Annotated in this window: 57 protein-coding genes (1 of these 57 only partly in view); 17 read left to right on the top strand and 40 right to left on the bottom strand. The window is 48.7% G+C overall.

Annotated features, from left to right (window positions below):
* Positions 1-75 carry the end of a winged helix-turn-helix transcriptional regulator gene (locus RIG68_RS23650; protein ID WP_350095271.1) on the top strand. The gene continues 258 nt to the left of window position 1, outside the view, so 75 of the gene's 333 nt are visible here — the last part of the coding sequence; its start codon lies beyond the left edge, outside the window; the stop codon is at positions 73-75.
* 95 nt (positions 76-170) lie between these two features.
* Positions 171-1,028: a TolB family protein gene (locus RIG68_RS23645; protein ID WP_350128228.1), complete on the top strand. Its 858-nt coding sequence runs from the start codon at positions 171-173 to the stop codon at positions 1,026-1,028.
* Between the two features lie 72 nt (positions 1,029-1,100).
* On the opposite strand, the gene RIG68_RS23640 is transcribed toward RIG68_RS23645, so the two are convergent.
* The 4 genes from RIG68_RS23640 to RIG68_RS23625 all read right to left on the bottom strand — a co-directional run bounded on the left by RIG68_RS23640 (position 1,101) and on the right by RIG68_RS23625 (position 3,535).
* Positions 1,101-2,039 carry an SRPBCC domain-containing protein gene (locus RIG68_RS23640; protein WP_350128225.1) on the bottom strand — a complete coding sequence of 313 codons (939 nt, stop codon included), beginning with the start codon at positions 2,037-2,039 and terminating at the stop codon, positions 1,101-1,103.
* A 99-nt stretch (positions 2,040-2,138) separates the two neighbouring features.
* Positions 2,139-2,720, bottom strand: coding sequence for a dihydrofolate reductase family protein (locus RIG68_RS23635; protein ID WP_350128222.1), 582 nt, complete (start codon positions 2,718-2,720; stop codon positions 2,139-2,141).
* Positions 2,721-2,763: 43 nt separating this feature from the next.
* Complete coding sequence (locus tag RIG68_RS23630; RefSeq protein WP_350128219.1) at positions 2,764-3,213, bottom strand: SRPBCC family protein; 450 nt, start codon at positions 3,211-3,213, stop codon at positions 2,764-2,766.
* Positions 3,197-3,535, bottom strand: coding sequence for an ArsR/SmtB family transcription factor (locus tag RIG68_RS23625; protein WP_350125116.1), 339 nt, complete (start codon positions 3,533-3,535; stop codon positions 3,197-3,199). The genes RIG68_RS23630 and RIG68_RS23625 overlap by 17 nt, the downstream gene beginning before the upstream one ends.
* Positions 3,536-3,829: 294 nt before the next feature.
* Here RIG68_RS23625 and RIG68_RS23620 point away from each other — a divergent pair, with 294 nt between their 5' ends.
* Positions 3,830-4,021 carry a hypothetical protein gene (locus RIG68_RS23620; protein ID WP_350128216.1) on the top strand — a complete coding sequence of 64 codons (192 nt, stop codon included), beginning with the start codon at positions 3,830-3,832 and terminating at the stop codon, positions 4,019-4,021.
* Positions 4,022-4,085: 64 nt separating this feature from the next.
* Here RIG68_RS23620 and RIG68_RS23615 read toward each other — a convergent pair whose 3' ends face one another.
* The 14 genes from RIG68_RS23615 to RIG68_RS23550 all read right to left on the bottom strand — a co-directional run bounded on the left by RIG68_RS23615 (position 4,086) and on the right by RIG68_RS23550 (position 18,373).
* Positions 4,086-5,171, bottom strand: a complete 1,086-nt coding sequence (locus RIG68_RS23615) for a hypothetical protein (RefSeq protein ID WP_350128213.1) — start codon at positions 5,169-5,171, stop codon at positions 4,086-4,088.
* 1,102 nt (positions 5,172-6,273) lie between these two features.
* Entirely contained in the window at positions 6,274-6,639 is a 366-nt protein-coding gene (locus RIG68_RS23610) for a DUF1801 domain-containing protein (RefSeq protein ID WP_350128210.1), read from the bottom strand.
* A gap of 14 nt (positions 6,640-6,653) precedes the next feature.
* On the bottom strand, positions 6,654-7,076 hold the full coding sequence (locus RIG68_RS23605) for a VOC family protein (protein ID WP_350128207.1): 423 nt from the start codon (positions 7,074-7,076) through the stop codon (positions 6,654-6,656).
* A 326-nt stretch (positions 7,077-7,402) separates the two neighbouring features.
* Positions 7,403-7,783 carry a VOC family protein gene (locus RIG68_RS23600; RefSeq protein ID WP_350128204.1) on the bottom strand — a complete coding sequence of 127 codons (381 nt, stop codon included), beginning with the start codon at positions 7,781-7,783 and terminating at the stop codon, positions 7,403-7,405.
* Positions 7,784-7,874: 91 nt separating this feature from the next.
* Positions 7,875-8,294: a hypothetical protein gene (locus RIG68_RS23595; protein WP_350128201.1), complete on the bottom strand. Its 420-nt coding sequence runs from the start codon at positions 8,292-8,294 to the stop codon at positions 7,875-7,877.
* 102 nt (positions 8,295-8,396) lie between these two features.
* The gene (locus RIG68_RS23590; protein ID WP_350128198.1) at positions 8,397-9,596 is read right to left on the bottom strand and encodes an acyltransferase family protein; all 1,200 of its coding nucleotides are present in this window, start codon (positions 9,594-9,596) and stop codon (positions 8,397-8,399) included.
* A gap of 108 nt (positions 9,597-9,704) precedes the next feature.
* A complete protein-coding gene (locus RIG68_RS23585; RefSeq protein ID WP_350128195.1) occupies positions 9,705-10,526 on the bottom strand; it encodes a DUF6597 domain-containing transcriptional factor in 822 nt (273 codons plus the stop codon).
* Positions 10,527-10,546: 20 nt separating this feature from the next.
* Complete coding sequence (locus tag RIG68_RS23580) at positions 10,547-10,924, bottom strand: Dabb family protein (RefSeq protein ID WP_350128192.1); 378 nt, start codon at positions 10,922-10,924, stop codon at positions 10,547-10,549.
* Between the two features lie 70 nt (positions 10,925-10,994).
* Positions 10,995-11,414 (bottom strand): cupin domain-containing protein, encoded by a 420-nt coding sequence (locus RIG68_RS23575; RefSeq protein ID WP_350128189.1) that lies wholly within the window; start codon positions 11,412-11,414, stop codon positions 10,995-10,997.
* Positions 11,415-11,482: 68 nt separating this feature from the next.
* Positions 11,483-12,898: a pyridoxal phosphate-dependent decarboxylase family protein gene (locus tag RIG68_RS23570; RefSeq protein ID WP_350128187.1), complete on the bottom strand. Its 1,416-nt coding sequence runs from the start codon at positions 12,896-12,898 to the stop codon at positions 11,483-11,485.
* A 77-nt stretch (positions 12,899-12,975) separates the two neighbouring features.
* Positions 12,976-13,872, bottom strand: a complete 897-nt coding sequence (locus RIG68_RS23565) for a PhzF family phenazine biosynthesis protein (protein ID WP_350128184.1) — start codon at positions 13,870-13,872, stop codon at positions 12,976-12,978.
* A gap of 139 nt (positions 13,873-14,011) precedes the next feature.
* Positions 14,012-14,761 (bottom strand): methyltransferase family protein, encoded by a 750-nt coding sequence (locus RIG68_RS23560; RefSeq protein ID WP_350128181.1) that lies wholly within the window; start codon positions 14,759-14,761, stop codon positions 14,012-14,014.
* 105 nt (positions 14,762-14,866) lie between these two features.
* A complete protein-coding gene (locus RIG68_RS23555) occupies positions 14,867-15,616 on the bottom strand; it encodes a VOC family protein (protein WP_350128178.1) in 750 nt (249 codons plus the stop codon).
* A gap of 39 nt (positions 15,617-15,655) precedes the next feature.
* Positions 15,656-18,373: a M14 family metallopeptidase gene (locus RIG68_RS23550; RefSeq protein WP_350128175.1), complete on the bottom strand. Its 2,718-nt coding sequence runs from the start codon at positions 18,371-18,373 to the stop codon at positions 15,656-15,658.
* Positions 18,374-18,547: 174 nt separating this feature from the next.
* Here RIG68_RS23550 and RIG68_RS23545 point away from each other — a divergent pair, with 174 nt between their 5' ends.
* A complete protein-coding gene (locus RIG68_RS23545; protein ID WP_350128172.1) occupies positions 18,548-18,934 on the top strand; it encodes a hypothetical protein in 387 nt (128 codons plus the stop codon).
* Between the two features lie 305 nt (positions 18,935-19,239).
* Here RIG68_RS23545 and RIG68_RS23540 read toward each other — a convergent pair whose 3' ends face one another.
* The 6 genes from RIG68_RS23540 to RIG68_RS23515 all read right to left on the bottom strand — a co-directional run bounded on the left by RIG68_RS23540 (position 19,240) and on the right by RIG68_RS23515 (position 25,001).
* A complete protein-coding gene (locus RIG68_RS23540; RefSeq protein WP_350128170.1) occupies positions 19,240-20,526 on the bottom strand; it encodes a mandelate racemase/muconate lactonizing enzyme family protein in 1,287 nt (428 codons plus the stop codon).
* A gap of 253 nt (positions 20,527-20,779) precedes the next feature.
* The gene (locus RIG68_RS23535; protein WP_350128167.1) at positions 20,780-21,733 is read right to left on the bottom strand and encodes an RraA family protein; all 954 of its coding nucleotides are present in this window, start codon (positions 21,731-21,733) and stop codon (positions 20,780-20,782) included.
* Positions 21,734-21,847: 114 nt separating this feature from the next.
* The gene (locus tag RIG68_RS23530; RefSeq protein ID WP_350128164.1) at positions 21,848-22,279 is read right to left on the bottom strand and encodes an SRPBCC family protein; all 432 of its coding nucleotides are present in this window, start codon (positions 22,277-22,279) and stop codon (positions 21,848-21,850) included.
* Positions 22,280-22,352: 73 nt separating this feature from the next.
* Positions 22,353-22,922 (bottom strand): Crp/Fnr family transcriptional regulator, encoded by a 570-nt coding sequence (locus tag RIG68_RS23525; protein ID WP_350128161.1) that lies wholly within the window; start codon positions 22,920-22,922, stop codon positions 22,353-22,355.
* A gap of 57 nt (positions 22,923-22,979) precedes the next feature.
* Positions 22,980-23,423: a GNAT family N-acetyltransferase gene (locus RIG68_RS23520; protein WP_350128159.1), complete on the bottom strand. Its 444-nt coding sequence runs from the start codon at positions 23,421-23,423 to the stop codon at positions 22,980-22,982.
* Positions 23,424-23,432: 9 nt separating this feature from the next.
* Positions 23,433-25,001: a sulfatase family protein gene (locus RIG68_RS23515; RefSeq protein WP_350128156.1), complete on the bottom strand. Its 1,569-nt coding sequence runs from the start codon at positions 24,999-25,001 to the stop codon at positions 23,433-23,435.
* Positions 25,002-25,183: 182 nt separating this feature from the next.
* Here RIG68_RS23515 and RIG68_RS23510 point away from each other — a divergent pair, with 182 nt between their 5' ends.
* A complete protein-coding gene (locus tag RIG68_RS23510; RefSeq protein WP_350128153.1) occupies positions 25,184-26,149 on the top strand; it encodes a cyclase family protein in 966 nt (321 codons plus the stop codon).
* Positions 26,150-26,209: 60 nt separating this feature from the next.
* On the opposite strand, the gene RIG68_RS23505 is transcribed toward RIG68_RS23510, so the two are convergent.
* From RIG68_RS23505 to RIG68_RS23480, 6 genes are all read right to left on the bottom strand, one after another.
* A complete protein-coding gene (locus RIG68_RS23505; RefSeq protein WP_350128151.1) occupies positions 26,210-26,809 on the bottom strand; it encodes a hypothetical protein in 600 nt (199 codons plus the stop codon).
* Entirely contained in the window at positions 26,799-27,296 is a 498-nt protein-coding gene (locus tag RIG68_RS23500; protein ID WP_350128148.1) for an RNA polymerase sigma factor, read from the bottom strand. The genes RIG68_RS23505 and RIG68_RS23500 overlap by 11 nt, the downstream gene beginning before the upstream one ends.
* Positions 27,286-28,131: an alpha/beta fold hydrolase gene (locus RIG68_RS23495; protein ID WP_350128145.1), complete on the bottom strand. Its 846-nt coding sequence runs from the start codon at positions 28,129-28,131 to the stop codon at positions 27,286-27,288. The genes RIG68_RS23500 and RIG68_RS23495 overlap by 11 nt, the downstream gene beginning before the upstream one ends.
* Before the next feature lie 143 nt (positions 28,132-28,274).
* Positions 28,275-29,351: a lactonase family protein gene (locus RIG68_RS23490; protein WP_350128142.1), complete on the bottom strand. Its 1,077-nt coding sequence runs from the start codon at positions 29,349-29,351 to the stop codon at positions 28,275-28,277.
* A 65-nt stretch (positions 29,352-29,416) separates the two neighbouring features.
* Positions 29,417-30,589 (bottom strand): alpha/beta hydrolase family protein, encoded by a 1,173-nt coding sequence (locus RIG68_RS23485; RefSeq protein ID WP_350128139.1) that lies wholly within the window; start codon positions 30,587-30,589, stop codon positions 29,417-29,419.
* Positions 30,590-30,770: 181 nt separating this feature from the next.
* Complete coding sequence (locus tag RIG68_RS23480; protein ID WP_350128136.1) at positions 30,771-31,427, bottom strand: hypothetical protein; 657 nt, start codon at positions 31,425-31,427, stop codon at positions 30,771-30,773.
* 141 nt (positions 31,428-31,568) lie between these two features.
* Between RIG68_RS23480 and RIG68_RS23475 the strand changes: the two genes are divergently transcribed.
* Positions 31,569-32,876: an amidohydrolase gene (locus tag RIG68_RS23475; RefSeq protein ID WP_350128133.1), complete on the top strand. Its 1,308-nt coding sequence runs from the start codon at positions 31,569-31,571 to the stop codon at positions 32,874-32,876.
* A gap of 23 nt (positions 32,877-32,899) precedes the next feature.
* Here RIG68_RS23475 and RIG68_RS23470 read toward each other — a convergent pair whose 3' ends face one another.
* The gene (locus tag RIG68_RS23470) at positions 32,900-33,385 is read right to left on the bottom strand and encodes a hypothetical protein (RefSeq protein WP_350128130.1); all 486 of its coding nucleotides are present in this window, start codon (positions 33,383-33,385) and stop codon (positions 32,900-32,902) included.
* Positions 33,386-33,720: 335 nt separating this feature from the next.
* Here RIG68_RS23470 and RIG68_RS23465 point away from each other — a divergent pair, with 335 nt between their 5' ends.
* On the top strand, positions 33,721-34,692 hold the full coding sequence (locus RIG68_RS23465; protein WP_350128127.1) for an alpha/beta hydrolase fold domain-containing protein: 972 nt from the start codon (positions 33,721-33,723) through the stop codon (positions 34,690-34,692).
* A gap of 187 nt (positions 34,693-34,879) precedes the next feature.
* A complete protein-coding gene (locus RIG68_RS23460) occupies positions 34,880-35,995 on the top strand; it encodes a M48 family metalloprotease (RefSeq protein ID WP_350128125.1) in 1,116 nt (371 codons plus the stop codon).
* 111 nt (positions 35,996-36,106) lie between these two features.
* Here RIG68_RS23460 and RIG68_RS23455 read toward each other — a convergent pair whose 3' ends face one another.
* The 3 genes from RIG68_RS23455 to RIG68_RS23445 form a co-directional block, all read right to left on the bottom strand.
* Complete coding sequence (locus RIG68_RS23455) at positions 36,107-36,595, bottom strand: TlpA family protein disulfide reductase (protein WP_350128122.1); 489 nt, start codon at positions 36,593-36,595, stop codon at positions 36,107-36,109.
* Positions 36,596-36,726: 131 nt separating this feature from the next.
* Entirely contained in the window at positions 36,727-37,701 is a 975-nt protein-coding gene (locus RIG68_RS23450; protein ID WP_350128119.1) for a hypothetical protein, read from the bottom strand.
* Positions 37,702-37,891: 190 nt separating this feature from the next.
* Positions 37,892-38,590 (bottom strand): DUF6261 family protein, encoded by a 699-nt coding sequence (locus RIG68_RS23445; protein ID WP_350128116.1) that lies wholly within the window; start codon positions 38,588-38,590, stop codon positions 37,892-37,894.
* Positions 38,591-39,063: 473 nt separating this feature from the next.
* On the opposite strand from RIG68_RS23445, the gene RIG68_RS23440 reads away from it, so the two are divergent.
* On the top strand, positions 39,064-39,429 hold the full coding sequence (locus RIG68_RS23440) for a GIY-YIG nuclease family protein (RefSeq protein WP_350128113.1): 366 nt from the start codon (positions 39,064-39,066) through the stop codon (positions 39,427-39,429).
* Positions 39,430-40,002: 573 nt separating this feature from the next.
* On the opposite strand, the gene RIG68_RS23435 is transcribed toward RIG68_RS23440, so the two are convergent.
* Positions 40,003-40,776 (bottom strand): DUF6261 family protein, encoded by a 774-nt coding sequence (locus RIG68_RS23435; RefSeq protein WP_350128110.1) that lies wholly within the window; start codon positions 40,774-40,776, stop codon positions 40,003-40,005.
* A 736-nt stretch (positions 40,777-41,512) separates the two neighbouring features.
* Between RIG68_RS23435 and RIG68_RS23430 the strand changes: the two genes are divergently transcribed.
* The 5 genes from RIG68_RS23430 to RIG68_RS23410 all read left to right on the top strand — a co-directional run bounded on the left by RIG68_RS23430 (position 41,513) and on the right by RIG68_RS23410 (position 47,705).
* Complete coding sequence (locus tag RIG68_RS23430; RefSeq protein WP_350128107.1) at positions 41,513-42,391, top strand: hypothetical protein; 879 nt, start codon at positions 41,513-41,515, stop codon at positions 42,389-42,391.
* Between the two features lie 138 nt (positions 42,392-42,529).
* Complete coding sequence (locus RIG68_RS23425; protein ID WP_350128104.1) at positions 42,530-44,218, top strand: ATP-dependent nuclease; 1,689 nt, start codon at positions 42,530-42,532, stop codon at positions 44,216-44,218.
* 391 nt (positions 44,219-44,609) lie between these two features.
* Positions 44,610-45,482, top strand: a complete 873-nt coding sequence (locus tag RIG68_RS23420) for an alpha/beta hydrolase (protein ID WP_350128101.1) — start codon at positions 44,610-44,612, stop codon at positions 45,480-45,482.
* Between the two features lie 159 nt (positions 45,483-45,641).
* The gene (locus RIG68_RS23415; protein ID WP_350128098.1) at positions 45,642-46,268 is read left to right on the top strand and encodes a dihydrofolate reductase family protein; all 627 of its coding nucleotides are present in this window, start codon (positions 45,642-45,644) and stop codon (positions 46,266-46,268) included.
* Between the two features lie 153 nt (positions 46,269-46,421).
* Positions 46,422-47,705, top strand: coding sequence for an alpha/beta hydrolase-fold protein (locus RIG68_RS23410; protein ID WP_350128095.1), 1,284 nt, complete (start codon positions 46,422-46,424; stop codon positions 47,703-47,705).
* A 56-nt stretch (positions 47,706-47,761) separates the two neighbouring features.
* On the opposite strand, the gene RIG68_RS23405 is transcribed toward RIG68_RS23410, so the two are convergent.
* A complete protein-coding gene (locus tag RIG68_RS23405; protein ID WP_350128092.1) occupies positions 47,762-48,886 on the bottom strand; it encodes a hypothetical protein in 1,125 nt (374 codons plus the stop codon).
* A gap of 243 nt (positions 48,887-49,129) precedes the next feature.
* Between RIG68_RS23405 and RIG68_RS23400 the strand changes: the two genes are divergently transcribed.
* Positions 49,130-51,259 (top strand): T9SS type A sorting domain-containing protein, encoded by a 2,130-nt coding sequence (locus tag RIG68_RS23400; RefSeq protein ID WP_350128090.1) that lies wholly within the window; start codon positions 49,130-49,132, stop codon positions 51,257-51,259.
* A gap of 9 nt (positions 51,260-51,268) precedes the next feature.
* On the opposite strand, the gene RIG68_RS23395 is transcribed toward RIG68_RS23400, so the two are convergent.
* The 4 genes from RIG68_RS23395 to RIG68_RS23380 form a co-directional block, all read right to left on the bottom strand.
* A complete protein-coding gene (locus RIG68_RS23395) occupies positions 51,269-51,685 on the bottom strand; it encodes a DoxX family protein (RefSeq protein WP_350128087.1) in 417 nt (138 codons plus the stop codon).
* A gap of 216 nt (positions 51,686-51,901) precedes the next feature.
* Complete coding sequence (locus RIG68_RS23390) at positions 51,902-53,239, bottom strand: hypothetical protein (protein ID WP_350128084.1); 1,338 nt, start codon at positions 53,237-53,239, stop codon at positions 51,902-51,904.
* A 412-nt stretch (positions 53,240-53,651) separates the two neighbouring features.
* Positions 53,652-54,809: a helix-turn-helix domain-containing protein gene (locus RIG68_RS23385; protein WP_350128081.1), complete on the bottom strand. Its 1,158-nt coding sequence runs from the start codon at positions 54,807-54,809 to the stop codon at positions 53,652-53,654.
* A gap of 110 nt (positions 54,810-54,919) precedes the next feature.
* On the bottom strand, positions 54,920-55,327 hold the full coding sequence (locus RIG68_RS23380) for a VOC family protein (protein WP_350128079.1): 408 nt from the start codon (positions 55,325-55,327) through the stop codon (positions 54,920-54,922).
* A gap of 129 nt (positions 55,328-55,456) precedes the next feature.
* On the opposite strand from RIG68_RS23380, the gene RIG68_RS23375 reads away from it, so the two are divergent.
* Positions 55,457-56,437 (top strand): GlxA family transcriptional regulator, encoded by a 981-nt coding sequence (locus RIG68_RS23375; protein ID WP_350128076.1) that lies wholly within the window; start codon positions 55,457-55,459, stop codon positions 56,435-56,437.
* A complete protein-coding gene (locus RIG68_RS23370; protein WP_350128779.1) occupies positions 56,394-56,588 on the top strand; it encodes a hypothetical protein in 195 nt (64 codons plus the stop codon). The genes RIG68_RS23375 and RIG68_RS23370 overlap by 44 nt, the downstream gene beginning before the upstream one ends.
* The last annotated feature ends 187 nt before the right edge of the window (positions 56,589-56,775 follow it).

Raw genomic sequence — 56,775 nt, 5'->3', positions numbered from 1 at the left:
CTGGGGGAAGAGTTCATTCCCATTTTTAGGGCTGTCGATGAGCTTAACCTTTTACCAGTAATGCAAAAGAAGTAATTTGAGTTGCAGCTATCGGAAAGCAATTGGTTGTCTGCCACAGTGAAACGAGGTGTGGATGGCGTGCTTAAGCCGGTAAAACTGGTATCTTGCGGATGATGAAATCTACTTTGATTTCCTGCCTCTTTTTTTTGACGCTGTGCGCAGGTTGCACCGTACCACCTTATTCTCGCCAGGATATAGAAAAACTAAATGGGCTGGCTGTGGGAAATGGTATAAGTTTGCACCCGACCGAAAAATGGATGCTGATTTCCCGCCCTTCTGAGTTTACCAACAAGGCAAATGGCAAACCATTCTACAAAATCTATTTTCTCGAACTTGGTGAGGACGGATGGGGAGAACCACAAACTGTTTCTTTTGAAAGCCGGTTCAACGACTATCACCCTGTTATCTCACCTGATGGCAAGTGGGTCTATTTCAATTCAGACCGTCCGCCTCCAGGCGGCGAAATCCTACCTGCCGAAAAGATGAACATATGGAGGGTAGCTATTCGCTCTAACGCATTTTCAACGCCGGAGTACCTAACGGACATCAATACTGAACATCACGAATCTTATCCCTCCGTTACTGGCGAGGGCGTTCTTTATTTTAACTCTGACAGGCCCGGGGGCAAAGGATCCATGGATTTCTATCGGGCGTCGCCTATCGGTAATGGCTTTTCGGCTCCCGAATTGGTTGCGGCGTTGAATACGGCAGACAGCGAAAACGATTTGACCATTGATCCACAGGAGCGATTCGTTGTATTCAACCGGTACCTGTTCGACACAAACGAAGTTGACCTCTTCATTAGCAACAACCAGGGCGGCTCATGGACGGCACCTGTGTCGCTGGATAAGATCAACCAGGCGGATGTATGGGAGCTAACTCCCACTTTGTCGCCCGGTGGCACTTATTTGCTGATAGAAGTAGATGGAAAAATTCAGGTGTCTTTGATGGATGATGTTTTAGAATAGCAGAGCTGGCAAGATCGGAGACAGCTGGTCAGCTTCGGTCTTCCGACTTCGGGCTCCCGCCTCCTCACTTCCTCATCCCTTCTCGTTGCAATTAAACATCCAGTTGATACCATACCTGTCGGTGCAGCTACCATAGTATGCCCCCCAAAACATGTCCTGTAGTTCCATGGTTACTTCTCCACCGGCCGACAAAGCATCGAAGAGCCTTTTGGTTTCCGTTCGGGTATTCGGCTCCAGATTAATATGCATGTTGTTGCCTGGCTTCACCTTCATGCCCATCGACTCCGGTGCATCGGTGGCCATCAGGATGTGACCGCCCAGTATCTCCAGTTCGATGTGTAAAATCAGCTTTTTGTCGGCCTCAGTCATTGGGGGAGCGCCTTCCATCGGAGGTATTTCGCCGAAACGCTGGATGCCACCTTTGAATTCGGTGCCGAATACAGATTTGTAAAAAAGGAATGCCTCTTCGGTGTTTCCTGCAAAATTGAGATAAGTACTTACTCTTGACATATTTGTGTTTTTTAACTGAGTCATCAAATTGATCCTCGTCTCGAGGTATGCTGCCATCCGCTCCATGTTTTGTCGTGCTCCCTCAAACGCCCCGTGCTCGTCAATCACGTAGTCCAGGTCGGATTTAGACTGGAACAAGCTGCGCATGGTGAGGAGCGTTTTACCCTCCTTTTCTTCAAAGGTCACGGTGACGTGAAAGTTGCCTGGAGCATCATCGCTCCCGTTGCCGTGTACATACACCAGCTTTTCCGGAACGACTACCTCTTTGAAAACAATAAGATTGGGATAGTCTGTCCCGTTGGGGCCGTGCATGGTGAGCCGGAACTTGCCACCGGGTTTGACGTTCATTTCATGAACAGTGTTGGTGAAGCCTGTAGGCCCCCACCATTGGGCGATGTGTTCCGGTTCTGTCCAAACCTTGAAAACGAGCGCACGGGGAGCATCTATAAGCCTGCTGGCAATTACTTCCCTGTCCGTTCTTTCTACATGCGTGGTGTTCATGTGTGATATCGTTTAGATGTGAAGAAGTCGTTTGATAGGTTATCTGGCATGCACATTTCAGCCAGTCTCATAGTTAATTTCCGCCCTTAGCGGTCGCTGCTATTGTTTATCCACTATATAATTCAGTTCTGTTACCCCGGAAGTAAATTGTCGGGTGTTCAATAGTTTTAGATTTATTTTGTCTTTGACGTTCACGAACAAAGGAATGCCCTTGCCAAGAATAACTGGATTAACGAATAGCCAGTAGCCATCAATTAAGTTCTCATGGATAAGCGAATGTGTGGCTGTCGGGCTGCCAAAAACCAGGATATCTTCGCCACCACCTTTGCGGGACTGCTTTATTTCGTTTACGTTGTCTGAAAGGTTGTCGCTAATAATTGTTGTGTTGGTTAAATCTGTACCACTCATTGTTTTTGACAGAACAACTTTGTGAACCTGGCTATACCATTTAGAATGTTCAATATCGTGCTTGGTTGCTGTTGGCTTGTCTGCTGCGGTAGGCCAGTAACTTTCCATCATCTCATAAGTTGCCCGACCGTACAATGCAGTATCGCCTTTGCTTATCCGTTTACCGACGTGGTCAAAAATTTCCTGATCAATTTTAATCCAGTCCATCTCCCCATTCGGCCCTGCTACAAAACCGTCAAGCGACACGTGCATAAATGAAATTAGTTTTCTCATGTGGTTTACTTTTTATTGTTCTCCTTTCGGTAATAAAGTGCAACTATACTTTTGGGTTGAAATGACGGGCCAGCAAGGCCTCCAGTCGGTCAAAATTTTCCTCGTTGGAAGGTTCAATCACTTCCCGGGATTTGGCACATTCTTCGGCAGATTTGAAAAGCATTCGGAAAGTGATCAGGGTGCCTTCGCTCTGACTATCAAAAGTGGCAATCACCTGGAAGGCGTGCACAGGCTCCACATGGTCAAACACAAGCCGTTTGTTGGGCACGATTTCCACAAAGACACATTTATTGTCAAAACTTGTCCCCTGGGGGCTATGCATGGTGAATTGCCATGTGCCACCAGGGTTTAATTCGAAGGTGTGGAAGGTGTTCGTAAACCCTTTTGGCCCCCACCATTGTGCCAGCAGGTCAGGATTGCTCCATGCCTGGTACACCTCAGCCTGAGAGTAGTTCACTCTTCTGGTGGAAGTAATTTCACAATCTTTGCTCATCGCCTTTGTCTTTTGCTTGTAATTCTTTGATGTATTTTTCCATCGCATCCAGCCTTTCTTCCCATTCCTTTTTATAACGACTCACCCAATCCGATACTTCATGCAGTGGTTTTAGCTGCGCTTTGCAATAGCGCTCCCGTCCCTGCTGTTCCATCATCACCAGGCCGCACTCTTCCAGTATTTTCATGTGCTTTGAAATGGCCGGCCTGCTCATGTCAAAGTTCTCAGCCACTGTATTCACGTTCATCCGCTTGTAGGCAATCAGGTTAATGATCTCCCTGCGGGTTGGATCGGCAATCGCCTGGAATACGTCTCGTCTCATTATGTTCCTCTTTTGGTAACCGTTCAGTTACAAATATAAATGGAAACCGATCAGTTACGCAATTTTGTGCCGAAATTTTTTTCAACACTTTTCATTGACTTTAAGGGAGGCAGGCTCGGAATGCTTAAGACGCTTCAGAAAGATGGTTTTGCAGCTACGATGCATGCACTAGTATTCAAAATGAGCAGAATTTATGGCAAAATCTTATTGGATTTTGGGTTACTTTTTATAAGTTTGATGTATTGATTTAGTACAATATTTTATTTAATTAATTATAAATTAATCTCACCAGCTATGAGAGCATTAAAAAGTAGAACCATTTTCTTATTCGGTGTTTTATCGATTTTTATGATCACTTCATTGGGTGCATGTACTGCCAGCCGCCCCAGCAGTGCCTGGCAGGATGTGGGCCATGCCCGTGACCTCGGTAAAAAGAAAGGTAATCATTCAAAACGAATGCAGAGAAGGCCAGCCAATCACCGGTAAAGGAGGAAGAGGAGTGTTGTTGTTCCGAATCGGAGATTTAGCACTTCTCTTTTTATTCTTTTGTCTATTTGGCTGCGTCAAAGCTTTCTTTCAGCACCTCTTTCAGCAAATTAATCGCCATGGAGATCGACTGTAAAGAGGCGGTTTCTTCAGAAGTATGGTAGCCGGTAGTGGGAATCTGAATAGTTGCCCCACTGATGAGTCCGTCGGTTCCTTCAATGATACGGCCTAACTCGGTTCGTCCAAGCGACAGCGGCTTTTTACCGTCGACCAACCTTTGCTCATTGTGGTGCTCAATGAAGATGTCCTTATACACCGTTTTTATACCCAGCTTTTCGCTGGCTGCTGCTATTTCAGCGACCATTTTCTCGTCGAAGTCGGCAGTGGCGTCTTTGTGTCGGAGGATAATTTCGCTGTCAGATGCTTCTTTTTCGTCTTCTCCGAAGGGGCTGGTGTCGAGCACAATGAGTTTTTTAGTGGCTTGCTCCACTCTGTAAAACCAATCGGCCAGGTAACGCCAGCTACGGCCTGCTTCTTCCTGTGCTGTGAAAAAGGCCGTACCCTGGTAGCCTTGCGAAAATAGGTATACAACCACAGCCACCATCAGTACATTGTCGAGCTGTGCAGAGACTCGACCATCGTGGATCGTGATGCGATCGGAGTAGGCTATAGGCACGCCGGGAGTTACATGCTCCAGCCCGTTGATTTCGATGATCAGGTTTTTTCGCTTCTCACTAATGTAGGAGTGGTGGGTAATGCCCTGCCCAAGATATGTGCCTGACCATGGCTCGTAAGCATGCACTTGTTGGCTTTCAAAGCGGTCGGCAATCTTTTCCAGCGTTTGCTCCGACACAGAGTTGCCATTGAGCTCGCTTCGGTTCTGGGTTACAAAGGCTGCGTACTGAAATTCGTTGGGTCCGGTACAGATCAGGCCATGCCGGTCGACATGCGCAGAGAGGTAGTTACTCGTCGGCTTGTTGCCCTCTGCCACCAGCAAACCCTGATAGAGGCTGATTTTAATCCCCATTTCTTCCAGTTCCCGGCGGATCAGGCGAAAGAATGGTTCTTCATAGCCTACCACCGAGGGTTGGCGAACCAACAGCTTGAGGTAGTCGAGAAAAGTAGTAAGAGAGGCAGTTGATGGCTCCACGGTTTTATAGTTGGGAATGAGTGAAAACTTGAAGCGAAGCTAAGGAAAAGCCGGGGAAACAGGAAAGACAACGAGTTGATCAAAGCACCATAGACTGAAAGGGAGAGGCCTGATGTATGATAACGCTTTATATCAGAGGCAGAGGCATTGCAGTTATGGGAAGGATTTGTTTTTGAGTGAAGGCACGAGGTTGATGGTATTCTCAAATTATCAAAAGCACTGAGCTTTGGCTTAGCCCGGCTTCAATTTACGCCAACGGATCAGCTGCTGGTTTTTATTCAGTCGAAGTGATTTTGGGCTGTTTATTTTCTGCTTTATTTCGGTGACCACGTGTTTTTTTTATAAAATATTGATAATCAATTATTTATGAATATTGTCTTAATGTAATCGATGTATCCATACGACGCTAAATTAAACTATGAGCAACATCGGTAGACGCCTATTTGCATGTAACTTTTTGATCTGATTTTAACTAAAATTGAAATTTTGGTATTTTTTGAAGACGATCTTTTTTCTTACTTTCTTTAATTCTGTCTTTCTTTTCAAGCGCTGAAAATTTCTCTGGTGCAGGACGCAAATGTAGCGTTTCTGGCTCTGAGTGTAACTATTGGTGGTTTACTTCAAAACCACAGTTCCTTTTTTCAGAGGCAAGTGCGCCGGCATTTTGTTATACATAATGGCTAAAGCAGTGTTTGTATGTCATGTGTAATGACTCACGCAAAATTGACATTTTGTGATGCGTTACAATCCGTAGTTTTATCCCACAGTTTAATTATATCCAATAGCACACAACTTAAAATTTATCACCATGAGAGCTTATAAGAGTAGATCCAGAAGCAGAGCAGTTTTGTTACTCAGCATTTTAGCGATTTTTGTTATCAGTTCACTTTCTTCTTGTATGGCTCATAGAGGGAGTGGTTCATGGGATGACGTAGGACATGCCCGGTCGTTTAACCACAAAAAGGCACATCATGACCATCACAGCTCGAGCAAACAAGTGGTAAAAAACAATAATAGCTAGAAATAGAATCTTCAATATGCCGCCCATGTGCCAACATGGGCTTTTTTTGTGCCAGTTGCCAGATGTCACCAGGCGTATGTGTCATCCGCCGACTATCTCTAACCAGTCTTTAATGACTCGCTCAAGTTCAGCCTTCTTTGACGAAGCTTCGTCAGCATTTTTGATGTATACAATTCTCCGATCTGTCCAGTCACCTTCGAGGATGTCGGATTTGATGGTAACGATTGTGGGATGATGAAAAATAAGCCTGATGGCCCTTTTGTCGTGCAGGTTGAAAGTGACAAAGTCTTCTTTGTAGTAGTAGCTGGGCGCATTCCACTTGATACGCTCCGAAAGAGGGCCAGCACTCTTGATAGTTGTACGAAGGGTTTCCACTTCAGCTTTCAATGGATGATCCAGCGTCTCCATGTAGGCAGCTACCTGTTCGGCTTCGGAAAGTTTGGCCATAGTTTACGGATGGTTTATTGAGGGCTTGTTTCAAAGCCGATCATCCACTGAACACCAAATTTGTCGGTCGCCATGCCGAAATAACTTCCCCAGAAAGTAGTCGCCATCGGCATGGAGACTTTGCCTCCGGCGGAGAGTGCGGTAAATAGTTTGTCGGCTTCATTCTTGTTTTCTGTGTCGAGATAGATGTGGAAGTTGTTGCCGGATATTTCACCGAAGCTTTCTGGTATGTCGCAGCCCATCAGACGACTGGTTTTGCTTATCGGAAGGGCGATATGCATCAATCTTTTGCTTTGTTCGGCTCCTTTTGGAGCTTCTGACGGCATGTCGCTGTATTTCATTTGGCTGGTAAAGTCGCCTCCGAAGACAGTTTTGTAAAAATCGAAGGCTTGGGCACAGTTGCCATTAAAGTTGAGGTAGGTGTCGGCAGATTTCATAAGGCATTCGTTTTAGTTAGTAACGTTTAAGCGTTGAATCAATTGAATCATAGGGCAAGACTTCCTCACAGCTTCTGAAGATACGGGTTTACACCGGGGAATTTAACTTCATCATTCAAAACTTCAGCGAAGCAGCCGTGGCTTATTATCAGATGAATAACGGCGCAGGCGTTTACCCGATTGCCGTGATTCTCCACTCTGAGGATACGGTCGCAGTCGTCAAGGTCAAAATTTGCCCTGCAGCCGGGGAACGCACGGTGGATCGCTTCCGAAAGCTTGAAGGCCTGAACGTGGTTGTCGACGGTAGTTTTGAAGACTTCTACCATCTACATCTCTTCAAGAATAGACAGAATATTGCCGGACGGATCCTTGAACCAGGCGATGGCGGGGCCACGATCATTTCTGCAAATGCCTTTTTTGTCAGTCTTGATAGGCGCATCATACTGCTCAAAAGCAACCCCTTTGCTTGTCAGCCAGTCGACGGTAGCCTCCACGTCCTTCACCGGAAAGTTGAGAACAGTGAATGTGGCTGGCACATGGTTGGGCTTTGGGTAGATAATAACTTTGCTGCCTCCGGCAAGCGCCAGCTTAAGCAGCCCCATGTCGAGCTCAACTACATCCAGGCCAAGTATGTCCTTATAAAAGGTCTTCGCTTTGGCGAGATTGTCGACTGAGTATCCGGTAAATGCTTTTGATTCTTTTAACATGCTCTTAGTGGTTAGAATGTTTCAAAGGCTCTTTCAATAAGTTAGAAAATAGCTGCCGTAATTACATCGGCAGCTTAAAAAACCAGAGGGATTAAGCAGTGACCTTCTCAAGCAGGCGCATCATACAAACCATTTCTGTATCATTTTTGTACCATTCCACCGCCCAGTGAGTGGGATCCAGCCCCTCAGCACCCATCAGTGCCCCGAATGTGGCTGGGATTTCCGTCAATCTTGAGCGCCAATGCTTAAGGGTGACAGCCACATAGCTACCTTTGGCGATCGTAAACTCCTCATACCCCAATTGCTTCCCCTCTCCTGGCAAGGTTTCAAGTGCCGTTGCGAAATAGTTGACACCATTTTTGTTCATTTTGCTCAAGCCATAGAATGGTCTTGAAAAACCCCCTGGTGTTTTTTCCACCAGCGCATCGAAAGCCTCACTGATTCCTTCAGGAAACGTGGGAACTGCCTGCCCAAAAACCCTTAAATCGCTTGCAATATTGATGATGTCCATGGGCACAGCATTTGCTACAGAACAAATATAGGGAGCAGCATCTTTCTATTGCGGGGGCAAAAGCGCCATTGTGACGGGTTGATTGCGTCAGACGGCAAATGCCTAAGCATTTGCCTTCTGACGCCTGGTGGTTTTTGCCGAAAATAGACCGTTGAGGTATTTTCGGCAAGGTTGTTCGACAAACCGATAGCTTAAAGTCGCCAGCGCTGCCGACAGCAGAAGAAGGATAAATAATCCGCTCCAGGCGATAGCCGGGGGGAAGTCAAAACCCAGCATTTTTTTGAGGGGGTCGGGGTTGACCAGCATCCTTCTGGCACCGGCGAATGCAAAAATGAGCGGCATGTGGATCAGGTACAGCGAAAATGAAATGTCTCCGATGTGCTTAAATACCCGGTTGTTGAGGAGGCTGCGACTTGCAGACGGCGCATAGGCCGTAGCCAGGATGATGCCACCAAAAAGAAAAACTGCGCCATAGTCAGGAAGAACCTTGAAATGCCAGGTCGTAAACAAGGAAAACCATATGATGGAAAAGGAAAACCGGTAGGCAAGGAGTTTTTGCAGCAGTCGTTTCTCATACAGTTCGTAGACAAGCATGCCCCATACAAATCCGCAAACGCAGCGAAGCATGGCCGGGCCCGTGATTACGTCGATGATGTGCATGGGATAGGGGACACTCGAAGGCACGTTAAATTGCTCCCATCTTGCGGCCCAGAAATTTGGCTGGAAATAATATATGATGGATAAGTACCCGGCCAAAACCAGCAAGCCTGCCAGCCATCTTGACCATGTGCTGGTGCGTTTGAATAATACAACGATAAGCGGGAACATCAGGTAGGTCCACCATTCCACGCTGATCGACCACGAAGGGGTGTTCCAGGTAGCTTCATGGTGTGTTCCCATGGCCTGGGTCATGGCTATGTGGGAGGGCAGGGCGGTTACATCGTATACGACTGCAAAAAAGCCCTCCAGTGTGTTGGTCAGGAATGACGGCACTGCAATAAGCACCATCAAAGCCAGCGTTGCCAGGTGCAGGGGATAGATCCGGGCGAACCTGGCCCACATGAAGTGGGCAAAGCGGTGTGGTGTTAATTGCTCCCGGAAGTAATGACCATACACATGGTACATAACAAATCCGCTGAGGACAAAGAAGAGGTCAACCATCAGGTACATTTTCTCAATGATGGGTGTAAAAACCGGAGAGATTACTTCGGCCAGCTGGCTGTTGTAGTGGAATATGACTACCAAAAGGGCAGCCAGTCCCCTGAGGGGCGTGAGCCCCGGCAAATAAGATGTTTTTGACATAGCAATAGGGTTTTGCCCGCACGGGGCAGTTAAAAAAAGCAAGCGTCCGCTGGTGTGTGACCAGCCGGCTTTTTTGCGGTTAATAAAAATCTGTCAGATCAGGATGTGCTATTGAGCGATGTTCATGATGAAGCTTTCACGATTCCGGGCAAACTTTGTAGGCGCTACCCCAACAAAATTTTTGAACTCCCTGTTGAAATGAGATTGATCTGTAAACTGCAGATCGTGTGAGAGTTCGGTAAGGCTTCGATTCTTAGATAGCATGTAATTGTGAATGGCATTCATACGTGATATTCGCATATAGTCGACGACCGTTATGCCATACAGCGCCTTAAACTCTCTTTGAAGCTGTCGCACGCTTATGGGAACCTGGTCAATGAGTGACTGGTATTCGGCCGTTCCCTGGCATTTACGTATCAGCTGCATGGCCAGGTGTGTATAGTCCCAGTCAATCCGGTGGGTTTCCACCTGCGAAAGGATGAAACTGTTTGCAAGCTCGACCCGCCCGGAGGGGCTGCCGGCGTCCCTTACCTGTTCGCAAAAATCCCTCATTGAGTTGCCCAGCACGTCGTTGCTGTCTTCGTAGGTGCCAAGAAATTCAGCTGGTGCTACACCGAATACGTTTCTTAAACCATCGGGGAAAAACCGGATGCCGAATACCGTTACCGGCCGGGAAAACTGAACTTCGTAGGGCTTGTCGTACAGCCCAAGCAGGGTGAATTCCGGAGATTTGCTCCAGTCGGCCCCGGGCCTGGTCAGCGAGCAATGATCACTGGAGGTATGGATAATCAGTTCGATGCATCCGTTGGGAAGTACCGACTGGGATATATTGGCTTCTCCGTCGACGTTGAAGCTTCCGTGCCAGTACGACTGTATATAAGGAGACAAAACAGTCGATGGTTTGTATTCCGTAAACAGGGTGTTGCTCATAGCTCGTTAAATGGTTGACGCTACTTCAAATAACTAAAAGAAGAAAATCTCTCGACGATTTCAGGTCCTATGGCCGCAATCCTGGCATGATCCTTATGATCGTGATAAGCCTTTTTTGCCGCTTCCGAAGCGAATATCAGAACGACCATGTGATCGTAGTCTCCCGTCGTGAGCTCGATCAGCTCATAGCCTTTTAGTCCTTCTACGTTGTCAACAAGTCCGTGCCACAGTGTATCCACCTCTTCGATTGCACCTATTGGGGCATCCGTTTTCCATTTGAAAAGCAATACGTAATACAAGTCCCCGGGTTCTGTTTTTTCAGAGGCTGAGGCAAAGCTGGTTGACGTGAAAAGGATGATGGAACAAATGGTGATAAGGTATTTGGCTATTGTTTTCATTTGGAGATGAGTTTAAATGAACCCCGGAGGCATTACGCCATCCGGGGTCTGATACCAAAAAATGCCTCCGCTAGTTCAGGAGGGCAGTATCTACTACATTTGAATTGGTGGGCAGCCACTCCTGTTCAAAAGTTGCTACAATGTTGTTGGCCCCACCAAAAACGCCAAGGATTCTCGCCGTGGTATTTCCCACATTGGTGAGGTTGTGAGGAGCCATTTTAGGCACAAGAGCGATGCCGCCTTTTGATACAGATGAAAATTCGCCGCCCACTTCGGCGGTGAGGTCTCCCTCAAGTACCACAAGCAGCTCTTCCGCTGAATCGGTATGGCGGCCCAGGCTGTCGCCGGGGGCGAGTTCGATTAGTACAGTGGCAAGTTCTTTCGAACCGTGGGCACCTATGAGTGGAAAGGTGGCTCTGCAATGCTGAGAGCTGTCTTCCTTCCCGGTGAACTCTACCATTTCTACCGTGTTCAAATCAACTGTTGTCATGTTTAAAAAATTTGAGTGTGAAAAAATTACACTACAAAGGTCGCAGCGGCGGAGGAATCAAAATTGTATCAAAACGACATTTTGCTTACTTCTTTTGCCGCTTCCAGCATTTCCTGCTGCACGATGGCTACGTCTTCTTCGGTCGTTCGCCAGTTCACCAGAGCTGCCCTGATGCCTTTCCTTCCATTGAAAGCGGTGGGAGTCATGAACACTTTTCCCCTCTCATTCAATGTGTGGAGAAACAGGTCGACTTTCGGGGGATGAGCGCCTTTAACTGAAAAGCAAACAGTATTGAGCCTCACGGGTGCCAGAAGCTCGAAGTAATCGCTGGTGTTGATAAAATCACCGAGCGCTTTTGCCTGCCTGATATTGCGCTCAACAATTTCTCTGTATCCTTCTCTGCCGTAGGCCTTCAGCGTAAACCAGGCCGGGAGGGCCTTGAACCTCCGGGAGTTCTCGGGCAGGAAATTGAGAAAATTGAAGTTTTCCAGTGGATCGCCCAGGTAGGGGGCGTTGGAGTTCTGAAAGGTTTCTACCTGCAACACCTTGTGCCTTTCTTTTACAAAAAAGAAAGCGCTTTCATAGGGTACATTGAGCCATTTATGCCCGTCAATGGTAATGCTGTCGGCATGTTCCCAGCCGGCAAGTAAATGAGCGTAAGTCGGCGAAATGGCGGCAAAGCCACCAAAGGCAGCATCTATGTGCCACCAAAAGTTGTATTTTTCTTTCAGTCTGGCTATCGCCTGGGAATCGTCGTAATCGACGGTGTTGACAGTGCCTCCGCTGGAGATCAACAGAAAAGATGCTCCTCTCAGCGCTTTGATCTTTTCTTCCAGGGCCTCGATGTCAATGGCTTCCCGGGTGGCGTCGATTGTTTTTACTAACTGAATGTTTGAGCTGCCCATGCCGAGCATTGAGAGCGCCTTGATGGAAGAGGAGTGAGGTACTGCCGACAAAACGGGTGCCGGACCGGAAACGCCCGCTTTGGCAATGTCGGTATGGTTTTGTTTTCCCAGCCATTGGCGGGCAACCCCCAGGCAGGTAAAGTTAGACATGGTGGCGCCGGTGACAAAACCGCCAAGGAAATCGTCTGGAAGGCTGAAGAGCTCTTTCAGCATGTCGATGGTTTCGAATTCGATGATGCCGGAGAGGTCGCCATGGCCTTTGACGGTTTGGGTATTCTGATCGAAAATGGTAGCCAGCATGTCGCCCATGATGGCAGCAGGAGTGGTGCCACCTGTTACAAAGCCCCAGTAACGTGGGCCAGCAGAGGCGACGATCAGATTGCGGAATCGTTCTTTAAACTCGGCAAGGGCTGCTTCGCTTCCCTGGCCATCCCCGGTCAGTGGGGAGCCAGCTGGCGTGCTATGTGCTGCGGAGGTGGGTATGTCAGCAATGTTGTTGAGAAAGGTAAGGCCTTCTTCCAGCGCCTCTGTGAGCAGGTGACGCATATTACCCAGGTCCGTATGGAGTCTTTTGTTCATGTCAGGAGTTTTTAAATAAGGGGGCAAAAATGACCCTATATGTTGGCTGAGAATTGTAATAAAACGACTTTATATGCTTAACAACTCTGGTGTGGTATGTCCATTGTGCCTTCCAAAACGATGCGTGCTGAGCTCACAACCTCCAGCGTAGTTTTATTCCTCAGGTTCAATTTAAGGTATCCGCCCCTCTTCGAGTTTTGGTAGGCAACCAGTCGGGTTTTTCCAAACTTTTTTGCCCAATAGGGCGCCAGCATGGAGTGAGATGCCCCGGTTACAGGATCTTCGTTGATGCCGATCCATGGGCAGAAGCATCGTGAGTAGAAATCATACTGATTGTCGTCCGATTTGGCAGTCACGATCACCTGCCTGATCAGCTTCGAACTTGCAATCGCTCTGGCGTAATCGGGCGAGAGCCGGGCAAGGGTTTCTTTGTTTTGCACCTCGATCAAAAGCATTTTGGTAGCGGGAGCAAATCTTGTGTCGACGGTTTCAGTGATGCCAAAGGCCTGAAGGATTTCCTCATCTGGAGTAAAATCGACGGTCTCATAAACCGGAAAAGTCAATTGAATTTCGTCCCCCACTTTGACAGCCGAGACCTGGAGACCGTGGTAAGTGGTAAATTCTAACTCGTTTTGCTGAAATACTTCCATCACTGCTTTGGCTGAACCCAGTGTTGCATGTCCGCAAAATTTTATTTCGACTGTGGGTGTGAAAAAGCGGATGTTGTATTGATGGGCTTTTGCTCCATGCGCTTTAGTCAGAAAGGCAGTTTCAGACAGATTCATTTCCGCTGCTATGGCCTGCATGGTAGCTGTCGTTAGCGGCTGACTTGGAAAACAAATAGCTGCGGGGTTGCCTTTAAAGGGCTGTGTTGTGAAGGCATCCACAATCATTGTTTTGACGCTCACTTTTCCCGACGGAAAATTCTTTGCTGACTCAGGCAAGTCAGCGACGGTCACTGTATCGGTTTCCATAACCAGGGAGTTTAAAAAATGAAAAAACGATTTCTTGAAAGTGTATGGATACGTTTATTCAGTGCAATAGGTTTTGATCAATTGAGCCATTTCCGGCCATTGTCAAAAAATTAGCAGTTGGCCAGTGTAGAGGTGGAATTTACCGATCAAACGAGAGCACCTGGGTGGTTTTTTGAATTGTCTTAATAATGATATACCACGCCACGCTGGCGGCGAAGCCATACATCCAGTATACATTCCCCAGCGAGAATGCCTTGTTGGCCACCGATGCTCCGATCACTTCGAAGGCAAAGACGACGAGGAACATATTCAAAATACCGGCCTTTTCCTGACGGATTATTTTTCTCCAGCTAAAGGTGTATTTGGGCTTGATCCACTTACTAAAGGCCGGGATGAAGGCAGGCGTTTTTGCAGCCCAGTCGACGTATTCTTTTCCGTATGTATCGATCAAAAACATCTCCTCTGCATACATGATTCTTTCATAATAGACCCAGTACATAAAAACAAAAGCGACGATGAACCATGGCTCCTGAGTGAAGCCGGCGATGCCCAGCCACATGAAGAAGTTACCTACATACAATGGGTGGCGTACTGTGGCATATAATCCTGTAGAATTGACAGAATCAGCTACTTGCCCCACTGTGGTATTGCGACCAGAGGTATTGTCGGCAGAGTAGCCAATGGCCACCATGCGGATCACCAAACCCAACACGCATACCAGAAAGCAGCCTAGCTTGAACAGGTCATCTTGCTGCGAGTCGGTAATGGTGCTATTCAAAACGTTTTGCACATACACATAAATACCGACCACGATGATAACCAGCGGCAGGTAACTTCTGTGTTTGAACAGGAAGTCACCCTGGGTTCTAAGCTCTTCTTTTAATGCCATTGTGTTGTTTTCGCCATTTGGAATCACGAAGGTACGGAAATGTAATTAAGTTGCGGACTTAGTTTGGTGAATGTGTCAGAGCCAAAACTTATTTGCCCCACCCCTTTAAAAAGTTATCCTCACACTTTCCTTTCCATCGGAGCTCCCGAAACTTACTGCTTTCAGTCTTGGTCTTTTGGCTGATTCATTTTTTGGAACGACAATGATATCTCCAGACGCAGTGAAGAATCTTTCTGCACTACCAAACAGCTCGTCCTTCTTTCTCCCAGCCGATTGCAGTCCAATACCTTTCAGAAAATAGGAAACTCTTTCGCTGCCCTCAACATAGGTGGCTGCCATTCGATCTGACTCATTTTTATGAGCAGTGGTTTCCCCCGGATCGCTCATGGTTCCGTGGTAGGCAATAAAAAAGAAATGGACTAACTCGGGCTCCTGCGGAAACGTGATATAGTCCCAACTTCGCCCTTTTGAGGTTTCAAAAGCTATGTTCAAGCCAGAGAGCATCTGTTCCATCTCCTCAGTTCGAACTCCTGATACAGCCAGGTATACCCCGCCTTCTCCCTCTTGTAAAAGTCTCTGGTAGTCCCTCGCCAGGTCGTCGGTGGGCTCGCCTCTGACTGACATCAGTTCGAGTGATGTCTTATTCACAAACTTTACATGTGCGTTGATAAGCCCGTTGGCATGCAATCGCCCCTGCCTGACAGCGAACCCAAGCTGGGTATATCGGCTGGTAGCCTGATCGAGGTCGGCAACAACAGTAACCACATGGTCGATTTGTATTTTTTGGCAGGAGCTCTCCCAGTGGCAAGTAAACAGGGCTACCAATGCGATCAGTGTTACTTTTGTAAGTCTCATACCATTAAAAATTTACCATGATGCCTGCATTACACTACACTAATCTTTGCCGCCTGACGCCTTGCCGCTGCCTTCAGCTTTGGCCGGAGCCGCCCAAAAGCCTTCTGAAACAGCACGGCTTTTGGCAGTGTTTGCTCCGTACAACATCGCATTGAACAGTGTGCGGTAAGTGCCCATAGGCTGGCCACGCCACTGTGGCTGGAAGCCGAACAGGATCACATGGCCTTGCCCATGCTGAACGTCGAGCCCCGCTGCGTAGCCATTCAGGTATTTGGTGCCCAGCAGAAAACCGGAGCGAAGAGGAGAGCCCTTGTCCTGGTATTTGGCAAGTGCCTCTCCTTTGAAGCCCTCCAGTGTGGTAAATACAGGGCTTCGGTTGACAAACACACTGGCATGATCGGGCATACCGGCCATCACCGGATGAGTGGTATTCGTAGTCACTTCCATGATAGATCCTCCAGTGAAGAAATCTTTCCTGTTGACACCCTTTACCACATTTTTTACAGGTAAGTAGAGTGATTCAATGGCGAAATCGCTGCTTTGATTCATGCAAACTAACGTGCCACCGGCTTTGACAAAGTCGTCAAGATTGCGAATGCCTGTTTCGCCCAGACCTCCCTCGTAGCGGGGAGGCACTTGCCCCTTTTTGTAGCCGTTTTCGATGGAGCCATTTCTTTCTGAAGCCATCACTATCACATCGAACCGATCTTTTAAGCTACCGGCCGCAAAGTCTGAATTTCTGACGACGGTATATGGCAGTCCGAAGTTATCGAGCAGCCAGCGAGTCCAGCCCATGTCCATGCTGGCCGTCCATGGCTCATAAATGGCAATGCGGGGCTGAATCCTTACACCCGACGAGCTCCCGGTTCTCACGATGTTCACAGCAAAGTCATCCACCCATTTTTTAGCCAGCGCTTCTGTAGCCCCCTTCACAGCATACTTTTGGTTGGCGTATTCAACGGTGAGTCCCTGTTTCCAGGCTTCACCGAGTACCCGAAAGATGTTGTTTTCCTTTGGGTCTAGCAACAGCGTGGTGCCGCTTCCTTTGACAAAACCAGGGAGGGGAAGAATGCCAGCAGCGACCTCGTTGGTATTGAAACCGGCCCCGGGTGCGAAGTCAACTTTACTGTTATCGTCGCCGGAGGTCGTTTTCCAGTCGATTATGGTTCCTTTTACTTCCGTGAGGCTTGCTCTAACTTCTTCAGAAAGAGGGCTGGCAGCCGCAGTTATATTCAGCTCAAACTGGAGGGGCAGCGACCACCCGGCAGCGTCGTAGGGCTGCTCCAGCGGGCCATCGGGGAATTCCCGCAAGTCGGGATACACCTGCACATCGAGAACCTGGCGGGCCAGCTCAGCAAACTCCTGGTCCATGGGAATGACCCAGGTGCCTTTGGCGTATGCCTGGCCTTCAAAAGTAATGGCCTTGTCGAGTTGAGAGATTTTGATGCCGTTAAAGGCCAGGCGCTTCAGTAGCTCTACCGGACGAGCAGGATCACGCTGCTGCTGTGGAATGAAGTAGGCATAGGGCGGTTCATTTCGATATTTTTCAATGGTGTTTTGCGCCGACTGATACTTATTGAAAAGGACTGTTTCGCTGTATTTGGAGGCATAGTCTAATACCGCAATAGAGGCTGTTTGCATGTACTGAATGGCGTCGCTTATGCGCCACCAGCCACCAGGCCACGGACTGGAGTAAAGCGATTCGATGCGAAGATCACTTCTGTCTTTGGGGAAGTCGCTGATGGTATAGAAATAGGGAGTGGCGTACCGGTAAAGGGCTGTTTCCGTCCAGAAGGAGGGAATGTTTTGCAGCACCGGCATGTAGTCGATATAGCCAGGGTACCAGGCGTCGAAGCCCTGACCCATGTGAACGGCACCTTTCAGGCCTTCGGTTTCCAGCTCCTGAGCCATGGCCATGCCAATCATATTCACTTCACGGGCAACCAGGGGCGGCGTTTGGGAAGCAATGGGCTCCGCAAAAGGTGGCAGCCAGATGCGGGTGGGGAAGGGCGACGACTGGTGGTGTACATGGATGATATTGGGCTCCCATTCTCTCCATGTACGGCCCACGACTCTCGACTCAATCATATTGACCATGTAGGCATCCCGGTTGTTATCGTGGCCCACGTACTTTTGATAAAGCCAGGGGACGGGGGCGACTTCGTAAGGCGTGCCCACGTTTTCAGCATACCAGTTGGCGATGATGTCCTGTCCGTCCGGATTAAGCGAAGGCCAGAGAAGAATGATCACGTCATCAAGGATTCTGGTAATTCTCTCGTCGGTATCTGCCGTGCTTATGAGTTGGTGCGCCAGCGAAATGGTGTGCTGGGCACCGGCTACTTCCGACGCATGCAAGCCTCCGTCGATGTGGACGATGGGTTTACCTTCTTTGGCCAGTTGTTTGGCTTCTTCTCTTGTCATGCCATCAGGATGGGCCAATCGCTGGGCTATGGCCTTGTACTTGTCGATATTTTTGAGGTTTTCCGGGGACGAAATGAGGGCAAAATACCAGGGTCTGCCTTCGGAGGTTTCGCCCACGTGCACCATTTGGATTCTGTCGCTGGCGGCGTCGAGTTTGTTAAAGTATTCCAATGACTGCTCGTAGGTGGCCAGGTGGAAGTCAGCACCCACATTGAAACCCAAGGTTTCTTCGGGAGCTGGGATTTGTGCCAGCAGCAATGACGAGATAGTTAGTTGGAACGCAACAGCCAGAAGAGTCGCCTTCTTCGGCAATTGGCAAAGTAAAGTATTGGTCATGGTCGGTTTCATTGGATGGAAACGACCGAAGATAAGGAAATGAACGAATCTAGCTGAGCAGTTTTATACAGGCGAATGGTTTGTCCTGCGAGGCAAAGCTGGCGAAGGATAGGATGCAGATGGATCCATACTTGCTCAACGCAATTCTTTCAAACTTTTTGATGAACTTGGTGCATGGGCCTTACGCTCTTCGAATGGTTTCAAAAGCCTTTGTGTCAGTTGTTGTTTTTTATACCACTCACCTTTATCGTTCTGGTACTTGTGAGGCCGGTAAAAGCAGACAATGCGTGGATGATCGCCGGTATCGTGTATGGATGCTTCATTGTAGTCAATACCGTGTTGATTGGTTTTGCAGATAAGCCGTGGTACTACTTTTTGATATCCTTGGGCTTCAGTGTTGCTTATCTTATTGCGATAGGCGTTTTAATACCCGCACTTATCAAAATCATGAAGATTGAAGGGGCGGAAGAAAGTGCTATGATCTTCCTGCTCATCATTTATCATCCGCTTGCCCTCATGTTGATGATGTTTTTGAAGTGGGCTTATTTTAAAGTGTTTTGAAGTGTAGCGTAATTTGCCTGGGATATTAGGAGGAGGTTGTATCAAAGGCCCTAACATTTTGGCAAACGCACAAATTGAGATGACGTTTTCTTGCGTGAAGTAAAGAGGGCGCTCTTGTGCTGGCGGATAGAGCGACCTCTTTACTTGGGCTACCGATGGCGATTTCCTGGTACCTTTCCTTATTCGAGCGTTATACTCCTCTTGCCCGCCATCTCATTTTGTGTGTTTGGCTGGCGCAAAAATTTGGTCTCAATCTGACATTCTCCACGTAAAGTTGGGCTTTTGATAAAGCCTCTTTTTCGCTTTTATTCAAAAAAAGGAATTCCCTTTGTGGCATATTTCTTCATCCCTTCTTCATTGATTTCTACGCCAATTCCCGGCTTGTTGGAAACTGTAATAAACCCGTTTTCAACCATTTCACCGTCGAAAGTCACAATCTCTTTGAACATGGGATCCTTGTGGAAGTAAATCTGCCATTCCAGAATCATGAAGTTGGGCACCGAAGCGCAGACATGAGCGGAAGCCATGGCGCCCAAATAAGAAGCCACCATGTGGGGAGCGAAGGGCACGTAGTACAGATTCGCCAGGTTGGCAATGCGCTGTGCTTCGCCAAGGCCTCCCGCCTTTTGCAGGTCAGGCATAATGATGTCGACAGCACCTATTTCCAGCATGCGCCTGAACCCATAGGCCAGGTAAACATTTTCGCCAGCACAGATCGGCGTGCTGGTGGAGTCAGTAATGGCTTTGTAGGCTTCTACATTTTCAGCAGCGATGGGTTCTTCCAGCCACATCATGTGGATGGGTTCGAGCATTTTGGCGACCTGCTGGCCTGTCACGGCATCGTAACGTCCGTGCATATCGGCACAGATGTCGATGTTGGGCCCAACGGCCTCTCTGGCGGCCGCCATCTGGTCGTACATTCGCTGCAACTCCGCCGGGCTGGCTGTCCAGTTGTAGCGATCATATTTGTTGGGGTCGTTGGCCTGGTCGAGGTCAAACTTCACGGCTGTAAAGCCCATATCGACAGCCTCTTTGGCACTGGCAGCAAAGTCCGCCGGCTCAGGCAACCTCGACTGGTACAAAGCCGTGTCCATGTACACACGCACGCTGTCACGGAATTTCCCACCCAGCAACTGGTAAACGGGCACACCAAGTGCCTTGCCTGCCAGGTCCCACAGTGCAGTTTCTACTGCTGACAGCACTGCCACGAACATGCCTGACTGGGCACCTTCAAAGAAGCCCGACTTGCGGATGTCCTCAAACAATCGGTGTACGTTCAAAGGGCTCTTGCCTTTGATGCGTTCGCCCATCATCTTCACGAGGTGGTAGGTGCCAGGTACGGCGTCGACACCTTCTCCACAGCCCCAGATGCCCTGGTTGGTATGAATTTTCACGAACAGGCTGTGGCCGTTGCGGATATAGCCGCATTTGATCTCTGTGATTTTGAGGTCAGAGGGCATGCCGTGTTTCGGTGCTTTATGGATGGCTTCTTCGTAGCCCTGGCCGTAAGTGGAAAAGGCGGTTAAGCCGAGGGCGCTGGTGCCCAGGGCTGATTTTGTGAGGAAGGAGCGGCGTGAGTGGGTGTGTGACATAAGCTAGTTTATCTGTAGGTAATGACTATTTTTTGTAATTGTAACAGTTAATTGCTCGCCCTTAAGCCGGGCAGGCCCCTACTTTTTCAAACCCAACCAGGTCGGGATAAAAAGTAGGCAAAAATCTTTGGAAATTTAGCGCACAGGCCATACGCTCACCGGCTCGCCAAACTCCCCCACCCTCCTGGATGGTAACCTTTTCATAGAGACATGCTGCCAGAGTTTGGGTGGTGGAATTGGTAAACACTACTCATCACCAGGTTCTGGTTTTCAATAATTCCTGAATTTGCTCTCTTGGAACTGGGAGCTCGTCAATGTGCTCATTGAGCCATTGAGAGAAGTCCTTTTCGATTTCATCGGACCAGCGGGTGTCGATTTGCCCGGCTGTGTATTTTTGCTCCCGCAGCCGCTGGTGACCAAACATATCTCTGAGCCTGACTACTTCGCTTATTTTTACTACCCTTTCCACCAGGTGGGGAGGGATAAAGAGTACGCCGCCATCCCGGCCAAGCACCACATCGCCAGGCATCACCGTTGCCAGGCCAATGCGGGTGGGTTGATTGATGCCAACCAGAGTGGTATTAAGTGCTCCGTCTGGATTGTTTAAATGGTGAGAGGGGTGATAGGTACGAAAAAAGGAGGTAAAGCTGCCAATTTCCTTCAGACCATTGATGTCCCGGATGGCGCCGTCGTACACGATGCCATTGCCTGACTTGGTGAAGATAGAATTACCGAGGTTGTCGCCAATCGTAGGGCCGTCCACATGGGCACCAAACTGATCCACCACATATACATCGCCTTTTACTAACATGTCAACTGGCCAGGAGTTTTGTGACTTGATTCGACCGTCCTGATCATGACCTTTTTTGTCAAGTACCCGATGGATGTCGGGGCGGCCGGGCACAAAAGTAGCCGTTACTGCCCTGCCCACCAGCACGCTATCCGGGTTGATGGTCATCCAGCCATCGGCATACTGGTATTTGTAGTTCTCGTTTCTGAGCACGGCCCAGGCTTCCTCAAGGGTGACGAGCTTCATGCGTTCCAAAAGCGCATCAGGCACTTTGGGGCGGCCGTCTTCGAAGCGTTCGCCTTTCCATTCAGGGGTCAGAAAAATCAGGTCTTCTTTGGAGATTTGCTGGGCAGCAGCGGCGACCGTCACAAGAAATGACAGCAATACCAGGAGCTGTCGTTTGAAATTTATAGTCATTGTTAAGCAGGTAGAGTGTTCGTTAATAATATTAGTGAAAAATATGCATACAACCTACAATGAATTGATAACTGGTGAGTGCCTGCTGATAAAGCCGGTGGTGTTGCCAGGCTGCTACTCGCATTCTCTTTTCATTGCCTCCAGCCAGCTCACCATGCCTTTTTCCAGGGTTTTATTAAAGAAGCCACTCAGCAAGCTGGCCAACAGCCCTTCCATGCTTTCCTCAACAACTACTTTTGTGGTCTGACCTGCTGCTTGCAACTCCCAGTTGTGGATGGCAAAGATGCCCATTACCTTGCCAGTCCAGCCCAGTTCTCTTTCACAGTTAACGGTGTGGAGGGTAGAATGAATTTTTGTACCACCTGTTTTCCAGTCGAAAGTGGTGCCTGCTTTGAGCGATCCATTGATAGTTGCCTTACTGATTTCTGAATTCCAGCCTGACCAATCGTTTATGGACGTTAGCACCTGCCAGACTTTTTCCTGAGAGGCGTTTATGACGATTTCTTTGCGACATTTAACAGGTGCCTTTTGATTGATGCTTTTCATTGCTTTACTGTTTTAAAGTACCTGACAAAGGTCAGGGCTAAACCAATACCAGCGCTTGATCTATATCAAGAAGTCAGCCGAGCGACTTTTTTCTAAGCCGGCTGAGCGTTTCCGGGGTCATGCCCAGCATCGAGGCCAGGTATTGCAGCGGCACCAGATTGAAAAGCTCTTTATTGAAATTGAAGAGTTGGTGGTAACGTTGCTCGGCGGTCATCGAAAGATGAGATACCACCCGATCTTCCAGCACTGTAAAACATTTGGCGATGAAAAGCTTTTCCAGCTCCGTCCACTGCGGAATAAGCTTGCCAAGCTCACGGTACCTCGCTTTATCCATCACATACATTTCAGTGTCGGCCAGGGCCTGGATATTCCAGCGGGCGGTTTTGTCGAAAAGGAAACTTGACAAGTCCAGAGCGAAATACCCTTTGGTGGAGATCCATTTGGTTAGCTCTTTTTCACCAGTGTCAAAGTACTCCCTGAGAATGCCTGATTGAACAAAGCCCATTCTGTCGGAGTACCGTCCTGCATGGAGATAGAACTCTCCCTTTTTTAAATGGATCGGCTTGAACCAGGCACTTATTTTGGTGGCGTCTTGGCTGGTGACGCCGAAAAAGGACTGGATATACTTTTCAAGTTCGGTCATGACAAACAATTGCCGGGTTCTGATGTGTTTTTCATTATAAGCCGATCAGCGTTCAGTCTATCGTGAAAGCTGCATATGAATAAGTGGGTAGGGCTTTCCTGTGCCATCAAGTCTTGAACGTCCGATAGCCTTGAAACCAAAGTGCTCATAGAAGCTTTGAGCTTTGGGATTCTGTTCGTTCACATCCACCCTGGTCGCCTCCAATTTGTCAATCGAATACCTGATAAGCCTTCTTCCTATGCCACGGTTCATGTAATGGGGGTGAACGAACATCATCTCTATTTTTCCTTTGGCGACCCCCAGAAAGCCAACGATTTTATTGTCCTCATTGCGGGCGCAAAAAAGTTTGACCCGGTCAAGGTAACTATTCAGTATCAGTGGTTTGAAAAACTGGATATCTTCTTCGGTTAAAAATGTATGGCTTACTCTTACCGACGCCTCCCACAGCGCAACTATGTTGGCGTATTCACTTTTATGGACGATGTCGATGTAGTATGGCATATCCTTGTGTTAAGGCTGTTTTATAAAATTTACTTGTAACCATTCCCCTTCGTATGAATCGTTTTTCTGGGTCTCCCCGGCCGTGCTCCTGCCATTTTCAATGTACTTTGCGAGCAAAGCCTTTAATTCGGCTACCTTTCCGGGCTGCTCTGCTTCCAGGTTACGCTTTTCCCCCGGGTCATTGGCTAAGTTATAGAGTTGTATGGCCGGAAGTCCGGCCACAGCCACCGAATCTTGCGGTTTTGGATCACTCCATCCACCGGAGTCCGGGCATAAGATAAGTTTCCATGGGCCCCGACGAATGGCAAAGCTGCCATTCATGGAATGATGAACAGTGCCTTCCCTCAATGGTTCTGACAAAGTAGTCTGTTTGAAAATTGGTAGCAGGCTGTAGCTGTCTTCTCCTTCATTTGGCGCCAGCTTGTGCCCAGCGATATCGGCGCAGGTAGCCATCAGGTCTGTCAGGCAAATGGTTTGGCTGGAAACGCTGCCTGGTTCAATAACTCCAGGCCATTTGGCAATAAATGGAATACGATGTCCTCCTTCAAATATGTCGGCCTTGTAACCTCGGTAAGGGCCACTGGGGTAATGACCTTTGGCTTCCAATAGCTCATAGTTTGCGTAGGGCGCAAAGCCATTGTCGCTGGTGAAGATGATCAGCGTATTTTCTTCAATGCCAGCCGTTTTAACGGTTTCTAGCAGCTTGCCTACATAGTCATCAATCATTAGCACAAAGTCGCCGTAGGGGTTTAATGCGCTTTTCCCCAGCCATTCTTTTGTAGGCAAAATGGGGGTGTGCGGCGAAGGCAAAGCCAGATACAGGAAAAATGGTTGATCTGAAAGAGCTCGGTCTTTAATCAATTCCATGGCTTTTTTGAAATAATTAGGCGTGACCTGCTCATGAACAAAGTCAGTGCCAGTAGGGCCCTCTCTCCACCATGAATACTCTCCGGTATTCACTGTTGTTGTGTCTGGCACGGCTGTCACCATGCCGTTTTCCACATACACATAGGGCGACATGTCGAGCGAGGCGGGGTGTCCAAATGAATAATCAAAGCCACGTTCTTTCGGGGAGTTTTTTACAGGTTTCGAGTAGTCAATATTGGCAAAGTCAACCGACCATTCATTCGTGTCAGCCTGATTGTCTTTCAGCCCCCAATCCCAGCCCAGGTGCCACTTACCAACAAAGGCGGTATAGTACCCATTTTTTTGCAGCATGGAGCCTACCGTGCTTCTGTCGTTTGGTATCAAGGGTTTTGAGTTGCCAACCAGCACGCCCTGCTTCATTTTCGTTCTCCAGCTGTACCTGCCAGTGAGGATGCCGTACCTCGTGGGTGTGCAAACACCAGAGCCGGAATGGGCATCGGTGAACATCATGCCCTCACCGGCCAGCTTATCAATATGGGGTGTGGGAATTTTACTTTGCTCATTAAATGCCGTCACGTCTCCATATCCCATGTCATCTGCCAGTATATAGATGATATTAGGCTTTTTTGACTCCTTAGCCTGCTCCACACAACCTGCCAGGGTCAGGAGTAATGCAAGTGTGAAGAGACTTATACTGAGGGGCTTGTTCATTAGGCTTGGTAAATAGTTTGGTGCATTAATATAGTCGAATTCAATCAAATTCTAGTTACCACATTTCATAAGTGCAATTTTTGATACAGATCGTCCTTTTACCCTGCCTATTTGATGCATTGATCCTTCGAATCGCTAATCCTTTTTCGTAGCATTAGGTAAAATATTTAGCCTTTACAGTTATGAAACTACAAGCAAGACAACTCCTTTCTGCCGCTTTTCTGTTCACCCTATCGTTTACCTCATTTTCCCAGACCCGGGAGCAGGGGCCATGGTGGCCACATCCGATCTGGGGCGCTGGCGACCAGGCTGGTGGCTCCAACTGGATTACCCCTGAAAAGGTGTTACAAGCAATGACGATGGTGAAGAAAGGAAAGGTGTATGAGCTTGGGCAGCCGTATGAAAACGAGATGAGCATTCCTGATAATCGAAGCTATAACCTACTAATACCTTCATTTCCGACGTATGGGCCCGAGGGGAGAAACGGGCAGGTGTTCAACGACGAGTATATTGCCGGGTCCCTGGGTCAGGTAGGCACGCAGTTTGACGGCCCAGGTCATGTAGGCCAGCAGTTGAAAATGGCTGACGGTACCACCACAGAGGTATTCTACAACGGCTATAGCACAGCAGATATGAAAAACCCATTTGGGTTGCAGAAGCTGGGCGTTGAAAACGTAAAACCGATTGTGACCCGTGGCGTCCTTGTCGACATTGCCGGGCTGAAAGGAGTGCCCACGCTGGCTGAAGGCTATGAGGTGTCGCTGGCTGACGTAAAGGCAGCATTGAAAAGACAGGGAATTTCGGAGGCATCGATTGCTCCGGGGGATGCTCTTTTCTTCAATTTCGGGTGGTCAAAGCATTGGGCTTCCGGCTACGCCATGAAGGGAAAACGTCCGTTTGTAGGTCGCGATGCGGTGGAATGGATCATTACCAAAAAGCCCTGCATGGTAGGATCGGACGGCATCATGGATGGCGATGAACTGATAGCTCACTCGGAGCTTACCATGAAAAATGGCATTTTTAACCTGGAATGGATGACGTTTGAAACTTTGCAGGCCGACAAAGCCTACGAGTTTTTGTTTGTATTTACGCCTATCCGGTTTAAAGGCGCAACCGGCTCACCTGGCAGACCCATTGCCATTAGGTAAAATGCGGCGGACTGTACATGCTTCTGCCGCTGTACTCTCTTGCCTTTCAAAAGGGGTACACTAATCCGCTCGAGAGATGTCTTGTTGAAGCTTCAGCAGGTCATCAAGTATGCCCATTTCTTTGCGGATGGATGTTCTGATTGACCACGTGAAGATGAGAGCGCCCAGCACATACGATGCGTCAATCAGTATCATGAACAGGGTGCTGAAATAAAGGCTGAACTCCGGCGTGAGCATATAGAAGCCGATCGTGTACAGGATCAATATGGTGACGGTTACCGGACCATGGATTTTCTTTCTGAATTTGTAAAAGGCAACCGCCGAATGAGTCGTGTTCAATGCAGCGGCACTCATATCAATCTTGCCGGACAAGTAAATGCTGTACAGCTCAATGACAATTCTCACGACCAGCCCACCGACCATCAGGCCCACGCCAATATGGCTGACAAGTTGCTGAAACCTGGCTACGTAAAGAAAGAACCATGCAAGCCCAATGAGGGTGATGCACAACACCGCAATGGTACCCATATGCTGCCTTAGGCTGCCTTTTCGTTTCTTTTCGGCTTTCATTATCAGCTGGCCAGGATCACCGTTAGGAGGCACGTTGGAGCTTTTGGCGGCATGCCAGGTATTTTTTATATCGTCTAGTTCATCGTTCATTTTTAAGCAGTTTTTTCAAATTTTTCTTTATTCTGTGAATTTTCACCCGCAGGTTAGTGCTGCTGATGCCTATGATGTCTGCTATCTCCTCGTACTCAACCTCGTCCAACACCATCATAATAATGAGCCTGTCGATCTCGCCAAGCTGTCCAATGGCCTCATAGAGTGCATTGCTGGCGTTTTCTTGCATAGAGCTAGTTTCGGCGAACCGGACGGATCCGGCCTCATCAATTGAAACGTGGTTCTTATCCTTCCTGCCCCTGATGTACTTCAGGCAAGTATTAACTGTGGTGCGATAAATCCATGTTTTATAGCTGGAAGCACCCTTAAATTTATCGAGTGCATTCCAGGTATTGATGAATACTTCCTGAGACAAATCTTTTGCTATATCCTTGTCTCCCTTTACAAATCCCAGGCACATTTGAAGCACCATTGATCCGTAGTCGTGGTGTAATGATTCGAAGAGGGGACGGTTATCAGTTGGCATGTTGGCTTAAGTACTTGTTGATATGCTCATAAAGCCACGTTGGCTGATCAAACATGATAAAGTGTTTGCTGTTTTCCGCAATGATGATGTTTTTAGTTGTCAGGTTGGCGTACTGCTTTTCGTAATTGTCCAATACCACGTTTTTGTCAGGAAAAGGCGCACCCAAAATGAGGGTAGGAATTGAGATTTCCCGTAGGCTTTCCCGCAAGTCAAGTTTCAAAAGGTCGGTGTAGCCATACACATACGTTTTCCTGTCGGCCTTCATAAAGTACCCTGTGAGCACTTCAGCTTTCGATACATTTAAAGTCATGTTTGAGCACATTCCTTCGGCCATTTGACGAAATGCTTCATCTGACATTTCAATCATTTGGTTGTTGTAAGGGCTGTCGTATTGGAGGCTGCTGGCCGGAACGCCAGGCATCATCAACTCACGCATGCACGGGATTGATTCGACAAGTATAAGCCCGGAAATCTGTTCTGGCAATGCCGCTGCCAGGTCAACTGCCAGGTTACCGCCCATGCTATGACCCACTAAGGTGACATTGGTCAGGCCTTGCAACTTTACATAGGCGATCAGCTCGTCCTTAATCGGTGCGTACCATGGCGTTCCAATCGGTGCCAGTCCGTTGAAGCCTGCGTAGGTCACAAGGTGGCTTTCAAAAGACCCTGCCAGGTTTTGGACGGTTTCATTCCAAACAGCTCCGGGGGTACCGAACCCCGGGAGAAAAATGACTGGGGTGCCGCTTCCCGTTTTTTCTACTTCTATGGCCTTTTGACCAAACGAAAGGCTCACTGAGATAACTACTGAGACAAAGGTGACAATTACTCTTTTCATGATCTAATAGGTTTAAAATTTCACCTTTGATCCAGGAAGATGCGAATTGTTACAATGGTTGGATTTTTTTTTAGATCGATGAAAAATGCCTGCCCTGTTGCGATAAGGCGAGGCTGCGACCGGGTGTCGCTGCCATAGAATCGTCAATGGCTGTATTTGTACATCTTCAAACTGGCAGGCAGTTTCACCTTCACTTCAGTGTCTGTTTTAGTTAGCAGCCCGGTCTTCTTGTCCCTTTTGAACACAACGATATTGTTGCCAAACTGATTAGCGACAAGTAAAAAGTTGCCAGACGGATCAATCACAAAACTCCGGGGGTGGTCGCCGTACGTCGATGAATGACCAACTAATGTTAGCTTACCGCTCTTTTGATCAATAGAGAAAATGGCGATGGTGTTTTCTTCACTTACTCTGTTCGACACATAAAGGAATTTGCCATCCGGCGACGTGTGCAAGTCAGCCCCGCCGTAGATGTCAAACTTCTTCGTGTAGGTAGACTCCCTGCCATTTGGCGTCAACTTTCCTTTGCTATAGGTGTAGCTAGAAACAGTGCCGCTTAGTTCTTCTACGCAATAGGCATACTTTCCATTAGGGTGAAACTCCAGGTGCCTTGGGCCGCTGCCCGGGGTGGTGGTTACTGTGAGTTCGTTGCTAAATGTAGCGGGCTGTGCGCTGCTTTTGTCAAATGCATAGGCGAGGATTTTGTCCGACCCCAAATCTGGCACAAAGAGGAAGTCGCCTGTCGGGTCAAAAACAGCCGCATGCGTATGTGCATCGTCCTGCCTTCCTGGAATGGTGCTCTTGCCTTCAATGTCGAAATGTTGGGCTGCAGGTTTTAGGCTACCGTCTGGGTTGCGCTCAAACACAGAAACACCTCCGTCGGTGTAGTTGGCACTGGCCACAAACTTACCCGCTGGGTGTACCATGGCATAGGCCGGGTTTCTTCCTTCAACAGATTGTTTGTTAAGGAATGAAAGCTGCCCATTGGCGGCGTTGAAGCTAAAGGCTGAAACATTGCCTGGGGTTTCCAGCTGGGTTTCAGTGCACCCATACACGAATTGGCCATCAGGCGATAAGGTGAGAAATGAGGCGTTGACAAGGTTCTCTACCTTGCTTACCTCTTTCAGTGCACCGGTTTTGCCGTCAAACTCATACACGAGCATGCCTGTGCCGGGTACTTTTTCAGTGTAGCAGCCGACAAAGAGAAAGGTTTTGTTCATTTTTTGGCTGAAAGAGGGTTGGGATAAAAGCAAAACTGAGAGGAAGAAGAGGCTCAGGTATTTCATTATTGTGCAATTTTTAAGTATTCCATCACAGCTTCGTCATCCTTTAAGGCACCGGAAGGCCGAGGTGTTTTATCTGTGAAAACTTTCAGGTCATCTGGTGGTAAAATCGTCACGAAGCTCTCATTGTACCCATCGTCATAGGGAAGGTTAGCATAGTTCAATCCCAGGTGCTGTGCAAAGAAATTGTAGGCTACAATCCTCTTGGAAACGCCATAATCATGTTTTTCAGCGGCAAAATGAACATTGCTTACGAGGTTTTCTGCGCCATAGGTCTTGTATACACTTTGCACATAAGGAAACTCTACCATAGGCGTGTTTTTGGTCCAGTCGGCGCCATCCGACACCATCAGCATGGGCCTGGGAGCGCAAAGGGCTGCCACTTCTACATTATTAGTCTGGAAGGTGGCCGTTTTGTGAACCGGCATGCCGCTTTCGCAAACACAGCCGCCGAAGAAATGCGCAGAAACCTGAACGACGGGGACAGCCACTTTTATCCTATCGTCGATAGCCGTAAGCATGAAGGTCTGTGTGCCGCCGCCAGATGCACCCGTCATGCCAATCCTTGAGGCGTCTACGTCGGGCCGGGAAAGCAGGTAGTCGAGCACTCGCTTGCTGTTCCAGGTTTGCAGGGTCATGGCAATGGGCATTTTGTGCGTTACCTGAGTGCTTTCTGCGTAGCCCACCATGTCGTACATAAACACAATGGCCCCCATTCTGGCAAGAGCGGCGCACCTTCGCTGCACAGGAACAGAAAACCTTGCATCGGGGAAGTGACCGTGTGCACTTAAGATGGCGGGGTGTTTACCTGCTTTTTCGAGGGGGCGGTATAGATTTCCCGTCACATAAAAACCAGGGAAGCTTTGGATGGCAATGTTTTCCACGATGTAGCCATCCATTTCCCGTGTATTGGTAATGATGGTTTTGAATCCATCCTTTGGCACGGGCATTTTTTCGAGTTGCAGGCCTTCGATGATATTTTTTCTGATCTGTGCCGCTCTCTTTTCCCAGGAAGCTTTGTCGGTCCATTGGGAGGCAAAATCTTCCATCTTCACTTTGGCTTCGTCTTCTGTCCAGTAGTGGCCCTGGCAGAGCATGGACTCCTGTGCTATGGCTGCTCCGCCGATCATTAGACCGACGAAAAGCAGTAATAATGCTTTGGTGATGTTCTTCATACTAAAAGTAGGTGGTGTCAACTATCGAAGATAGCTAATAATTGAAACACAATCTGTCCCGGGAATCGTTTTGTTTCAGGCAATTCCTTAAGCGGCTATTTGAAAACGCTTGAAGAATTTGGGGATGGGTTTTGTATTGTCCTTACTGCCCACTCGGTGGATCGGGCGCTGAGTTTGCTACTCACTCCACCTTTATCCCATTGTTCACGCTCCCCCGGCAGTCGTCGGCCCTGATATAATACTGCATGTAAGGTACATCGTAGCTGGTGGGGTAAAGCACGGCTGAATTGGCCTCCGTTTCAATTACATCCAGGTAGGCGGTGTTAAAGGCATCCTGCAGCACCAGAAAGTATTTGCCATGGAATTTCTTGTCAGGATTTTCCCAGCTGATGGTGAGCGGAGCCGAAGAGTCCTTATCAATCGTGGTCATTAGCTTTCCCTGAATCTGGATGCGGCTTGCGTCGAAACCACTATTGGGTGCCCCGGGCACAACGATTCGGTTGTAAGAAAACTTGCAGTTGCCGATGCCCTTGTTGAAGACCACCACCTTCAGGCTGTCGTGGTTCCGGTAGCGGTAAGAGTGCTCTCTTTCCAGCACATCCAGGTTGTGCGTTCCCGGCCCCAGCACCAGGTCGAGCCGGGATTCCACATCCATTTCCAGGCTACCGCCTTCCTTTACCAGCACGGTTTGGTAGCGGCTGATGGCGGCATTGGTTTTGATACGTTTTCCCTTTTGGTCGAAGGCTTTTTTGGCCAGCATCACCCGGAAGAATTTGGGTTGTGATGCCGCTTCCACGCAGGAGAAGACCAATAGACAAAGAATCAGGAGTCTGGCCATGGTTGTAGGTTGAGTGAAAGATAACGAAAAACACGGGCAAATATTGAATTGAGAACAGCGAGGGCTCTTAGGGTAGGCCCTTTAGGCAAATATGGCTTTTAGTTGTACTTTGACACCCTTAGCTCACTTAAAACCAAGAAGATGCACTGCAAGCAAAGTCCGGCCATTACGCTACTGTTTTTGATAGTCTTGTCCACAAGTGCCTTTGGGCAGAAGGGAAAGAAAGACTTCCAAAATGAGATCAACCAAAAGACGGCGAGTATTGAGCCCAAGATCATATCGTGGTACGAGGATATTCACCAAAATCCAGAACTCAGCAACCGGGAATTTCGCACAGCCATGCTGGTGGCCAAACACCTTGAAAGGCTGGACATCGACGTGACGACCGGCATTGCCCACACAGGGGTGGTCGGTGTGTTAAAAGGCGGGCTACCCGGACCGATCATAGCCATCAGGGCCGATATGGATGCTTTGCCGGTGGTGGAGGAGGTAGATCTGCCGTTTGCCTCCAAAGTGCGAACGACTTACAACGACCAGGAGGTGGGGGTGATGCATGCCTGCGGGCACGATGCCCATGTGGCTTGCCTCATGGGTGCGGCGGAGGTGCTGGCCGGTATGCGCAAACAGCTGAAAGGAACGATACTCTTTATTTTCCAACCCGCTGAAGAGGGAGCTCCGGCAGGAGAGGAGGGCGGCGCTGAGCTGATGGTGCAGGAAGGTATTTTTAAAGACCTACAGCCGGAAGCGGTCTTTGCGCTCCATACCGATGGGCGGTTCGATGCGGGCACCCTGGCCGTACGCCCCTACGGTATGTGTGCAGGCGCCGATCAATTAGAGATCATCGTAAAAGGCAAGCAGTCGCACGGTGCGTTCCCCTGGCTGGGCAACGACCCCATTGTCATTGCCTCGCAGATTGTGATTGGCCTACAGGTGATTCCCAGCCGTCAGCTCGACATAACAAAGGCACTGTCGCTTGTGACCATTGGAAGCATTCAAGGCGGAGTGAGAGGTAATATCATACCCAACGAAGTGCGCATGCTGGGCACTATCCGCACTTTTGATGCTGACATTCGGGAAGACTTCCACCGACGGATCCGTCAAACGGCACAAAACATTGCAGAAGCTTCATGGGCCACTGCTGAGGTAATCATTTCAGGCAGCAGCCCTGTTACTTTCAACGACCCTGATTTACTTACGAGAATGACGCCAACGCTGGTAAGGGTAACGGGCGAAGGAAACCTGATCACTCCGTCGGTCGAAATGGGTGCAGAGGATTTTCCCTACCTCACCCAAAACGCCAAAGGGCTGTACTTTTATCTGGGCGTACGCACACCGGGCAAGGAAATTGAGTCCCAGCATTCGCCCACTTATTATGTAGACGAATCTTCTTTGCAGCTAGGCGTGAGGGCACTCAGTAGTTTGGCGGTCGACTATTTGAATGGGAATTAAAGAAGGCAGCCTTCGGTTTCTTTTCAGCCCTTCTCCTTAATAGGCCTGTAAATCCACAGCTTGCCTTTGGCCAGGTTGTTAAGGTTCAGGTTGCTTAAGCCCACCTTTTTGCCCCACTGGCCAGTGTTCTGGTGAGCAATTTCGTAGTTCAAGCTCCCATTCACTTTGTACACAACAGCAGTATGCTGCCCCATGGTTTCTTTGTAAGTGGTGTTACCGTCTTTCCAGGCGAGTTCCACATTCTCAAACTGGATCAGGTCACCTGGTAGCACCTCCTCCTTCTTGTAATTCAGCTCACGACCGTAGATAGTCACTGTTTTCATGCTGCTGCGGTCGAAGTAGGCGCCTGAATAGGCCAGGGCACCTGCGGCCAAATCCCAGCACTCACCTCTGTCTACCTTTTTGCCCATCACAGAGTCGAGGTAGGTGATAATTTTAGCATTAAGCTCTGGCAGCTCTGCTTTGAAAGTGAAGGAACTAAGCAGAAGGAGTAGGACTATTTTTTTCATAGTTGGTTTGTTTTTAGATACTCTGTGAAAGATACGCAAAAAGTAGAATTCTGGTTCGGAGCAATGGTAAGAAAAACGATTTGGGCCGACGTCGGACTGCCAGCGTCGATTTTACTTTTTGGTACATCCAATGTTTCCGTTTCCAGAAGTCTTTGTAATGAAAGCGGGCTGTCTAACCTTCGGCGATCAGAGCCCGGCGGTTGCATCAGGACAGGCCGAGAACGATAGAAAAATAAACAAACGTCGCATGCTACGGTGACGCCCCAAAGCAAGCTTTTTCTGCGATGGCCTTTGCCGCTCCAATCGCCTGAGCTACCTTTATCAAAACCACACCCATGAAAACCTGCTTTCTTACCGGCCTGGTGCTGTTTGCCCTCACCGCCAATGCCCAGTCTTTAAAAGGCATTACCAACCAGAAAGACACCTCCTACAGCAACTACAATGCGCTGCAAAGCACCCGCCAAACACACCCTGATATCGTACTGGTAAGGGAACTCTCTTCGAAAAGGATCAGGGAACAAAGAAACATACCCTACGCTAACACCGGCAAGCGTGAACTGCTGCTGGATGCCTTTTACCCAAAAAAGCCTTCGAAAAAGCCTCGTCCGGCCGTTCTCATCATTCACGGTGGGGGCTGGCGAACTGGCAACCGGTCGCAGCATATTCCGCTGGCGCAGCGGCTGGCAGAGTTGGGCTACGTGACCTTCACGCCCGAATATCGTTTGTCCACCGAGGCTTTGTACCCAGCCGCAGTCCACGACCTGAAGGCGGCAGTTCGCTGGATCAGGGCCAATGCTGACCAGTTTCGTGTCGATACTACCCGGATCGCCAGCCTGGGTTTCTCAGCCGGTGGGCAGCTTTCGGCGCTGCTGGGCAACACCAACGGAAAACCTGAGTTTGAAGGAAGCGGTGGCAACGCCAATCATTCCAGTGCCGTGCAGGCCATCGTCGATATCGACGGTATCCTGGCCTTCATTCATCCCGAGTCAGGGGAGGGCGACGACAGCCGTTCTACTTCGGCGGCTGCCTACTGGTTTGGCTACGCAAAGAACGAGAACCCTGAGCTTTGGAAGCAGGGCTCGGCTCTGACTTATGCTGGGGAAACCACACCACCCACATTGTTTATCAACAGCGCAGTGGAAAGAATGCATGCCGGTCGGGAAGACTACATCGCAGCACTGAAGCCATTTGATATCTACACAGAGGTGCACACCTTCAACAGCTCGCCGCATTCTTTCTGCCTCTTCACACAGTGGTTCGAACCAACCGTGCAGTACGTCGATGGTTTTTTGAAAAAGGTGTTCTGAGTGAGATAAGACTAGCCCGACCGCTGAAAAGCCTCTTCCAGCCCCTCGAACGTCTGGTTAACACCGGGAACCTCCTGGTTCCATGCTTTTAATACAATCAAAAATCTTGTAGCTTCGCTTTGTGTAGAAGTGACAAGGGCCCGACTGATGAGTTTTACCTGTACCTTAGCTATTATATTAAGGCCTTATGATCAGGCGACTCAACCAACCAACCACCTATCGCTGGACATTTGCTATTGTAGCCCTGTGGCTCCTTTTGTTTGCGGGTAGTTTGCTGGCACAAAAGAAAATTACCATCGATACACGCTTCAATACCGGCTCTTCCAACAGAGAAGAAATCAAGGTGTTTGACAATACCGAGGAATCGGAAAAAGCGCTGGAGTGGATAATTAGCCAAGCGGCAATTGCACCAAATTTTACCAGCAAAGCAGCCGACGTTAGCCGTGCCGAAGCTGTGCTGGCAGGCTCCGATCGCTACATTTTTTACAACCAAAGCTGGCTCCGCAATATTCATTCAACCAGCAAAACCGACTGGTCAAAAGTGATGGCTGTTGCCCACGAAATGGGGCATCACCTCAACGGACACACGCTATTGGGAACGGGAAGCTACCATGCCATCGAGCTGGAAGCCGACAAGTTCTCAGGTGCTGTTTTGTATAAAATGGGGGCGTCCGGTCAGGAAGCAGAGGAGGCGATGGAAGCATTCGCACGGAATTATATCAGCGAGAAGTATCCGCCCAAAGCAGATAGACTGGAGGCTGTTTCCCGGGGTTGGCTGGAAGCAAGGACCAAAGAAAATACAACGCCTGAGAAAAGCGAGTCGGCGGGCACTCCCGAGCTGACCATCCAAAGTAAGATCGTGAATGTTTTTGAACCCAACCGTGAGGGTTCTCATGTAGGCAATATCGGGAAAGGTTCTACGATAGATTTTGCTTTTCAGGCCGAAGGCTTGTACGGCGGCGACCTTTTGATATGGGTAGAGCGAAAGAAAAACGGGAAATACGAAAAGCTCAGGGATCAAAATCAGATTTTTGGCGATGATGCAGGGGATGTCTTTTTTGTGAAGCAATACATAGAGCCGGTGTATGCAGGCAAAACTTACGAAGTGAGCTACTCCCTTCCTTTTAAGGAACTTCATCTTCCCAACGGAACCAATGACTTAAGAATCAATGCCAAATATTGCAAAGGCTTCAAGTGCATTGACTTTCCCTACGGGTATTTTACGCTGGTTGTTAAAAATGAGAAGTGGGGCAAATGGTACAAAGAATTAATTGTGGAACAGGAGGAGGTCGCCACCAGGTAGAAGTACGGGCACGTAGTCAGCCATTTGAAATTTGAAGGATCCAAGCCCCTATGTTTGTAAAGGACATAAGCCCCGGGACGCTTGAACCAGGAGGGGCTTAAACCATGAGCATCACTTCTTCTTTGCAAAATAGTCGTCTACCGTCTTGGCCAGGTCGGCTGAAAGCACGTTAGCCGCCACAATTTTGCCCTTGCTGTCGACCAGGTAGTAGGTGGGCAGCACCTCAATCGCATACTTTTTGTAGAGGTCGTAGTCGTCGGCGTCGTACACATGCAGCCAGGGCACGTTGAACTTGGCCATCGACTTTTCCCATTTGTCGGCCGACTTGTCGTAGCTCACACCCACGATCTGCAGTTGTTCACGGCTGTACTTGCTGTAAAGCGGATTCAGGATGGTTTCAATAGTATGCAGGCAGGGTTTGCACCAGCCGGCCCAGAAGTCGAGCAGGACCAGGTCACTTTTGATGCCTGAGAGCTCCAGCATGCTGCCATCGGCGGCTACCTGCTGAAAGCCCGGAGCCAGGTCACCCACTTTGGGCTTGGTTTGGGCCTGCAGGTGGCCAGCTAAAAATAGGAGGGCTATTGCCAGTACATTCCTCATTTTTTACAGTTTAGTTGGAAAAATAGACGGACAAAGATGGCAAAGGTTGTGTTGCCAACAAAGCTGTTTCAGTTGGTGTAGCTTCGAAGGTCGTGTGTGCGACCTCAAAAAGCCTTCCCGTCGGCTCAATCCTACTGTGGGCTGGTCACAACAATTTTTCCGTGCTGCCACGGCGATCCCGGCAGGTAAAAGTCGATGCCGGTTTCAGTCTGTATTTCAACCAGGGCATTTCTTAATGCAATACTTCGCAAGCCTATTTGTCGTCGCAAGGAGTCGGCCGTTTCAACCGTCAGGCTATCCAGTGCGGGGCCCAGGTATCCGTACGACACCTCACCATGATCGCTTTCAGCCGCAGTTTTCCAGTTGTCAATCAGTGCAAACTCAAAGGGCGACATTTGCCCCTTGTCGATAGCCGCAAGCAAAGCAGGTCGTATGTGGTGGTAGAGGGTGTCACTTTTGTTGTACGCTGACGAAATGGAATTATGATGGCTGAGCACTGTCGACAGCCAGAAATCATTGTCAATGAACCGCTCTCCCGGATATCCGTGGCTTTTCAACAGCTCGATAACTTTGGCCATCTGATTTTCGCTATGCGGAGCAAACCGGCCCTCGTTGTACCGGATTTTTGCCTTTTGCCCCAACTTGAGCAGCGCCTTCATGGCCATTTTTTGATCCGCTTTGAACATCGCATGCACATACTCCCTTAGCGGCACATCCATTGTCGCCTCATGCAGCTTCATCAGCGAGTCTGCCTCTTGTTCTGACACCTCTCTCAGCAGGGGGCGGACGATCTTGTTTTTCCCGGCTTGTTTGGGTGTCCACCCTGCCTGCAAGGCGAGCCGGAGATAGGTATGGGCCCTGGCCTTGTCGCTGGTGGTTAGTGCCAGTTGCGTGGCTATTTTGTAGTCCCTTACAAACACAAAATCATAGGACTCAAAAATGACATCGAAAGCCGATAGTGCTTCTTCAAATCGGTGGTCAGCAATTAGTTGCCCGGCAGCGTTGACCTGCTGATGGTAGCGCTGATAACTTTGCTGCCCAAAAAGCACGGGGCTGGCGAGCAGGAGAAAAGCGGCGATTAGCGTGGGTAGGTGTAAGTATCTCAATAAGTGCATATACAGCAAGACCAGTGAAATGGAGGGATGGTTGTATGGGGCTGAAAGCGACCCTAGGAGGCAGTTTGCTATTTCATTCCGTAAACAGACTGAATCCCTTCAATATCGCCGGGCATTAGCTCAGTAATGTCCTGAATGCCTGGATTCATTACATTCTCCGTGCTCACATGGCCCAGGTCATTTAACCAGCGGGCAGGTTGTTATACCGCTTAACAAGCGCATTCAATTCCTTCACCGTTTTGCTGAAGGGCTCGGCACCCTTTTTCACCACGTGGTAGGCTGCAATGTGCTCGCACAACTCGTAGTAGGCCGTTATCGCTTCCAGCCGCTTGGTGCGAATAGCATCAGGCGATGCCGCACTCATTTCGCCACTGCGGGCCTGGTACTGGTCGTCGAAGGCGTTGTTATCCGCTTCAAGCGCTTTTGCCCAACCCTCCAGCTTCAGCGCTGCCACGGCCACTTTCAGCACCGGCTTTGTTTCCCAGTCCTTCAAGATTCTTCTGATAGAAGCCGTTTCGCTGGCATAGTTCTCCCTGGCAATGGCCTCTCCGCCACAATCCTGCAAATGACTGCTGAGCTTTTCGGCGCTACGCACGGTGCTCTCATCAAAATGATTGGTGAGGGCATTAACGTACATAATGATGCCGGTAATGGCCCGGTCACGGCGCAGGTCGAGCAGGGCGAGGTTTTCAGTGTCCTTGAGCTCTTCTTTTATTTTGAACATCGAGTCGGCCTGGGTAACTATTTTTCGGAGTTTTTCTTCCTGCTTCTGCACCTTCAGGGCTGCCGGATCGTTTTTGGCGACGATGCCCAGCGCTTCGTTCATGAACTTTGAAAAATCGCTGTTGGGCAGTGAGTTGATGTGAACCTTATCGATCATTGGCTATAGTGGTTGTAGGTAATCGATAAATATACACAATGACTTTTTATTTGCCGAAAGGGTAGGGAGGATGGGGCAAAACTCGACCAACCACCAAAGCCTCCATAACACGCCGTCACTTCGCAGCGTAGCGGAGCCGACGTGGAACGGAGTCCCCCAGACCCAGACCCACAACCGAGCTCGTCATACCTAGTGCCATTACCCGGGGGATGTCTCGCTCCTACGTCGCCATCGACATGACGCTGGTCTGGTGAGGTCGGTTGTGGTAATGCAGAGCTTTACCCATGCCGCCTTACCACCAAAGCCTCCATAACACGCCGTCATTTCGCAGCGGAGCGGAGAAATCTCCATGATGTTGGCAGAGTTTTAGAACCGCTTACGCCCATTACCCTAGGAATCCCGTTCCGGCGTCGGGTTCCACGTCGGCTCGCTCTCCCGATAGCTATCGGGATCGCAATCGATCTGACGCTGGTGTGGAGAGAGTTGATATTCAGATTATTTCTAAGTCACTTACCATTTCTCTGATCTTTAACTATCTTAATCCGATGGAAAAAGGAGGAGCCGTTTACATCATGACGAACGCACATCACACCGTCTTTTACACCGGTGTCACCTCAGACTTGATCGACAGAGTCCACAAACACAAGACTAAGTTTTACCCCAAAAGCTTTACCTCGAGGTATAACATCGTAAAACTGGTTTACTTCGAGTCATTTCATTCTATTGAGGAGGCGATTGCCAGAGAAAAGGAAGTGAAAAAATTTCGGAGGGAAAAGAAGATTGCTCTAATTGAAGCGATGAATCCTGAGTGGAGGGATTTGTTTGATACACTGGAGTAGATACTACTAGTTTTTTTTACCAGCCGCCCAACCACCAAACCCTCCACAGACTGCCGTCACTTCGCAGCGTAGCGGAACTGACGTGGAACGAAATCTCCATGACCTACAGCTGAGTTCATAGTGCCTACTGCCATTACCCAGGGGATGCCTCGCTCGTTCCTCGCCATCGGCATGACGTGCCCTTGGGTAGGCTGGCTGTGCTCATGCTTCGCCTCAAGTATTTTGCCTCACCACCAAATTCCCCATAACACGCCGTCACTTCGCAGTGGAGTCCCGATGGCAATCGGGACGGAACGGAGAAGTCCCCCTGACCTGGCAGTGTTTTGAAAACGGCTCACTGCCATCATCACGGGGATACGGTTCCGGCGTCGGGTTCCGGCGTCGGGTTCCACGTCGGCTCGCTCTCCCGATAGCTATCGGGATCGCCATCGGCCACGCCTACACGTTGTTCCGGCTGGCAGGTATGACGTGCCTTTGGATAGGGCGGATGCACTCCCGCTTTTCGCCCCCCCCCCCAAAAAAAAAGGCACCCTGCCGAGCGCCTCTTTCTGAACAACCTAACCTGATACTTAACTATTCTTCGGCAGCTCCCTCCAGCACCATGTCCGCTTCTTCCGCCTCTTCCTCACCGGCATCGCTGCGGCCCTTGCGGCTGGCCAGCAGGTTGGTGTACTGCCCAATCAGCGCATTGACCTCCTTCACTGCTTTACCGAAAGGCTCGGCACCGTCCTCGATTATAAAACGGGCGTTGAGGTTCTTTTGCAGCGTAATGTAGGCCTCCGCTGCCTCCAGGCGCTTGGTGCGCAGGGTGTCGGGCGAGGCATCGCTCATTTCGGTGTTGCGCAGCAGGTACTGCTCATTGAAGGCATTGTTCTCACTTTCCAGGGCCGTTTGCCATTCCTCCAGGCCCAGGGCTTTGACGGCAGCCTTCAGGTCGGCCTGGGCGGCCCAGTCTTTCAATATGCTTTTGATAATGGCCGTTTCAGCCGCATAATTCTCCCTGGCCACCGCTCCGCCGCCGTAGCGCTTCAGGTGCTTGTAGAGAGTTTCTGCATGCTGGGCCATGGCCTTTTTGGGGTGATTGGTCATGCCGTTGGCTATTTGCGTGATGCCCGTAATGGTTTTGTCACGGCGCTGGTCGAGCTCGGCCAGCTTTTCGGTGCCCTTAAAGCCCGTTTTCACTTTGAAGAGGGCATCGGCTTCTTTGATCACCCGGCGCAGCTGGTTGGCCTGCTTTTCTACCTGTAGGGCGGCTGGCGTGTGTTTGCCTACAATGCTCAGCACATCGTTGATGAACTGAGAGAACTCGCTGTTGCGCAGCGCAGCAATGTGGATTTTTTCAATCATAAGATTTAAAAAGTTTAAGTGAATACTACTTATGACCCTCCGCAGGAGGGGATTTCAATAACATGATAGTAAAAAAATTCATTGAATCAATATATAATTTATTGAAAATACATGAATCATCTGTTTTTATGAACATCTGTTAAGAATAACGGAATAAATCAACGATGAGCATTTGATAAAACGGTAAGTATAGGGCCATGCACTAGTGCAGGGGGGTAGTTACAAAAAATGAAGAGGCCCCACGATCAGCAGGGCCTTCCCTGAAATAGGGGGGAGGTTGCTACAATTGTGCGATGGGTTTGCTCAAGCTGAGCAAGCCCGCCGCAGCATTGTTTTGCATTTGCTCAGCTTGAGCAAGCTTGCTGTAGTATTGTTTTGCATTTGCTCAACCTGAGCAAGGTCGCTGCAAGTTTGTTTTGCCCTTGCTCAGCTTGAGCAAGGCTGCTGCAGATTTGTTTTGGGTTTGCTCAAGTTGAGCAAAGCTGCTGCAAGAGTGCAGGGGGTTGATAGTGAGGGGGTTAGGGGGAAGCGGGGTTTTGCTGGGTTTGAGACGGGTGGTTCGAGCCAGGCCGGGTGATCTCGTACCTATTTTTTGGTATTTTCTAAGCTTAGAGGTGATAGAATTAGCTTTATTGGGAGGATTAGATCATTTTTATATGTCTCCTGATGGGGGATATATGATGGGAATATGGATCGGTTCATATTCGGACTGTTAAGCACAATAATCATCTAGCCTATGAATCAACTTTATGTTCAAGCAAACAAATCCTTTAATCACGGATTCATTCTTACAGAATCGGAACTAAGAAGGTTCAATGATTTAATTCGAGAACAGATTAAAAAGATCAACCCTGAACCAAAGTTGGAATTCAATTATTTCATTCAATTCCAAAATGGAGTTGTAGCAGAAACGGATAAAATAGATTCAGTACTCGAACAAGAAAATGAAGGATCTAAGCAAATAAATTCACTAGAAATATTAGGAAAAGATGAAGTAGAAAACACTATTTCTGTCGAATTCTTTAACAAAGATTCAGATAACATTCAATCGGATTATTCTATAAAATATAAAATCAGGAGTACCGATAGAGACTGGGTTTTTGTAACGAGTTCCCAACTGGAAGAGCGAATTCAAAAAATTAAAAGATCCAATTTTTCGTTGAAAGGGAGCAAATCGACATCACGATTGTTCACACTTATAATTCCTTTGATTGTAACCTTAGTCCTGATGTTTACAACTCTAGGATCAGTAACTAAGCGAGATGACTATCTGCCTGAAATAAAAACAATGTATGAACAAGGTAAAATAAAGAATACGGATGAACTCATTTTTCTTCTTGAAGAAGCAAAGAACAGGCAGATATCCGAGCTGAACATCTTGGACATCTTCTATTATCCTGGGATCATTTTAATAGGACTTGTGCTCTTATTAATGGCAATGTATCTGTACACATGGAAACTCTATCCTTTATATAACTTTTGTTGGGGAGACTATCTTGAAGCTTTCAAAAAGAAAGAAACGGCACGAAAAACTTTTAACACAGTAGTTATTATTGGTCTTGTTGTTTCAGTATTGGGAGGAGTAATTGCAAATCTTTTTAATATCTCAATCTAGAAAAAAATGCTTAACAAAAACTTCCATGAATATGAGAACTGAGCCATTTGATATGACAAAGCGAAGAGGAAACTTCTGTGCTTCTAGCCTTTGGGGTGCACATTCAGTTTAGTTGGACGTTAGCCACAATTCCACAAAATGAAAATTCACTCTGTAAGAATTAGAAATTTTAGAACTGTACGAGAAGAAACACTCTTAGAAATTGATGGTTATTTAACTGTTGTTGGCCCAAACAATTCTGGGAAAACTAATATTCTCAAATCAATCCAAACGTTCTTCACCGGATATGATAATGAACTAGGTTATTCTAAGGAAAGGGACTTTTCAAAATCTGCGGATAAAAAGGGCAAAACGACCATCACAGTTGTCTTCAAAAAGGAAGAAGGAAATACATTTGATGATTCAATATTTGAAGAGCATGCCGAAATATATGATTATCTAGAGTCTGACAACTCAAATCCCAATGAAATCACTGTTTATTTGACGTTTAACGAAAGTACTCCTAATTATCAACTCCATTACAATGTAAAAAAGAAGACAGACAAGCTCTCTCATTACTCCCAAAAGCTCAAAAGTATAATTAGCAAGATTCTGAGTCATTTCTCAGTACACTATATTCCTTCAGAGAAGAGTGTGAAAGATATTTTCAGAACCCTAATTACTCCTTTAGTTTCAATTCAACTAGGTAAGAAAATGCTTGAGAATAGAGAAATTTTTGATTCAGTATTCACGGGCACATCCATTTCAATATCAACGAGTTTGAAAGACTGTGGGCTTGAAAACTTTGAATTTTCGATCAGGCCGCCACAAAATGAGTATTCTCAAATGATTAAAGGATTTGAATTCATCCTAAATGATTCAATAGAAACCAACGTTTTTGAAAAAGGAATGGGAATTCAAACAGCCTCTTTATTGGCATGTTTTCTTTGGGTAACAGAACAAGAAACTAAAGACGAGAAAGATATAATATGGCTTTTAGAAGAACCCGAGTCCTTTTTACACCCCAGCCTATCAGAAACTCACAAAAAACTTCTTCATAAGCTTAGAACAAAATGCACTGTTATTAACAGTACACATTCGTTGCAGTTTGTCCCTCAGGATCCAATGAAAATCTTGGGAACTGAAATTATTAACGATTCTACGGAGGTTAAGAAATTCAAAACTTATGCGGATGCAACCAAGGTATTACGTGATACTCTTGGAATAGAGTTTAGCCACTTTTTCAACCTTGGCTTGTCAAACGTTTTTCTTGAAGGACAAACTGACAGGGAGTATTTTCATAAGATTTTGAGCAAACTACCTAATGAATTCAAAGGAAAAGCACTTGACTTTCCAATACTGAATTCCGGAGAAACAAAATTCTTAGATTTTGGGGGATCAAGCCACCTCGAAGGTTTTCTAAAGACTACTTATGCATTTATATGCAAAGAAAGACCAACGGTTTCCGTATTTGACGGGGATTCAGCAGGGTTGAAATCGGTTAATGCTTTACAGGGGTATTTTGGAAATCACGGAGTTTTATTTAGAAGCAACCAAGAATACGTTATTCTCAAAAAAGATTTTGAGATTGAATATTACTTTCCAGATGAATGGTTAACGGAAATTAACAACGAACATTCCGGATGGTTTGAAAGCTTTACTACAGATGTTGAACAAAATCTGATTTCCATGAGCGTTAAGGATAGCCGAAAAGAGAGCTTTCAAAATGAAATCTTCCGCAGAATTGATGATGCTCAAAGCAATGAATGGTTGGAAAAATGGTTGCCAATTTTAGAAACCATCGAAACAAGCCTCGACAGCCAAAAAACAATATTAAAAGGGGGCTAACAGTCCCCCCGCTCATACTTTTACCAGGCTCACTGCCATTACCCGGGGGATATCTCCCTCGTTCCTCGGTTCGATATGACGTTGATGTGGAGACGGTGGATGTGCTCAGGCTGTGCCTCAACCTTGCCGCCTTACCACTACAGCCTCAATAACACGCCGTCATCTCGCAGCGTAGCGGAGAGATCCCCCCGACCTGGCAGTGTTTTCAGAACGGCTCACTGCCATCACCTGGGGGATATCTCACCCTTCGGGATTCGATATGACGTTGTTATGGGGAGGGCGGAGGCAGCCCAAGCACCACCCCCATCTACCCCCATGTCGACTTTCACCCTAACAAATTGTAACTTCACCACAAGCCAACCAGGCATGACGAAACCTAACCCCAATGATCATGAGCCGCCAATTGAACATCCTCCTGCTGCTGCTGCTGTGCCTGCACTTCGCCAGTTATTCCCAGCCAACAGGCGTAACAGAAACACAGGAAGTATATAAGCGCATTGACACCACGGCGCTTTCGGTGGATATATTTACTCCGGGCGGGGCAAGTACGTCGCCACGGCAAGCCATTGTTTTTTTCCATGGCGGAGGCTGGGCGTTTGGTCATCCCAAGGAGTTTCACGGGGCTTGCAGGCGGTATGCCGGGAAGGGCTTTGTCACTTTTTCGTTTGAGTACCGGCTGTCGGTCAACGAAGACGGCAGTGTGCCGAATCCTGCCATTACCCCGGTGGAGTGCGTCAAAGATGCCCGGTCGGCGATGCGGTGGGTGAGGGAAAATGCGAAACGACTCAACATCAACCCCGATATGATCGCCGTCGGCGGGCAATCGGTAGGGGGGCAGCTCACCCTCATGACTGCCCTGGGCGACACCATCAACGAGGCCAGCGATAACCTGGCCATCAGTCCCCGGCCTACCGTCATGCTGCTCTACTCGTCCACCGTGAACACCATGGAAGCCTGGTGCGACGATATGCTCGGCGAAAAGCGCCACATGATCTGGGCCATTTCGCCCCGGCACAACATCAGGCCCGGCATGCCGCCTGCCATCGAGTTCCACGGGCTGGACGATACCACGGTCAACTTTTGGACTGTGGCAGCTTTCAGGAGAGAGACCGAAGCACAAGGCAATGAATTTGAGGTGGTGACCTACAAGGGCCGGAAGCACTACCTGGGGCTGGACAATGAAAAGTATTCGACGCTGTTCGACGAGGAAATCATGGAGCGAACCGACCAGTTTTTGGCAAAGCATGGGTTTGTGGTGCGGTGAGTGGAGGAAAACAGCATGTGCTCATGCCTTGAATCCAAGCAGGTTTGCGTGACCCGAACAGCCACCCTTTCCGCATTCAGCCCCTGCCATTGTCGTGTTTGCACAGCCGGAATGATGCGCTTCCTTGCCAGATTTGTATCATCAACAAATACCAACAGCATGAGAAGAATAGTCGTTTTGTCAATGATCACATTGGACGGGGTGATGCAGGGGCCCGGCGGGCCTGAGGAAGACCCATCAGGGGGTTTCAAATTCGGAGGATGGGTGGCGCCCTTTGATGACGAGATAGCTGATGAGGTAATAAGAAAAGAGCTGCAACCCGCCGACTACCTGCTGGGCCGAAAAACCTATGAGATTTGGGCCGACTACTGGCCTAAGCACGGAGATTTCTGGCCCGGTATTAACGAAGGCATGAAGTATGTGCTTTCGAAGCGCCTCAACCAGTCGCACCCGATGGTGGCGGGGTGGAAAAACTCAGAGGTGGTAACGGGCGTGGCCGATATCAAAAGTATCAAAGAGGGCGAAGGCCGTGACATCCACGTATGGGGCAGCAGTGAGCTGGTGCAGTTGCTGCTGGCACACGACCTGGTCGACGAGCTCCGGCTGAAAATCCATCCGCTGCTTCTTGGTAAGGGAAAGAGACTGTTTAACGACGGGGCTGTTCCCGGGGCATTTACGCTGACGGAAACTATAGTGACTAGCACCGGCGTGATCATCGCAGCTTACAAACGGGACGGGGAAGTGCAAACGGGGATTGCCGGGGAAGGGTATGAGCTGAAAGGGTGAGCCGGGCAGTTGCAAGGGGTTGACATCGTCAGGGAGTTGCAGTCCCGGCCACTTTGTGTATTTTTATTCAATCAAAATAAGCTATTTTACTTTTTTGAATGTGCGCAGGGTCTTATTCCGGCCGGTGTCTGACGCTCGTTAACTTAAACCACAATGAAATTGAAATGTACTTTTTGCCTGGTAGCACTGCTTAATTTTTACAGTGTTGCTCACGCACAGCCGAACAACAATGAATTAGCTGTAAAAGAGTCTGCACCACTCACTTTTGCGCAGCAGTATGTGTTGCATTCAAATATTCTGAATGAGGACAGAAGGGTCAATATTTTCCTTCCCGAGAGCTTTTATGAGGTGTCGGCACAGCATACCTACCCAGTGCTTCTGCTTCTTGAAGATGAGTTTTTCCTGATGGTTTCGGGGGTAGTGAAGCATTTAAGCTCTGTAGAAAGAATGCCTGAAACGATAGTAGTGAGCCTCGTAGATGGCCCGCACATACCCAGGTTCTATACCAATGGCAGCGATTTTTGGCCGAAGGATTGGAAGCAGCTTCCTTTTGGAGAAAACCCGGATTCATTCACTGCCTACTTGAGGCAAGAGCTTTTGCCTTATTTGAAAAGCAATTTCAGAGCAAACGATTTCAACCTGATCATGGGGCTGTCGGGGACATCTATGTATGCTTTGCACACTTTTGCCAAAGAACCAGATCTGTTTGATGCTCACATTGCCATTGCCTCTGGCGATGTACTTGGCATGGGATATAATGATGGAGAAAGTCTTATCGACGTCATTGTGAATGACTTTCAAAATGCTCCAAACAGGAAGGGCTACCTGTATGTAACCTCTGCCGACTCAGATGGTAACGGCAAGTCGCCGATGATCAAAGCTAATTTGGAAGAATTGGAAAAGCGACTGTCTCCTTACCGCACTGCTGATTTTCAATTTGTATCGAAAGCATTTAAAAATGAAGGGCATTACGATGTAGCGTTGCCTGCTTTGGAGGAAGCATTAGGGATGATATATCCTAAAAGCAAATGGTTCGCAAAGTATCTTGAGATGATCGAAGTGCCGGGAAATGCAATGGCCAACATAGATGACTATTTTCAGAGTCTTTCGGCGGAATATGGGTTTGATATATTGCCCAGGGCAGAGAGATGGAACAGCGGAAACAGCTTAAGCAGAGTAGGGCCAAGGCTACTTCGGGATGGGAGAGTACAGGAGTCGGTAGAAGTGATTGAGCGATGGGTGGAGTATCGACCAAAATCAGCAGAAGCTTTAAGCGAACTGGCAAGGGCATACGAGGCAAATAATCAGCTTGACAAAGCCATTTCAGCATTGGGCAAGGCACTTCAAATATCGTCAGCATCGGAAACGGAAGAATCAGACGAGTATCAAACCCAGCTCGATCAATTGAAGGAGAAAATCAAGGGCAAGAGAAAATAGAGAGAAAAAACAAGGGCCGGGAATAGCGTAAGGTCCGGGAGCCCCACCATTCCCACCTACTCCGTAATCTCCGAATCGGTTACTTTGATATCCGTGTCGTCGTGCATGGAAATGCCGGGGTACACCGGGTACCAGGAGCCGCCCACGTTGTTTCTGATTACCGACTTCTCGATGATGATGTTACCTGTGTGGTTATTGGTCACAAAAAAGATGGCTGACCCATAGGCATTCACTTCATTTTCTTCAATAAGCGAGCCCAGCACTTTGAGTGTCATTTTGTTACCGTCGTTATAAATAGCGCCACCACTACCGCCGCCGGGCGTACCGCTTTGCGATGGATTGCCACCATTGCCCACAGCGGTGTTGTGGGAGAAAAGGGAATTGATGATCGTCCACGACACGCCTATGCTGCTCAATGCCCCACCGTTGGAGCCGGAGTTGCCGTAGCCCTCTTCACCGCCAAAGGTGCTGTTCACCACATAAATGGGACGGTCTTCGTATTGATCGAATGCACGGATGGCACCGCCGCCCAGGTCGGGGCCTGTGCTGGCGCATACATTGTTGAAAAACCGGCAGTTCACCACCTTGAGTTGCCCACCACGCACCCAAACGGCCCCGCCGCCGGTGTACTCTTTTTCGGAGGTAGAGTTGCCGTCGGCAAAGGTGATGTTTTGCAGGGTAAGCTTGGGATACTGCTGGTCCTGGCAGTGGGAGGTAGTCCAGGTGAGGCTTTGGTCGCAGGTGTTCATGTAGAGGATGCGCCGGCGTCCGTCCCCGCTCAGTGTAACCAGTCCGCCGCCGTCGATCACCACCTCGTCGCTGGCGTCGTTAAAGATTTTGGCAGTTGCCGGCAGTGCGATGGTGATGGGGTCAGCGCCGCAGTCGAACACTATTTTGCCGCCTTTCGCAATGGCGTCCACTACCAACTGCCCTGTGCAGCTTGCCGCTGTGCCGTCGCCAATTACCTGATCGGGTTTGGAGACATCTTCGGTGCCAGCGGCGCTGGGTATCGGGTATTTGCCGTCCGGATTGCCAGCAGCCGGCCCGTCCTCAGGGTTTTCCAGTGGGTTGATGATGTCGGTGGGGTTTTCGTCGTCTTTGCAACCCGATAGCGTAAACATTAGGCAGACAACAGCCACGCAATAGGGTAAGCAAACAAAGGGGCTGAAATATCTGGTCATAGAAAATGGGGACTAGCTGGTTGTTAAAGGTAAGCAGAACACGAATAAACTTATATTTTGCGCTCATTTTAAAAACGGGTTGCAGCACTTTTTCCCACCTTTCGCCAGAAGGTTGAAAGAAAGGTCACATGCTGTCAGCTTTTGGCTACGGCGAATAATGCATTTTTTGCTATCGATGGGAGGGTTTCATCCTTAACTTCCCGTTGTATTAGTATTAATCAGAACTTCCTTAAAAAGCCAGCTATGAAAAAACTACTACTCATTGCGTTTCTTGCCTTTCCCTTTTGCACGCTTGCTCAACAATTTGACTACTATGGCCCTGCCTCTTTCGCTGAGGTATTGAACCAGAGCTTCTCAAAGGCCTGGACGCCACAGGCTGTGCCGGCAGTGGAAAACAGGGCTTATGTGGTGATTTTGGATGCATCAAAAGAGCATGTGCTCATGCTGGATGCAGATGATGTTAACACGCTCAATATAGCAGATATCAACAGCTTCCATGGGGCGTCGGCTACCTACGGGTCGTTGTTGAGGGGGATCTTCCAGGCTGTCGACATCAATACGCACGACAATAACGAAACAACGCCATTGGCAGGTCAGTATCGGCTCAACCCTTTCCTGCATAGCTATTACAGTATCGACGCCGATGCTACAGGGAAAGCCGTGAGCGCAGATGCAGGTACTTTGCAGATTGAGGAGTCTTCAGAGCAAGGATTCGTTGTGGTAGAATTTACTGGAAGTACAGGAGCTTCCAAAATCAAAGCTGTCAATCAGTGGGAATACAACGCTGCTCAGGGCAGTATGGCAGCCGTGGCCGGCTGGACTGAGAAATGGCTTCAGCTCAGCAACGGGGCCTTGTCGTGGACAAACAGTGAAGCAAATGCCTCTACGTTTTTTATTGCCGACGCCAATGACGTGATCGACCTGGAAATTGAGGATGGGTCTGATTTCAATCCGCTGAGCGTGAGTTATCAGCCTAACGCTACAGCCGCACTTCCAGACAATGTGTTCCTGATTGATGATACCAGGCTCTCAATGGACTTGTCTGAAAGGGTAGATGATAAGTACCAGCCGCAGTTTGGCCATTCAGCCAGCGCCACTCAGGCCGCTACGGCGATGTTGGACGAAATAGAAACTACGCTAACCGGCAGCGATGCAGCCTTGCGGTACCCGAAAGCCTTTTATCTGGCTTTGAGAGAAAACATGCTGTCACAAAAAATAGCCAGTTACGACATCTATGGGGCCCGTCTCGGCTACAATAATATCTTGAATGTATATTTTACCAATGCCCTGGACAACGATAACGTACCACATCCTTTTATGGTGGTGGTGTCTTATGCTGTGTCGAGCCGGCCGAATATGTTAATTGACGTGAACCGTCCGCCAGGGGCAGATCCGGGAGTGGGCTATGCAGAATCTACGGTAACCAGGCATGGTAAGTTGGGTGACTTCGTGCTCAAAATTCCGATGAAAGACTATGGCCTTATCGACGACGTGCTGGACAACGACCTTGGGCCGTACGGCGATTTGGCGTCTGCCTTTGACAGTGACCACGGCACCACCACCGAAAAGAACGTTTACAACTACGTTGGCCTGGCTTCAGTAGGGCTTGCGGTGGATGGTGTCACTATTTATCCAGCAAAGAATAACAATATCCGGTTCACAGTTGAAGACGGAGAGATCACTCAGTCAGGCATTCATGTCGGAGGCGGGCTGGAGTTGCACTACCATGCCGATGGCCATGCTTACAATCGTAATGGCATCAATCTATACAACATCACTGATTATCCTGGTCACAATCACCCCCCGGTAATTGGGATAGCATTTGATGGCATTGCCTTGTTTGGACGTTATGAGGCTGACTTCGCATCGATGGTGGGGAACAACGTGGCTTTAGACGATTTTGGGGGCCATGACCACGGTGATGACTTCGGATATCATTATCATGCTCATACCAAAGAGCAGCAAAGCTCCAGCCCTCCGAATGTGACTTTTGAGGAGCATTTTTTACTCGTTGGAGCCTGGAAAGGAAACATTAATAGCATTCCAGGGTTTGACGAAGGCAAATTGAACCAATTCAATGATGCTTCCATTGCCAGATATGCCGGGGCACCCTATGAAATGGGCGAAGTATTGTCGGTGGCCGATGTGAAGACCGAAAAGCTATACCCCAATCCTACCACGGGGCAGCTGCACATCTATACCGGACTTGCCTACAGGCTTGCGTTATATGACATGGCGGGCAGGCTGCGCTGGATAGGAGGCACCGACGGTGATGTGACAACGCTTGAACTAGGGCATATGGATAAGGGCACTTACGTTTTGAAGGGCTTCAACCATGCCACATCATTTGTTCGCAGGATCATTATTGAGTGATCGTTTCCGCTAAAACCAACGATCCACCTCCCAGTATTTCTCCTTCATTGTGCTCAGTGCAAAGGCTGCTGCGGCTGCGCTAAACACCGAATAGTCAAGAGGGCCTTTGATGCCCGTAGAAAGTGCCATGGACAGGCCAAACGCCAGCAGCAGGTAGCCGCTTAACCGGGCAAAGAGCTCAGTTTTGAAACCAGCGAGAAGGAACAGCCCAAAGGCGATTTCCGCAATGGTGGCTATCCAGGCCAGTGCTGGCACCATAGACACAGGAGCCCAGGGGTTGATAGTGCCGGTGTAGGCCACGAAGCTGTCCCAGTTTCCCCAGGCGGAGATGCCGGGGCTCCACCAGCCGAAACGGTCGGCTACGGCAGACAAAAACCCGGCAGCCAGTGCCAGGCGAAGGAAGAGTTTGATGAGGGCATTGGTCATTGTGGTCGTTTAGGTGTTGAGCGCCAAAGATAGGCGGTCATTTGAAAAAACCTTAGCGGGCTTTACGTGACATTATATTTCTGTTGCTATGGCGAGCGATACAATCGCTCCTTTCGCAGACCCTCGTTGCAAACGATGGTCATATTTGGCCGGGCACTAAAAACAACAAAACCACCGAAAAAGGTGGCTTTGTGTGCTCATCATGGTTCGCTAGTGTTACAGCTTCCCTGCGTTCAACCCAGGCACGATGTACTGAAAGCCCAGCACCGGATTGAAGTTGCGTTTTAGGTAAGGGTTTCCTTCGAGCCATCCCGCTGTTTTGCCGGTTACGTCGAGCGTGAGGGCCAGGCGGTCGGCAACGGCGTAGGCCACGCCCCATTTGATGGCACCACCCCAGTTGGCTTTTTCGTCAAAGAAGCTGTTGGGCTGCTTCCATATTTTGACGATACACGACATCGAAAGTCCTTCCAGCGCCTTCAATGGCCGCTGATAAACGCCAGCGTCCACGCCGTAGTAGGCATCTTTGTAGTTGGCGTAGCGATTCACACCCAAAAAGTAGCCATCGCCTTTGTAGGTGAAGGGCATATTGAGCGAGATGCTGTTGCCAAAGTGGGTAGGAGAGTATTGAACAAAGGGAAGGATCGTCAGGTCGTCACTGATTTGTATACGATTAACCAGAATGATAGCTGGATTTAAAAAGTTGAGAAGCGACAATCGTTTCTGTTTCACCAGGTATTTCTGCGCCTCTTCCGAAAGGTCGTGGAAGCCAATGCGGCGGTTTTCGCCCTCTCCGTTGGGAAAGTCGTCTCGGTCGTAATAGGACGCATTGGGGTTAAACATGTCGTAGGCCCAGGCGGTGAGGTCGGCACCGGCAAAGTCACGCTGTGTGGCTTCTTTGTGCTCGAATTGTGGTGCAATCACCTTCACTGAGTCGGAATGGTTGCTGGTGGCGAAGCGGAAATAGTTCCACACGTAATGGGCATTATAGAGATACAGGGGAGCCTTGTAGAAGCTGCGCTCATTGTAGAAGTCGTTCATCACGCTGGTTTTGGTGAGCTGCGTTTCGTATTGCACACCCGCCGTGTAGCTGTAAAGCAAAGCGTTGTTGTCGGTGGCTTTGAGGTTCGCCAGGTCTTCGTCGGATGGGCCATACACGGTGCCATCCCATCGGTGGAGAATCCAGTTACCGTTTTTGCTGGCGATACCTTTGGTGCCCAGCACTGAGCGGTGGTATTCTTCATGCCCCCATACGCCCAGCGGCAGGGGCAGCTCGCTGCCATACTTGCTGAACAGCAGGCCGGTGGCGTAGCTGAAACCAGTCTGCGTCCATTTCTTATCAAACAGCGCATTGCTGGCTGCGTCAATGCCCCAGAAGCTGACGTCGTACACATCGGCGCTCCACTGAAGGGCCTGATGCATGGAAGGGTAGCGGTGCGGAAGTTGGGTGTTTTGCGGCACGTCGAGCAGCGGCACCGACAGCGAGAGCTTTGTTTGTGCCTGAGCCACTGTTCCCCAGCCGAGGAGCATCAGCCCCAGGAGTACATTCTTTTTCATAATGGTTTTGAGTTTTTTGACTGGCTGATATACGGGGGAGGTTGGGGTGTGATCGTCCGAATTGATCAATTCGGACGCATTGAGACGAAATTTTTATAACGTAGGGTTCGAAGCCTTGCCCCTTTACATATGCCGAGGGGGTGTTTCGTTACTATACATTATTACACGCAAACCCAAAATCGACCGTCATTGCGAACGATCTTAAAGGATCTATGACGGAGTATAATCTTAATCCCTTCTCCTCTTCTGTTGTTATTAAACTACAAAATATTATTTTGCCCTCTATTCTTAATACAAACATAGGATGACGGCAAGTGATGTTGAGTTTATTGATGACGGTTCTCTGGTTATTGCCTGATTGAAGCTTATTTGTTTTTTGCAGCTTGAGGATTGGAATTCCCCCCCTTGGTTCCTATTTGAGTTTTGCTATTTGTGCTTTGTGATTCCCCCTTTGGTATTCCGAGGGTGTTACACCATAGTGTTTCTTAAATACGGCATTAAAGGTGGCCTTGGAGTTGAAGCCTGCGTTGGAGGCGATGCCCAGCAATGTCAGGTTTTGGTCTTCCTGGCTTTCAAGCTTGTCGGTAAACTCTTTCAGCCGGTACTCATTCACAAAGTCGTAGAAGTTTTTACCAAATACGAGGTTGATAGCTTCCGAAACGTATTGCTTGTTGGACTTCACCTTTGCGCACAAGTCGAGTAGTGTGAGGCCCGCCGTTCGGTACAGCTTTTCTTCTTCCATTAGCTTTTTGATGTCGCTGGCCAGCTGCCGGTGCTGTTCAGTAACCGGCCTGGCAACCTCTGGCTCCAGCAGAACCTCCGACACTTCTGCGAAGCCTCCTTCCTCTGTCTCTGATTGAAAAATAGCAGGCTGCCGGATAAGCTTATAGGCTGACCAGTAGATCAGGAAAATGACTCCGAGAAAATGGTAAGGATAAATAGCGCCGAGAAAAGAGAGGTTGTATTTTCTGGCATAAAACACCGCCACACCTACGCACACGATGGCGAGATTGATCCAAAGAAAATTACCCAACCACAGGAGCCTGGTTTCCTCGGCAGCAGCGTAGTTCAGGATCTTTTTTCGGTAGAGATTGTAGAACCAAAGAGAGGCGGAGAAAAAGGTGACATGGAGCATATTGACCAGCTGGTTGATCAGCCCAAAGTCGTCCTTTACCGAAAGGGCGAAGTCCGCAATATAGGCCTGCTTCTCGTTCGCCGACTGGAGATAGAAGGGCATGTGATAGATCGCCAGTAGCACAAAGGGAACAAAGTAAAGCCATTCCACAAGCGAGGGCTTTAGCGAATACCTGGTGATTCGTCGCACGAAAATGAGAATGATAGGGCCGTAAAGTGACGGAACCAACCAGGTGACATGCAAAAGATGGGGGAATTGCATGAAGAACTCCTGCCTGTCGTTGGTGACAAGAAACAAGTGGATGGCCAGAAACAACAGCAGAAAACCGAAGAGTCGGGAGCCTCTGATGGCAGAATGAAAAAATAGATACGTGGCCAGGAGAATGGCCTGGATGCAGCCTGCAAAAAGTAAAATTTGAAGCAGCCCTATATTCATTGTTCAAGAGTGAACCGCAAATATAGCAGAGGGAAGCAAAAAGAAGTATGGAAGGAAAATTCAGGAAACTTGTGATAAGATAGAAAAGCTGTGAAGCTGCTGGCTTTCGCTTAGTCTCTGCAGGTGAGCAGCCAGTGGTTACCAAACTTATCGGTGAGTCCTCCAAACCAGGCACCCCAAAAGGTCTTTCCAACCGGGTGAGTGGCTTGGCCTTTGTGGGACAGCTTCTTAAAGTAGTGCTGAAGCTCCTTTTTGCTGTTGCAGTCTATCAAAATAGATACGGCATTGCCCCGACTCAGGCCGTGTTCGCCCACCATGTCGGTGGCCATCAGCACCAGATTGTCCTTTGCCAGAGTGGCCTGCAGGATGCACTCTCTCATTGGCTGGGGAAGTTGTGCAGGAGCAGGTGATTCACCTACTGTTTCAAGCCTTAGCTCCCCGCCCAGGCAGTCACGGTAGAAGTTCATCGCCTCCCGGCAGTTGCCGTTGAAGGTCAGGTATGTAATCAAATGAGCCATTTATCAGCATTTGTCAGCCTTACAAAACTAGCTTCGGGAGCATCGCTTATCGGGGTGTGAAAACGGCAATTTGATGGGTTGATTCCGCCAGATGAATTAACTACTTTTATCAGGCTAAATTTCATCCCAATGAAGAGTATTTCAATCCTCGTGCCTAACTCAGCCGTGATGGAAGCGGTGGCCGACCCCCGCTATATGTTCACCGCTGCCAACCAGTTTTTGCAGGCCGTTGGCAAAGCGCCATTGTTTGAAGTTCAACTCGTGGGCGCTACGAAGGACGTGAAGCTGCACGATGGTGCTTTTTCCGTGCATACCGACAAGTTGATGAAGGATGTTGACAAAACAGACCTGATTGTGATCCCCGCTTTGTTTGGTGACATGAAACAGGCAGTAGAAGTTAATAAAGATGCCATTCCGTGGTTGGTGAATAAATACAATGAGGGTACAGAGATAGCCTCTCTTTGTGTGGGTGCGTTTCTGCTTGCGTCCACCGGCTTGCTGGAAGGCAAACGCTGCTCCACCCACTGGGCATTTGCCAACGAGTTCCGGGAAACGTTCCCCGATGTGGAACTGGTAGATGGCAGCATTATTACCGAAGAGCACCGTCTCTATTCGAGCGGCGGTGCCAATTCCTATTGGAACCTGCTGCTTTACCTGCTGGAAAAATACACGGATCGGGACACGGCGATCCTGGCGGCCAAATACTTTGCTATCGACATCGACAGGGAGAGTCAGTCGGCCTTTATGATGTTCAACGGGCAGAAAGACCACAACGATCCGGAAGTGAAAAAGGCGCAGGACTTTATTGAAGACAATTCGGCGGAGCGAATCTCCGTCGACCAGCTGGTGGATATGTTCGCCGTCAGCCGCCGGAGCTTTGAGCGCCGGTTTAAGAAGGCGACTAACAACACCATTGTGGAGTACATCCAAAGGGTGAAAGTAGAGGCTGCCAAGCGAAGCTTTGAAAAGAGCCGCAAAAACATCAACGAGGTCATGTACGACGTGGGGTATACTGATACCAAGGCATTCAGAACAGTGTTCAAGCGAATTACAGGGCTTACGCCCATTGAGTACAGGAATAAGTATTATAAGGAGCCGGTGGTTTTGTGAGGAGGAAGGCTGGAGACGGAAGATCGGAGGCGGAAGACGGAAGACAGGAGACGGAAGACCGGAGACGGAAGATGACCAGGCGTCGGTACGGCCAGCAGGTCTGGGCGATGGAGCCGTCAGCCGCAGGGTTGAGAGAAAGAAGAGAGAGTAAGACCCGGGGGGGTAGAGGCCATAGTGAAACCAGTAGCAAGCTGGGAGCAGGTTATGTTCAGTTAAGTGTGTCATTTTTTAAAAGTTGGGTTCAAGTCTTTCGGGATATGTCATAGTTAGTATACTTATCACCTTGGTCCATGATACCGGTCTGGACCATTTCTTTTGAACCTTTGAACTGACTAAAT

The sequence above is a fragment of the Imperialibacter sp. genome, assembly GCF_040222385.1.
Classification (GTDB): Bacteria; Bacteroidota; Bacteroidia; order Cytophagales; family Cyclobacteriaceae; genus Imperialibacter.
This window is presented reverse-complemented; position numbering and strand designations above follow the sequence as displayed.

Bases quoted from the DNA above. Each gene is read 5' to 3' on its own strand.
- RIG68_RS23395 (WP_350128087.1), bottom strand. From the start codon at position 51,685: ATGACCAATGCCCTCATCAAACTCTTCCTTCGCCTGGCACTGGCTGCC.
- RIG68_RS23430 (WP_350128107.1), top strand. From the start codon at position 41,513: ATGAATCAACTTTATGTTCAAGCAAACAAATCCTTTAATCACGGATTC.
- RIG68_RS23640 (WP_350128225.1), bottom strand. From the start codon at position 2,039: ATGAACACCACGCATGTAGAAAGAACGGACAGGGAAGTAATTGCCAGC.
- RIG68_RS23565 (WP_350128184.1), bottom strand. From the start codon at position 13,872: ATGGAAACCGATACAGTGACCGTCGCTGACTTGCCTGAGTCAGCAAAG.
- RIG68_RS23600 (WP_350128204.1), bottom strand. From the start codon at position 7,783: ATGTTAAAAGAATCAAAAGCATTTACCGGATACTCAGTCGACAATCTC.
- RIG68_RS23610 (WP_350128210.1), bottom strand. From the start codon at position 6,639: ATGGCCAAACTTTCCGAAGCCGAACAGGTAGCTGCCTACATGGAGACG.
- RIG68_RS23550 (WP_350128175.1), bottom strand. From the start codon at position 18,373: ATGACCAATACTTTACTTTGCCAATTGCCGAAGAAGGCGACTCTTCTG.
- RIG68_RS23585 (WP_350128195.1), bottom strand. From the start codon at position 10,526: ATGAGCAACACCCTGTTTACGGAATACAAACCATCGACTGTTTTGTCT.
- RIG68_RS23380 (WP_350128079.1), bottom strand. From the start codon at position 55,327: ATGGCTCATTTGATTACATACCTGACCTTCAACGGCAACTGCCGGGAG.
- RIG68_RS23480 (WP_350128136.1), bottom strand. From the start codon at position 31,427: ATGGCCAGACTCCTGATTCTTTGTCTATTGGTCTTCTCCTGCGTGGAA.
- RIG68_RS23485 (WP_350128139.1), bottom strand. From the start codon at position 30,589: ATGAAGAACATCACCAAAGCATTATTACTGCTTTTCGTCGGTCTAATG.
- RIG68_RS23555 (WP_350128178.1), bottom strand. From the start codon at position 15,616: ATGAGACTTACAAAAGTAACACTGATCGCATTGGTAGCCCTGTTTACT.
- RIG68_RS23415 (WP_350128098.1), top strand. From the start codon at position 45,642: ATGAGAAGAATAGTCGTTTTGTCAATGATCACATTGGACGGGGTGATG.
- RIG68_RS23425 (WP_350128104.1), top strand. From the start codon at position 42,530: ATGAAAATTCACTCTGTAAGAATTAGAAATTTTAGAACTGTACGAGAA.
- RIG68_RS23505 (WP_350128151.1), bottom strand. From the start codon at position 26,809: ATGAACGATGAACTAGACGATATAAAAAATACCTGGCATGCCGCCAAA.
- RIG68_RS23500 (WP_350128148.1), bottom strand. From the start codon at position 27,296: ATGCCAACTGATAACCGTCCCCTCTTCGAATCATTACACCACGACTAC.
- RIG68_RS23530 (WP_350128164.1), bottom strand. From the start codon at position 22,279: ATGAAAAGCATCAATCAAAAGGCACCTGTTAAATGTCGCAAAGAAATC.
- RIG68_RS23590 (WP_350128198.1), bottom strand. From the start codon at position 9,596: ATGTCAAAAACATCTTATTTGCCGGGGCTCACGCCCCTCAGGGGACTG.
- RIG68_RS23645 (WP_350128228.1), top strand. From the start codon at position 171: ATGATGAAATCTACTTTGATTTCCTGCCTCTTTTTTTTGACGCTGTGC.
- RIG68_RS23620 (WP_350128216.1), top strand. From the start codon at position 3,830: ATGAGAGCATTAAAAAGTAGAACCATTTTCTTATTCGGTGTTTTATCG.
- RIG68_RS23560 (WP_350128181.1), bottom strand. From the start codon at position 14,761: ATGGCATTAAAAGAAGAGCTTAGAACCCAGGGTGACTTCCTGTTCAAA.
- RIG68_RS23460 (WP_350128125.1), top strand. From the start codon at position 34,880: ATGATCAGGCGACTCAACCAACCAACCACCTATCGCTGGACATTTGCT.
- RIG68_RS23635 (WP_350128222.1), bottom strand. From the start codon at position 2,720: ATGAGAAAACTAATTTCATTTATGCACGTGTCGCTTGACGGTTTTGTA.
- RIG68_RS23595 (WP_350128201.1), bottom strand. From the start codon at position 8,294: ATGGACATCATCAATATTGCAAGCGATTTAAGGGTTTTTGGGCAGGCA.
- RIG68_RS23375 (WP_350128076.1), top strand. From the start codon at position 55,457: ATGAAGAGTATTTCAATCCTCGTGCCTAACTCAGCCGTGATGGAAGCG.
- RIG68_RS23625 (WP_350125116.1), bottom strand. From the start codon at position 3,535: ATGAGACGAGACGTATTCCAGGCGATTGCCGATCCAACCCGCAGGGAG.
- RIG68_RS23455 (WP_350128122.1), bottom strand. From the start codon at position 36,595: ATGAGGAATGTACTGGCAATAGCCCTCCTATTTTTAGCTGGCCACCTG.
- RIG68_RS23465 (WP_350128127.1), top strand. From the start codon at position 33,721: ATGAAAACCTGCTTTCTTACCGGCCTGGTGCTGTTTGCCCTCACCGCC.
- RIG68_RS23570 (WP_350128187.1), bottom strand. From the start codon at position 12,898: ATGAACAAAAGACTCCATACGGACCTGGGTAATATGCGTCACCTGCTC.
- RIG68_RS23475 (WP_350128133.1), top strand. From the start codon at position 31,569: ATGCACTGCAAGCAAAGTCCGGCCATTACGCTACTGTTTTTGATAGTC.
- RIG68_RS23470 (WP_350128130.1), bottom strand. From the start codon at position 33,385: ATGAAAAAAATAGTCCTACTCCTTCTGCTTAGTTCCTTCACTTTCAAA.
- RIG68_RS23405 (WP_350128092.1), bottom strand. From the start codon at position 48,886: ATGACCAGATATTTCAGCCCCTTTGTTTGCTTACCCTATTGCGTGGCT.
- RIG68_RS23495 (WP_350128145.1), bottom strand. From the start codon at position 28,131: ATGAAAAGAGTAATTGTCACCTTTGTCTCAGTAGTTATCTCAGTGAGC.
- RIG68_RS23510 (WP_350128153.1), top strand. From the start codon at position 25,184: ATGAAACTACAAGCAAGACAACTCCTTTCTGCCGCTTTTCTGTTCACC.
- RIG68_RS23520 (WP_350128159.1), bottom strand. From the start codon at position 23,423: ATGCCATACTACATCGACATCGTCCATAAAAGTGAATACGCCAACATA.
- RIG68_RS23540 (WP_350128170.1), bottom strand. From the start codon at position 20,526: ATGTCACACACCCACTCACGCCGCTCCTTCCTCACAAAATCAGCCCTG.
- RIG68_RS23545 (WP_350128172.1), top strand. From the start codon at position 18,548: ATGGGCCTTACGCTCTTCGAATGGTTTCAAAAGCCTTTGTGTCAGTTG.
- RIG68_RS23515 (WP_350128156.1), bottom strand. From the start codon at position 25,001: ATGAACAAGCCCCTCAGTATAAGTCTCTTCACACTTGCATTACTCCTG.
- RIG68_RS23410 (WP_350128095.1), top strand. From the start codon at position 46,422: ATGAAATTGAAATGTACTTTTTGCCTGGTAGCACTGCTTAATTTTTAC.
- RIG68_RS23420 (WP_350128101.1), top strand. From the start codon at position 44,610: ATGAGCCGCCAATTGAACATCCTCCTGCTGCTGCTGCTGTGCCTGCAC.
- RIG68_RS23390 (WP_350128084.1), bottom strand. From the start codon at position 53,239: ATGAAAAAGAATGTACTCCTGGGGCTGATGCTCCTCGGCTGGGGAACA.
- RIG68_RS23630 (WP_350128219.1), bottom strand. From the start codon at position 3,213: ATGAGCAAAGATTGTGAAATTACTTCCACCAGAAGAGTGAACTACTCT.
- RIG68_RS23605 (WP_350128207.1), bottom strand. From the start codon at position 7,076: ATGAAATCTGCCGACACCTACCTCAACTTTAATGGCAACTGTGCCCAA.
- RIG68_RS23575 (WP_350128189.1), bottom strand. From the start codon at position 11,414: ATGACAACAGTTGATTTGAACACGGTAGAAATGGTAGAGTTCACCGGG.
- RIG68_RS23580 (WP_350128192.1), bottom strand. From the start codon at position 10,924: ATGAAAACAATAGCCAAATACCTTATCACCATTTGTTCCATCATCCTT.
- RIG68_RS23525 (WP_350128161.1), bottom strand. From the start codon at position 22,922: ATGACCGAACTTGAAAAGTATATCCAGTCCTTTTTCGGCGTCACCAGC.
- RIG68_RS23400 (WP_350128090.1), top strand. From the start codon at position 49,130: ATGAAAAAACTACTACTCATTGCGTTTCTTGCCTTTCCCTTTTGCACG.
- RIG68_RS23490 (WP_350128142.1), bottom strand. From the start codon at position 29,351: ATGAACAAAACCTTTCTCTTTGTCGGCTGCTACACTGAAAAAGTACCC.
- RIG68_RS23445 (WP_350128116.1), bottom strand. From the start codon at position 38,590: ATGATCGATAAGGTTCACATCAACTCACTGCCCAACAGCGATTTTTCA.
- RIG68_RS23385 (WP_350128081.1), bottom strand. From the start codon at position 54,809: ATGAATATAGGGCTGCTTCAAATTTTACTTTTTGCAGGCTGCATCCAG.
- RIG68_RS23435 (WP_350128110.1), bottom strand. From the start codon at position 40,776: ATGATTGAAAAAATCCACATTGCTGCGCTGCGCAACAGCGAGTTCTCT.
- RIG68_RS23535 (WP_350128167.1), bottom strand. From the start codon at position 21,733: ATGACTATAAATTTCAAACGACAGCTCCTGGTATTGCTGTCATTTCTT.